This is a genomic window from Nocardia sp. NPDC055029 (assembly GCF_053608525.1).
In genome coordinates, this window is the sequence record NZ_JBSGVQ010000047.1 from 1 (window position 1) to 54368 (window position 54368).

At 64.5% G+C, this 54368-nt stretch carries 53 protein-coding genes and 1 pseudogene; 29 read left to right on the forward strand and 25 right to left on the reverse strand.

All coding sequences use genetic code 11. From position 1 onward, the window contains the following. Together ACWF9G_RS29830 and ACWF9G_RS29835 are read right to left on the reverse strand one after the other, a co-directional pair. A partial coding sequence (locus ACWF9G_RS29830; protein ID WP_452519389.1) for an acyl-CoA dehydrogenase family protein occupies positions 1–1578 on the reverse strand: 1578 nt, incomplete at its 3' end. Positions 1579–1790: 212 nt separating this feature from the next. After that, positions 1791–3014 carry a TetR/AcrR family transcriptional regulator gene (locus tag ACWF9G_RS29835; RefSeq protein WP_452519391.1) on the reverse strand — a complete coding sequence of 408 codons (1224 nt, stop codon included), beginning with the start codon at positions 3012–3014 and terminating at the stop codon, positions 1791–1793. Positions 3015–3245: 231 nt separating this feature from the next. Here ACWF9G_RS29835 and ACWF9G_RS29840 point away from each other — a divergent pair, with 231 nt between their 5' ends. Beyond that, positions 3246–3728 carry a hypothetical protein gene (locus tag ACWF9G_RS29840; protein WP_379310782.1) on the forward strand — a complete coding sequence of 161 codons (483 nt, stop codon included), beginning with the start codon at positions 3246–3248 and terminating at the stop codon, positions 3726–3728. A gap of 156 nt (positions 3729–3884) precedes the next feature. Here the strand turns inward: ACWF9G_RS29840 and ACWF9G_RS29845 are convergent, their stop codons facing one another. Further along, positions 3885–4340: a GntR family transcriptional regulator gene (locus ACWF9G_RS29845; protein ID WP_452519393.1), complete on the reverse strand. Its 456-nt coding sequence runs from the start codon at positions 4338–4340 to the stop codon at positions 3885–3887. A gap of 78 nt (positions 4341–4418) precedes the next feature. On the opposite strand from ACWF9G_RS29845, the gene ACWF9G_RS29850 reads away from it, so the two are divergent. Genes ACWF9G_RS29850 through ACWF9G_RS29860 form a run of 3 tightly spaced genes read left to right on the forward strand, consistent with a single transcriptional unit; the run spans position 4419 to position 6072 of the window. Beyond that, a complete protein-coding gene (locus tag ACWF9G_RS29850; protein WP_452519394.1) occupies positions 4419–4952 on the forward strand; it encodes a YbhB/YbcL family Raf kinase inhibitor-like protein in 534 nt (177 codons plus the stop codon). Positions 4953–4999: 47 nt separating this feature from the next. Next, a complete protein-coding gene (locus ACWF9G_RS29855; protein ID WP_379310785.1) occupies positions 5000–5209 on the forward strand; it encodes a hypothetical protein in 210 nt (69 codons plus the stop codon). 17 nt (positions 5210–5226) lie between these two features. Further along, positions 5227–6072 carry an SDR family NAD(P)-dependent oxidoreductase gene (locus ACWF9G_RS29860; RefSeq protein WP_379310786.1) on the forward strand — a complete coding sequence of 282 codons (846 nt, stop codon included), beginning with the start codon at positions 5227–5229 and terminating at the stop codon, positions 6070–6072. A 152-nt stretch (positions 6073–6224) separates the two neighbouring features. Here ACWF9G_RS29860 and ACWF9G_RS29865 read toward each other — a convergent pair whose 3' ends face one another. Further along, positions 6225–6575 carry a hypothetical protein gene (locus ACWF9G_RS29865; protein ID WP_452519395.1) on the reverse strand — a complete coding sequence of 117 codons (351 nt, stop codon included), beginning with the start codon at positions 6573–6575 and terminating at the stop codon, positions 6225–6227. A 169-nt stretch (positions 6576–6744) separates the two neighbouring features. On the opposite strand from ACWF9G_RS29865, the gene ACWF9G_RS29870 reads away from it, so the two are divergent. Next, positions 6745–7194 (forward strand): hypothetical protein, encoded by a 450-nt coding sequence (locus ACWF9G_RS29870; protein WP_452519397.1) that lies wholly within the window; start codon positions 6745–6747, stop codon positions 7192–7194. Between the two features lie 75 nt (positions 7195–7269). On the opposite strand, the gene ACWF9G_RS29875 is transcribed toward ACWF9G_RS29870, so the two are convergent. Further along, on the reverse strand, positions 7270–7995 hold the full coding sequence (locus tag ACWF9G_RS29875) for an SDR family NAD(P)-dependent oxidoreductase (RefSeq protein ID WP_452519399.1): 726 nt from the start codon (positions 7993–7995) through the stop codon (positions 7270–7272). 102 nt (positions 7996–8097) lie between these two features. Here ACWF9G_RS29875 and ACWF9G_RS29880 point away from each other — a divergent pair, with 102 nt between their 5' ends. After that, positions 8098–8940, forward strand: coding sequence for a LysR family transcriptional regulator (locus ACWF9G_RS29880; RefSeq protein ID WP_452519401.1), 843 nt, complete (start codon positions 8098–8100; stop codon positions 8938–8940). 408 nt (positions 8941–9348) lie between these two features. On the opposite strand, the gene ACWF9G_RS29885 is transcribed toward ACWF9G_RS29880, so the two are convergent. Continuing rightward, positions 9349–10140 carry a hypothetical protein gene (locus ACWF9G_RS29885; RefSeq protein ID WP_452519403.1) on the reverse strand — a complete coding sequence of 264 codons (792 nt, stop codon included), beginning with the start codon at positions 10138–10140 and terminating at the stop codon, positions 9349–9351. Between the two features lie 218 nt (positions 10141–10358). Here ACWF9G_RS29885 and ACWF9G_RS29890 point away from each other — a divergent pair, with 218 nt between their 5' ends. Beyond that, a complete protein-coding gene (locus ACWF9G_RS29890) occupies positions 10359–11246 on the forward strand; it encodes a hypothetical protein (RefSeq protein ID WP_379310798.1) in 888 nt (295 codons plus the stop codon). A 78-nt stretch (positions 11247–11324) separates the two neighbouring features. On the opposite strand, the gene ACWF9G_RS29895 is transcribed toward ACWF9G_RS29890, so the two are convergent. Together ACWF9G_RS29895 and ACWF9G_RS29900 are read right to left on the reverse strand one after the other, a co-directional pair. Next, positions 11325–11978 carry a CoA transferase subunit B gene (locus tag ACWF9G_RS29895; RefSeq protein ID WP_379310193.1) on the reverse strand — a complete coding sequence of 218 codons (654 nt, stop codon included), beginning with the start codon at positions 11976–11978 and terminating at the stop codon, positions 11325–11327. Further along, positions 11975–12721, reverse strand: a complete 747-nt coding sequence (locus tag ACWF9G_RS29900; RefSeq protein WP_452519405.1) for a CoA transferase subunit A — start codon at positions 12719–12721, stop codon at positions 11975–11977. Before ACWF9G_RS29900 ends, ACWF9G_RS29895 begins: the two co-directional genes overlap by 4 nt. Positions 12722–12973: 252 nt before the next feature. Here ACWF9G_RS29900 and ACWF9G_RS29905 point away from each other — a divergent pair, with 252 nt between their 5' ends. From ACWF9G_RS29905 to ACWF9G_RS29920, 4 genes are all read left to right on the forward strand, one after another. Further along, entirely contained in the window at positions 12974–13753 is a 780-nt protein-coding gene (locus tag ACWF9G_RS29905) for an IclR family transcriptional regulator (RefSeq protein WP_379310195.1), read from the forward strand. 18 nt (positions 13754–13771) lie between these two features. Beyond that, positions 13772–14980 (forward strand): acetyl-CoA C-acetyltransferase, encoded by a 1209-nt coding sequence (locus tag ACWF9G_RS29910; RefSeq protein ID WP_452519408.1) that lies wholly within the window; start codon positions 13772–13774, stop codon positions 14978–14980. A 275-nt stretch (positions 14981–15255) separates the two neighbouring features. Then, positions 15256–15942, forward strand: coding sequence for a helix-turn-helix transcriptional regulator (locus tag ACWF9G_RS29915; RefSeq protein ID WP_452519410.1), 687 nt, complete (start codon positions 15256–15258; stop codon positions 15940–15942). Positions 15943–15978: 36 nt separating this feature from the next. Further along, the gene (locus ACWF9G_RS29920; RefSeq protein ID WP_452519412.1) at positions 15979–16866 is read left to right on the forward strand and encodes an alpha/beta hydrolase; all 888 of its coding nucleotides are present in this window, start codon (positions 15979–15981) and stop codon (positions 16864–16866) included. A 117-nt stretch (positions 16867–16983) separates the two neighbouring features. Here the strand turns inward: ACWF9G_RS29920 and ACWF9G_RS29925 are convergent, their stop codons facing one another. After that, a complete protein-coding gene (locus tag ACWF9G_RS29925) occupies positions 16984–17472 on the reverse strand; it encodes a DUF6326 family protein (protein WP_452519414.1) in 489 nt (162 codons plus the stop codon). A 159-nt stretch (positions 17473–17631) separates the two neighbouring features. Here ACWF9G_RS29925 and ACWF9G_RS29930 point away from each other — a divergent pair, with 159 nt between their 5' ends. The 3 genes from ACWF9G_RS29930 (at position 17632) to ACWF9G_RS29940 (ending at position 20384) form a co-directional block, all read left to right on the forward strand. Next, positions 17632–18771, forward strand: coding sequence for a sensor histidine kinase (locus ACWF9G_RS29930; RefSeq protein ID WP_452519415.1), 1140 nt, complete (start codon positions 17632–17634; stop codon positions 18769–18771). After that, positions 18768–19421 (forward strand): response regulator, encoded by a 654-nt coding sequence (locus ACWF9G_RS29935; protein ID WP_452519417.1) that lies wholly within the window; start codon positions 18768–18770, stop codon positions 19419–19421. Before ACWF9G_RS29930 ends, ACWF9G_RS29935 begins: the two co-directional genes overlap by 4 nt. A 558-nt stretch (positions 19422–19979) precedes the next feature. Beyond that, positions 19980–20384 (forward strand): hypothetical protein, encoded by a 405-nt coding sequence (locus tag ACWF9G_RS29940; protein ID WP_452519418.1) that lies wholly within the window; start codon positions 19980–19982, stop codon positions 20382–20384. 301 nt (positions 20385–20685) lie between these two features. Here ACWF9G_RS29940 and ACWF9G_RS29945 read toward each other — a convergent pair whose 3' ends face one another. Then, positions 20686–21033 carry a histone-like nucleoid-structuring protein Lsr2 gene (locus tag ACWF9G_RS29945; RefSeq protein WP_452519419.1) on the reverse strand — a complete coding sequence of 116 codons (348 nt, stop codon included), beginning with the start codon at positions 21031–21033 and terminating at the stop codon, positions 20686–20688. A gap of 414 nt (positions 21034–21447) precedes the next feature. Here ACWF9G_RS29945 and ACWF9G_RS29950 point away from each other — a divergent pair. Together ACWF9G_RS29950 and ACWF9G_RS29955 are read left to right on the forward strand one after the other, a co-directional pair. Then, positions 21448–21594 (forward strand): annotated as a pseudogene (locus ACWF9G_RS29950) (proton-translocating transhydrogenase family protein); the annotation flags it as partial. Positions 21595–21941: 347 nt separating this feature from the next. Next, a complete protein-coding gene (locus ACWF9G_RS29955; RefSeq protein ID WP_452519465.1) occupies positions 21942–22940 on the forward strand; it encodes an NAD(P)H-dependent flavin oxidoreductase in 999 nt (332 codons plus the stop codon). 218 nt (positions 22941–23158) lie between these two features. On the opposite strand, the gene ACWF9G_RS29960 is transcribed toward ACWF9G_RS29955, so the two are convergent. Further along, on the reverse strand, positions 23159–23593 hold the full coding sequence (locus ACWF9G_RS29960) for a helix-turn-helix domain-containing protein (RefSeq protein WP_452519421.1): 435 nt from the start codon (positions 23591–23593) through the stop codon (positions 23159–23161). A gap of 1007 nt (positions 23594–24600) precedes the next feature. Here ACWF9G_RS29960 and ACWF9G_RS29965 point away from each other — a divergent pair. Beyond that, entirely contained in the window at positions 24601–24735 is a 135-nt protein-coding gene (locus ACWF9G_RS29965) for a hypothetical protein (RefSeq protein WP_452519423.1), read from the forward strand. A 467-nt stretch (positions 24736–25202) separates the two neighbouring features. Here the strand turns inward: ACWF9G_RS29965 and ACWF9G_RS29970 are convergent, their stop codons facing one another. After that, positions 25203–26210, reverse strand: a complete 1008-nt coding sequence (locus ACWF9G_RS29970) for an Lrp/AsnC family transcriptional regulator (RefSeq protein ID WP_452519425.1) — start codon at positions 26208–26210, stop codon at positions 25203–25205. Between the two features lie 76 nt (positions 26211–26286). On the opposite strand from ACWF9G_RS29970, the gene ACWF9G_RS29975 reads away from it, so the two are divergent. The 4 genes from ACWF9G_RS29975 to ACWF9G_RS29990 all read left to right on the forward strand — a co-directional run bounded on the left by ACWF9G_RS29975 (position 26287) and on the right by ACWF9G_RS29990 (position 29745). Next, positions 26287–26667 carry a VOC family protein gene (locus ACWF9G_RS29975; protein ID WP_452519427.1) on the forward strand — a complete coding sequence of 127 codons (381 nt, stop codon included), beginning with the start codon at positions 26287–26289 and terminating at the stop codon, positions 26665–26667. A 214-nt stretch (positions 26668–26881) separates the two neighbouring features. Then, on the forward strand, positions 26882–27085 hold the full coding sequence (locus tag ACWF9G_RS29980; RefSeq protein ID WP_452519429.1) for an nSTAND1 domain-containing NTPase: 204 nt from the start codon (positions 26882–26884) through the stop codon (positions 27083–27085). A 196-nt stretch (positions 27086–27281) separates the two neighbouring features. Next, entirely contained in the window at positions 27282–27899 is a 618-nt protein-coding gene (locus ACWF9G_RS29985) for a nuclear transport factor 2 family protein (RefSeq protein ID WP_452519430.1), read from the forward strand. 1099 nt (positions 27900–28998) lie between these two features. Next, positions 28999–29745, forward strand: a complete 747-nt coding sequence (locus ACWF9G_RS29990; RefSeq protein WP_452519431.1) for a GntR family transcriptional regulator — start codon at positions 28999–29001, stop codon at positions 29743–29745. Between the two features lie 1000 nt (positions 29746–30745). Here the strand turns inward: ACWF9G_RS29990 and ACWF9G_RS29995 are convergent. The 5 genes from ACWF9G_RS29995 to ACWF9G_RS30015 all read right to left on the reverse strand — a co-directional run bounded on the left by ACWF9G_RS29995 (position 30746) and on the right by ACWF9G_RS30015 (position 36519). Continuing rightward, positions 30746–31777 (reverse strand): lipase family alpha/beta hydrolase, encoded by a 1032-nt coding sequence (locus tag ACWF9G_RS29995; RefSeq protein ID WP_452519433.1) that lies wholly within the window; start codon positions 31775–31777, stop codon positions 30746–30748. A 206-nt stretch (positions 31778–31983) separates the two neighbouring features. Next, a complete protein-coding gene (locus ACWF9G_RS30000) occupies positions 31984–32913 on the reverse strand; it encodes an alpha/beta hydrolase (RefSeq protein WP_452519434.1) in 930 nt (309 codons plus the stop codon). Positions 32914–32981: 68 nt separating this feature from the next. Beyond that, on the reverse strand, positions 32982–34073 hold the full coding sequence (locus tag ACWF9G_RS30005) for a Zn-dependent alcohol dehydrogenase (protein WP_452519435.1): 1092 nt from the start codon (positions 34071–34073) through the stop codon (positions 32982–32984). After that, on the reverse strand, positions 34070–34828 hold the full coding sequence (locus ACWF9G_RS30010) for an enoyl-CoA hydratase/isomerase family protein (RefSeq protein WP_452519437.1): 759 nt from the start codon (positions 34826–34828) through the stop codon (positions 34070–34072). Before ACWF9G_RS30010 ends, ACWF9G_RS30005 begins: the two co-directional genes overlap by 4 nt. Beyond that, positions 34825–36519 carry a flavin-containing monooxygenase gene (locus ACWF9G_RS30015; RefSeq protein ID WP_452519438.1) on the reverse strand — a complete coding sequence of 565 codons (1695 nt, stop codon included), beginning with the start codon at positions 36517–36519 and terminating at the stop codon, positions 34825–34827. The genes ACWF9G_RS30010 and ACWF9G_RS30015 overlap by 4 nt, the downstream gene beginning before the upstream one ends. A gap of 738 nt (positions 36520–37257) precedes the next feature. Here ACWF9G_RS30015 and ACWF9G_RS30020 point away from each other — a divergent pair. Further along, entirely contained in the window at positions 37258–37875 is a 618-nt protein-coding gene (locus tag ACWF9G_RS30020; RefSeq protein ID WP_452519440.1) for a TetR/AcrR family transcriptional regulator, read from the forward strand. A 52-nt stretch (positions 37876–37927) separates the two neighbouring features. Here ACWF9G_RS30020 and ACWF9G_RS30025 read toward each other — a convergent pair whose 3' ends face one another. Next, on the reverse strand, positions 37928–38761 hold the full coding sequence (locus ACWF9G_RS30025; protein ID WP_452519441.1) for a mycofactocin-coupled SDR family oxidoreductase: 834 nt from the start codon (positions 38759–38761) through the stop codon (positions 37928–37930). 89 nt (positions 38762–38850) lie between these two features. Then, positions 38851–39342, reverse strand: coding sequence for a flavin reductase family protein (locus ACWF9G_RS30030; protein ID WP_452519442.1), 492 nt, complete (start codon positions 39340–39342; stop codon positions 38851–38853). Positions 39343–39596: 254 nt separating this feature from the next. Here ACWF9G_RS30030 and fabG point away from each other — a divergent pair, with 254 nt between their 5' ends. From fabG to ACWF9G_RS30045, 3 genes are read left to right on the forward strand one after another with little or no spacing between them, the layout of a single operon-like run. Further along, complete coding sequence (gene fabG, locus ACWF9G_RS30035) at positions 39597–40358, forward strand: 3-oxoacyl-ACP reductase FabG (RefSeq protein ID WP_452519444.1); 762 nt, start codon at positions 39597–39599, stop codon at positions 40356–40358. Between the two features lie 17 nt (positions 40359–40375). After that, a complete protein-coding gene (locus ACWF9G_RS30040) occupies positions 40376–40828 on the forward strand; it encodes a MaoC family dehydratase (protein WP_452519445.1) in 453 nt (150 codons plus the stop codon). Between the two features lie 20 nt (positions 40829–40848). Beyond that, positions 40849–41718 carry an enoyl-CoA hydratase-related protein gene (locus tag ACWF9G_RS30045; RefSeq protein WP_452519447.1) on the forward strand — a complete coding sequence of 290 codons (870 nt, stop codon included), beginning with the start codon at positions 40849–40851 and terminating at the stop codon, positions 41716–41718. Between the two features lie 182 nt (positions 41719–41900). Here the strand turns inward: ACWF9G_RS30045 and ACWF9G_RS30050 are convergent, their stop codons facing one another. From ACWF9G_RS30050 to ACWF9G_RS30060, 3 genes are all read right to left on the reverse strand, one after another. After that, positions 41901–42881: an LLM class F420-dependent oxidoreductase gene (locus tag ACWF9G_RS30050; RefSeq protein WP_452519448.1), complete on the reverse strand. Its 981-nt coding sequence runs from the start codon at positions 42879–42881 to the stop codon at positions 41901–41903. 61 nt (positions 42882–42942) lie between these two features. Beyond that, entirely contained in the window at positions 42943–44328 is a 1386-nt protein-coding gene (locus ACWF9G_RS30055) for a phosphotransferase family protein (RefSeq protein ID WP_452519450.1), read from the reverse strand. Between the two features lie 343 nt (positions 44329–44671). Next, positions 44672–45301: a TetR family transcriptional regulator gene (locus ACWF9G_RS30060; RefSeq protein ID WP_452519452.1), complete on the reverse strand. Its 630-nt coding sequence runs from the start codon at positions 45299–45301 to the stop codon at positions 44672–44674. A 152-nt stretch (positions 45302–45453) separates the two neighbouring features. Here ACWF9G_RS30060 and ACWF9G_RS30065 point away from each other — a divergent pair, with 152 nt between their 5' ends. After that, complete coding sequence (locus ACWF9G_RS30065; RefSeq protein ID WP_452519454.1) at positions 45454–46728, forward strand: acyl-CoA dehydrogenase family protein; 1275 nt, start codon at positions 45454–45456, stop codon at positions 46726–46728. 188 nt (positions 46729–46916) lie between these two features. Beyond that, positions 46917–48866 (forward strand): acetate--CoA ligase, encoded by a 1950-nt coding sequence (gene acs / locus ACWF9G_RS30070; RefSeq protein WP_452519456.1) that lies wholly within the window; start codon positions 46917–46919, stop codon positions 48864–48866. A 73-nt stretch (positions 48867–48939) separates the two neighbouring features. On the opposite strand, the gene ACWF9G_RS30075 is transcribed toward acs, so the two are convergent. From ACWF9G_RS30075 to ACWF9G_RS30085, 3 genes are all read right to left on the reverse strand, one after another. Further along, the gene (locus ACWF9G_RS30075) at positions 48940–49785 is read right to left on the reverse strand and encodes an SDR family NAD(P)-dependent oxidoreductase (protein ID WP_452519458.1); all 846 of its coding nucleotides are present in this window, start codon (positions 49783–49785) and stop codon (positions 48940–48942) included. A gap of 477 nt (positions 49786–50262) precedes the next feature. Beyond that, positions 50263–50670, reverse strand: a complete 408-nt coding sequence (locus ACWF9G_RS30080; protein ID WP_452519460.1) for a nuclear transport factor 2 family protein — start codon at positions 50668–50670, stop codon at positions 50263–50265. 110 nt (positions 50671–50780) lie between these two features. Continuing rightward, a complete protein-coding gene (locus ACWF9G_RS30085; protein WP_452519462.1) occupies positions 50781–51377 on the reverse strand; it encodes a TetR/AcrR family transcriptional regulator in 597 nt (198 codons plus the stop codon). A 413-nt stretch (positions 51378–51790) separates the two neighbouring features. On the opposite strand from ACWF9G_RS30085, the gene ACWF9G_RS30090 reads away from it, so the two are divergent. Both ACWF9G_RS30090 and ACWF9G_RS30095 read left to right on the forward strand, forming a co-directional pair. Further along, the gene (locus ACWF9G_RS30090; protein WP_452519467.1) at positions 51791–52606 is read left to right on the forward strand and encodes an alpha/beta fold hydrolase; all 816 of its coding nucleotides are present in this window, start codon (positions 51791–51793) and stop codon (positions 52604–52606) included. A gap of 150 nt (positions 52607–52756) precedes the next feature. After that, positions 52757–54295, forward strand: coding sequence for a long-chain-fatty-acid--CoA ligase (locus tag ACWF9G_RS30095; RefSeq protein WP_452519463.1), 1539 nt, complete (start codon positions 52757–52759; stop codon positions 54293–54295). Positions 54296–54368 lie beyond the last annotated feature (73 nt).

The window sequence follows — 54368 nt, forward strand, 5'->3', positions numbered from 1 at the left end:
GTACAGCTCGGTCGGCTGCTCCTGGGCGCCCATCAGGTGGCCGGTCAGGGTGGCGGCCATGGTCTGGACGTCCTCGAGCGCGGTGGCGAGCAGCTGGCGCTCGCCCTTGAGGCGCTCGGTGGCGGAGTCGGCGTCGATGAACTTCTGGATCTGGCCCGCCACGTGAGCCAGGGCGACACCGCGGTCACGCGCGATCTTGCGGAAGAAGAAGTCCTGCGCCTGGATGGCGGTGGTGCCCTCGTAGAGGGAGTCGATCTTGGCGTCGCGGATGTACTGCTCGATCGGGTAGTCCTGCAGGAAGCCGGAGCCACCGAAGGTCTGCAGGGAGTCGGTCAGGTACTGGTAGGCGCGCTCGGAGCCGACACCCTTGACGATCGGGAGCAGCAGGTCGTTCACGCGAGCGGCCAGCTCGGCGTCGGCGCCCGAAACATGCTGCGCGACTTCGGGATCCTGGTGCGCGGCGGTGAACAGGTACACCGAACGCAGGCCCTCGGCGTAAGCCTTCTGCATCAGCAGCGAGCGGCGCACGTCGGGGTGGTGCAGGATCGTGACGCGGGGCGCGGTCTTGTCGGCCATGCGGGTCAGGTCGGCACCCTGGACGCGGGTCTTGGCGTACTCGAGGGCGTTCAGGTAACCGGTCGACAGGGTCGCGATGGCCTTGGTGCCGACCATCATGCGCGCGTTCTCGATGACCTCGAACATCTGCGCGATGCCGTTGTGCGCGTCGCCGACCAGCCAGCCCTTGGCGGGAACGCCGTGGCCGCCGAAGGTGAGTTCACAAGTGGCCGAGGCTTTCAGACCCATCTTGTGCTCGACGTTTGTCACGAACACGCCGTTGCGATCACCGAGGTCGCCGGTGGCGGAGTCGAAGTGGAACTTCGGGACGACGAACAGCGACAGGCCCTTGGTGCCGGGACCGGCGCCTTCCGGACGGGCGAGGACCAGGTGCGTGATATTGCCGAACAGGTCGTCGGAGTCGGCGGAGGTGATGAAACGCTTCACACCCTCGATGTGCCAGGAGCCGTCCTCCTGCGCGATCGCCTTGGTCCGGCCCGCGCCGACGTCGGAACCGGCGTCGGGTTCGGTCAGCACCATCGTCGCGCCCCAGCCGCGTTCCACGATGAGGCGGGCCCATTCGCGCTGCAGGTCGTTGCCGACGCGGTCGAGGATGTCGGCCATCACCGGACCCATGCTGTACATGTGCGCGGCGGGCTGGGCGCCGAGCACGAACTCGGTGACCGCCCACTCCAGGATCGCGGGCGCAGGCACACCGCCGATCGCCTCGGACTTGCCAAGGCGCCACCACTCCGCGTCGTACCACGCGCGGACGGCGCGCTTGAACGACTCCGGCAGCGACACCGTGTGCGTGGCCGGGTCGAATGTCGGGGGATTGCGGTCGGCCTCGGCGTACGGCGCCGCGACCGGACCCTCGGCGAGCCGCGCCGCCTCGCTGAGCACCGAGCGCGCGGTATCCGCGTCCATATCACCGAAAGTGCCTGCCGCGAGGACAGTTTCGAGTCCGTACACCTCGAACAGGTTGAACTCGAGGTCTCGTACGTTGCTCTTGTAATGACTCACGAACGTTGCCTTCTCGATGGGCCGGGGACGCGGCGCGTCCAGGGAGGAATGGGTGCGCGGTGCGGCTCCCGCGGCACACTGTGCGGCACGGCCGCGCGGCGGGCAACGCTAAGTGAACGGGGGCTAAAACGGGGTCGACGGGGACGGCGGGGGCCAGTGGCTGGTAACCGGCCGTCGGCGGCCACCAGTGAACGGCCCGTAAGTGGCGTGAATCACTTTCCGGGTCGTGCGGGCTCGAACGGGACGGCCTGAATCCGCTCGGCCACCGCGACCAGTGCCTCGACCAGGTCGGGTCGCCCGGCCAGCCGTGGGTTGCGGACCGCTTCGATGACCACCGTGGTCGCCGCGCGGATGAGCATGCGCGCCACGGGCGGGGCCAATTCGGGACGGAGCGCCTGCAGCATGCGGGCCCAGCGGCCGATGCCGTCCTGGCGGACCTGCCGGTACCGGCGTTCGGCGGCCGTCGGCAGGTATCGGGTCTGGCTGACCGTGATGGCGAGCAGATCAGGTTCGTCGACGCCGAACCGGGCGAAGTTGCGGGTGAGGGTCCGCAGCGCTTCCCCTGGATCCCGGCCGTGGGACAGCGCGCGGGAGACCAGCAGGTGGACCCACTCGTCGTGCCTGCGGACGATCTCGTCGAGTAGTTGAGCCTTGCTGTCGAAGTAGTGGTAGACGGCAGGGCCGGTGGTTCCGACGGCTGCGCCGATGTCGTCGATGCTCACCCCGGGGAAGCCGTAGTCGGTGAACAAGTGGGCGGCTGCGGCGAGTATGCGTTCGCGACGCACCGTGCGGTCGAGCCCGGGACGGTCGCGCGCCGCCCAGTGCGCGCGAACATGCGTGGCGCGCGCCCCGTTCGCCGGGAGTTCTACGGCCAGAACCGCGCGCGCGGTCGCGACGAGCACTCGCGCCGCGACCGGTGCGGGCAGCTCGAGCCGGTGGTAGGCCGGGCTCGCCGCGACCGAGAAGGCCGCCCAGCTCAGCAGCTCCACATCGGCGGGTCGAAGCTCCGGTCGTTGCGCCCGCAGGGTGCGGCGCAGAAACTCCGTCAGCCGGGCGGCCCGCAGGAGCACCGCGATCCGGTCGGTGGGGTGCAGATGACGGAATTCGAGTTGCCACAACCGCGGTAGGCCGCGGCGGTCCAGCGCCACCTGGACCAGTTCGGCGACTACCGCGTCGTCGGCGGGGGACCGTCGGTAGGCGGTCTCGAGCCGAACCAGCGCGTCGTCCAATCCGGCGAGCAGGCACTGGCCGAGGAGTTGCTGCTTGCTGTCGAAATGCCGGTAGAGGGCCCCGGGAGAAATGCCCACCGTGGCGGCGACCATCGCCATCGAGGTGTCGTGATATCCGTCGTGCGCGAACGCGTCGAACGCGGCGTCGAGGATGATCGCGCGACGGTTACGCGGTCGCGTGCGGCGGGTGGTCACCTCGGATCTCATCCCCCTCAGTGTGCCCCGCACCCGGCTCAGACGGCGACGAGGCCGGTCTCGACACAGCCATCGCGCGGTCACTGCGGATAGCACCGTTGCCGGGCGGCTCAGTGCGGGGAGCCGCCGTTGTGGATGATGACGTGACGTATGACTTTTCAACGCGCCCAGCAGTTTCCAAGGGAACGGCGGTCTGCAATCGCGCGTTCTGCCGGGAGAAGTCTTTATGACTAGCATGCCGTCATGTTGTTGTCATCGAGCGTCTGGACGCGCGTTTTCTCCGGGCTCGGCGCCTGTGTCGCTGCTTTGCTTGTGTTGCTCTACGCGTTCGTCTTGCTGGTCGAAGGTATGCCTGACGAGGAGGTCTCGGCTGGCAGTCACGCCCTACTCGTTACCAAGCTGATTGTTGTGGGTATGGCGGGTGTGGCGTTGATCGCTGGTGCTGCGAGCGGGTGGAGGTGGGTGATCCTTGGTGGTTGCTCGTTGTTCTTCGCCGATTTCGCACTCTGGCTCGTTTGGTACTCACGGGTTTTCGGACATGCGACTTACGAGCATCCCGAGCCTGGCCCGGTCCCGCAGCCACCGTTGTTTTGGTTGGTGCTGGTATCCGTCTGGGGCGTGTTTCCCGGTCTGCTCGCAGTGCTCGCGTATCGACGGCAACCCGAACGTGCGCTCGATCGTCCACAACTGCCGCCGACCGGACCCGCGAGCGTCTATCGCCGGTGATCTACGGGGCGGCCTTCGACTGTGCCGCCGATTGGTGCGACGAGCTCGCGCCGGGTCCATCGCCCACGCCTTCCGGCGATGGGCCGACGCGGGCCTGCGTTCACATCGAGACCTGGCACCCGACTACGAACATGACGACTCGAACCTGCACAGCGGCTATTGCCACGTCAGGACGCTGCTCGAGCGGGCCGCCTGCTCTCTCCGGTCCCGGGCCCAACGAGAACTGCGGAGAGAGCTCGGACCGCTCGACGATCGTGTCATCGCCCGGACGGTCAACGACCCGTTCGCCCCGCACGACCTCCCATGGTGGAAACGGCGGATCGATATCTGACACATGAGTGACTCCTGTGACAACGGACGTGGCACACCTGCTGCCGGGATTCCCCCTGGCCAATGCCAACTTTCACGCGTCCGCACACGGCCTCTGTGGACACAAAGCGCCTCGCGCACCACGGCCAGGCTCACGCCGTGTTGCCTGGCTAGATCCTGCGGCTCGAGCGCGTCGCTGGGCGCGTACTCGCCGCGCATGATCGCGTTCCGCAGTTGTGCGTAGACCCTGCTCGGACAGCATCTGCTTCGTCGGCTGGGTTGTCCGAGGGGCCGCTCAATCATAGATGATTCTACAAATCATCGATTATCTCTGTTATCGTCGATCTTGCACGTTCGGTACGACTCGAAAGGCGCGACACGATGAGCGCAAACGATCCCTTCGCCCGTCTCCCCCAGGCGGCCTCGTTCACGGTCACCAGCACCACGGTGAGCGACGGCGCCGCCTGGCCATCCGCACAGTGGTCCTCTGGTACCTCCGGGGGCAAAGACGTTTCCCCGCAGTTGAGTTGGAGCGGCGCACCCGCGGGCACCAAGAGCTACGCCGTGACCGTGTACGACCCCGATGCCCCCACCGGTTCCGGCTTCTGGCACTGGGCCGTCGCCAACATCCCGGCCACGACCACGACCCTTCCCGAGGGCGCCGGGGACGACGCGGGTAGTGGTTTGCCGGTCGGCTCCTTCCAATTGCCGAACGACGCGCGGCTACCTCGATACATCGGTGCGGCACCGCCTGCGGGTCACGGTGAGCACCGCTATTTCGTCACCGTGCACGCTCTGGATGTGGATGACATCGGCATCGCCGCCGACTCCACTCCGGCCCTGCTCGGTTTCACCATCGCCGGCCATATCCTGGGCCGGGCGACGCTCGTCGCCACGGCGGAGACAACGCGGTGAATTCGGTTCGAATCGCCGGTTCCGCCGCCAACACGGGTTCGTCGTCGATGACCGAGTCGATCCCCTGTGATGTCGTGATCGTTCGTCACTCGCAGCGCGACGGCGACGCCATCGTCCGCTGGGTCGAGGTTGTCGTGAACGGCGTGCCGATGCCGGCCACCGGTGAGCCGCGCGTCGTGCACACGCCTCTCGGCACGCACGTCGCGCTCGACCTGACCGCAACTTCGGTCAGTATCCGGACCGAGGACGGGACATGAGACTGCAAGGAAAGACTATGAGCGACAACGCTATCGACCGGGTGGTCGATCGAACTGTGCTGATCACGGGTGCGACGGACGGACTCGGTCGCGACCTCGCGGTGCGGCTCGGCGCAGCGGGTGCCCGGCTGATCCTGCACGGCCGCAACCCGGATCGGGCCGCAGCGATCGCCGCCGAGATAACAGCCGCGGGCGGACACGCTCCGCTGATCATCCTGGCTGACCTGTCGCGACTTACGGAGGTGGACCGGCTGGCCGACGAGATCATCGCCCGTACTTCGCGATTGGATGTGCTCGTGAACAATGCCGGCACCGGAGGCCGGTCGGACGGGAGGCGCGAACTCAGCGCCGACGGCAACGAATTACTGTGGGCGGTCAACCATCTGGCCCCATATCGGCTGACGCGGCGGTTGCTTCCGCTGCTACGGACCTCGGCTCCGGCGCGGGTGGTGAACGTAGCCTCTGCCGGGCAGCGGGAGATCGACCTCGACGATCCGACCCCCGAGCACGACTACGACGTGTACACCGCCTACTGCCGAGCCAAGCTGGCGATGATCATGGCGACCATCGAGTACGCCGAGGAACTCGACGGGACCGGTGTCACCGTGAACGCCCTGCACCCGGCCACCCTCATGGCGACAACCATGGTGCTGGAATCCGGCGTCACGCCGATCAGTACCGTCGCCGAAGGTTCGGACGCGACCCTCCGGCTGATCTGCGACCCGGGCCTGTCGCAGATGACAGGGCGGTATTTCAACGGCACCAGGCAGAGCCGTCCGCATGCGCAGGCCGACGATCCGAAGGCGCGTCGTCGGCTGCTCGAAATCAGTGACACCGCAGTCATTTCGGCGGTGGGCCGATAGGTGACGTGGGCCGATAGGTGCGCATCACGTGACCTATCGGCCCTGGGTGACGCTGTAGGATCAGCCCTTCAGCCTGGGCTGATCGCAGAAGGCGGAAGCAGTCGGGCGACAGTGGTGGCCTCATCGCGGAGCCGCGACGGATGACCGGCTGCTCAGTCGCTTCTCGTCGCCGCGCCGCCCACGACGAGGACAACGCCGCCCACCGCGGCGATCCCGCCGAGCCGCAGCAGCCACGTCGATGCGGTTCGCGCGGAGTCCGCTCGGGACTCGTAGCCGTTGGTCGACCGGGACGAGTAACAGACGTCGCCCTTGCTCATGAGCTGGCCGTCGCACCGCGGGTTCTCGGCGTCCTCGCCGGCGAGGACGCTGGCGCCGATGAATATCAGGCCGATCAAGAATGCGGCGATGCCCAGCCCGATGGCCTTGGATGCAGCGCTCGTTTGTTTGGTATCAGACATGTCCACCCCCGTGATGGCCGACGATCCCGCGCGGATCGCCGACACGACGATCGAATCATAAGCTGGCCCAATACCTTCGGCAACTCAGGCGAATTTCGGCCGCCACCTCAGCCTTGCCTGAGTGGCGTCCAAGCCCGCGTAATGTCGAAGGCTGGCAACAGATCCGAGCCGTCGGAGAATTCGGCTCGGGTCCTATATCTGTGGGGTTTGCACGATGAGCTTTTACTTTCTCCGCGCCGACGTTCCCGCCAATTTCGGCGAGGTCGTCTATGACGACAGCTATGACCCGCCGCGGGTGGTGACGGCTCATTTCGAGTTCGCCTACCCGGTCGAGCGCGAGTTGATGAAGTCCAACAGCGGCGCGTATGCGGTGACCAGGCCGCTGGCCGATGCTCTGGCACAGAGCGGGTTGAACGGCTACGAGTTCGGGCCGATCACCACCTCGATCAGTTCGCTGGTCGAAGATCCCGGAAGCATCGTCATCCCGCCACTGTTCGGTCTGGTGATCACCGGCCGTGCGTTCGCCGACGACTTCGGTATCAAGGGGTACGGTCGGCTGATCGCCTCCGAGCGGGCCGCTGCATTCCTGTTCGAGCGCGACGAGATCCTCCGGCAATATTCGTCGAGGTTGGATGAGAACGGCGATGTAGTCGTGGAGCTTTGACATCGGCAGCTCAGTTCAGGCGGCGCGCGTGTTCGGCGCCGTCGAGAACGGGAATGGTTCGCATCGGTGTGCCCGTCACCAGGGCACTGTTCCGGCGTCGTCGAAGAATCTGCCGGTCGGTCCGTCATCGGGCAGGGTCGCGAGGTGAATCGCGATCGCCGCCCCCTGTTGTGGTGTACGGACGCCTCGGAAGCCATTGAGGTCGGTGGCGGTGAAACCGGGGCAGCCGGAGTTGATCAGGATGTTGGTGCCGCTCAGTTCGCTGGCGTAATGGATGGTGACGGCGTTCAGGAAGGTCTTCGATGCCGAGTACGCAGCTGGAACCGGGCCCATGTCGATGCCGGGCGTGGTCTGCAGGGCGAGCGAGCCCACGCTGCTGGACATGTTGACGATTCGCGGTGACGCCGAGGCGCGCAGCATGGGCAGCATCGCGTTGGTGACCCGGATGACGCCGATCACGTTGGTTTCCACGACAGCTCGCACAGTCGCGGGATCGACCGTCGTGGGTGTCTGTGGCATACGGCCGGTGATCGCGGCATTGTTGACCAGGACGTCGAGCCCTCCGGCATGGTCGGCGATCAGCTCGGCCGCGGCCGCGACACTCGCGTCGTCGTCCGCGTCGAGCGGTACGCCGAACGCGTCGGTCCCGGCCGCACACAACTTCTCCACCGCGGTCTCGCGGCGTTGTCGATCCCTCGCGCCCACACCGATTCGCCAGCCGAGGGCGCCAAGGCCCGCCGCGATCTCGTAGCCGATTCCTTTGTTCGCGCCGGTCACCAGCGCGATCGTCGGTTCACTCATGCCGTTGATCATGTTGCGGACTCGGGTGGTGCGTCCAAGACCGATTGGGTGGGCGGCGATACCGCACGGGTATTGGTTGTGGTGAGCGCCGGATACGATCGCATGGTGGAGACTCGGGAGTTGCGATACTTCGTCGCGGTCGCCGAGGAGTTGCACTTCGGGCGGGCGGCACAACGGCTTGCGATGGCGCAACCACCGCTGTCGCGGGCGATCCAGCAGCTCGAACGGCGACTCGGAGTCGTTCTGCTGCACCGCAATGCTCGCGCAATCACGTTGACCAAGGCCGGGTCGGTGCTGCTGCGGGAGGCCCGGCTCGCTCTCGACGCGGTCGAAGCCGCCGAGCGCCGCACTCGCCGCGCCGCTGCCGACCTGCCCGGCGTCGTGCTGGCCACCAAGGCGGGAGCCTCCAGCGAACTGTTGTCGAAGCTGCTGGACGCCTACGCCGCCGATCCCCGCGCTGTCGCAGTCGAAGTGGTGCTATGCGGACCCGGCGAGCCGGAAAGACTGCTACGCAACGGGAGTGCCGACGTTGCTCTGCTCCACCGGCCCTACGACACGACGACCGGATTCGACACCGAGGACCTGCACACCGAACAGCAGATCGTGGTCCTGCCCGCAGGGCATCCCCTCGCCAACCGACCCCACCTGTCGATGGCCGAGGTCAACGCCATGACCGACCTGCCCCTGCCGCGCTGGCCCCGGCGGGATGGAAGTTATCCAGACGGCCCCGGCCCACAGGTTCGCGACCACACCCAGTTGACCCAGCTGATCACGCTCGGACGGGCCTGCGCGGTCGTGCCCGAGTCGCTCCGCGCCCAGCTACGCGACGATCACGCCACCGTGCCGGTGCCGGACGCACCGGCCGTCACGACCGTCATCGCCTGGCCACCACACAGCAGATCCAAAGCCATCGCCGACCTCGTCCGCACGGCGATACGCCTTTAGCCGTTAACGTCCGCAAACGCCGATTGTCGAACCGGTCGATGCCGGGGCAAGGTGTCGGGGTCTGTCGTGCGCTCGGACTCGATGACTTCGTTCAAGCCCTCGTCCTCGTGTTCGGCGCTGCGACCCACAGCATCGAAAAGTCCTCGCATGAAGCCGGGCGTCTGTGGTGGCAACGATGGCGACTTGGTCGACGATCGGGTGTCGCGAGCGGAGAAGCTTTGTACGGCGGCCTACGGTGGCCCTGCCTGATCGCCGAGGTCCGCGCGGTCATCGGACCCGATCGGCGCCTCGACGCAGCCTAGGCCGTTGCCCGAATGATCGCCGCCGATCGCGCCGGGCGCTTGCGCCTGGCCGGTATGTACTTCGAGATCGCCACCGCCGGAGCTGGTCGGTGCTCGGCTCGCGGTATCAGGATGTCGCCGCGACGGGGGCCGCGGCGATCATCCAGTTGCTGAACTCGCCCGCGAGGTGCCACTCGTGCTGGTGAACGAGTCTGGCGGGCAGATTGCCCGGGAACTGCACGGTCAGCAGGGCTTCGAGCGTGCCGTCGCGGTCGCGGAATTGGTGGCGGACGCCACCGATGACGAGACCGTCGTCGAGCACAGCGAGACCGGCGATCTGGATGGGGTAGTCCGGGTCGACAGGGATGGTGAGTGCTTCGGTTCTGGTGTAGTCGACGAGGAATCGGGACGCGGTCGGTGATCCGCCGGTCGTTTCGACGACTTCCTGGCGTCCGTCGGGCAGGCCGCGCAGCAGATAGTGGTCGGGGCTGGCGTCGACCATCTCGGCTTCGGCGTTGGTGGCGGTGAGGTCGTTGAACCAGGCGGCGAATCGTTCGGCGCTGTAGTGGGGGACTTCGAGCCGGGTGACGGAGTGCTTGGTGCTGCCCCGGCTCGTGGCGACACCGATCCGCGCCATCCTCTCGGAGATGGCCAGGTCACGCTTGAGCATGGCGTAGATCGCCGCGTGGCCCAGCTCGATCTTCAGTGTGGTCAGGGCGGCGCGCTGTACGTCGAGAGGTGCGCCGGACACATCGCCCACTGTGCGGGCGGGCATGAGTTCGGCCATGGCGCGGGTTCCCAGGCGTGCAGCGAACTTCTTCAGTACCGATCCGGCGCGCCTGGTTTCCCATGCACGCACCTGGTCGCGCGCGATGTTCTCCCCGCCGATCCGTGTCCGGATTTCGATGGACTCGACCATGGTGACCCAACCTCTCCTTAAAGCTATTGAAACTTGCGTTTAATATCCCCAACCTCGACTGTAAATGCAAGTCTTCTTGGCGTTAATCATGCCCGAGTCATTGACATGGTGACGCGTTTGACAGATGCTGTGCTAACGCAAGCTGGACTTGCGTTAGATCTGAGCTCGTCGCGCAAGAGCCGAGTCGCGAATGAGCAAGTACTCGAAAGGAATGGTCAATGTTGACCAGAAGAAGCTTCATGGTGCGCGCGGCCGGGGCAACGGCCGCTGCCACCGCGGCGGCGGCCTCGGTCGGCGCCGGGATCACTTTCGCCGCGCCTGATGCTCCGGCGGCAGGCGCCGGGCTGCGCACCTTCATCGACGGGCAGGTGGTCGATCAGGCCGAGGTCGTCGAGTGGGAGCGCCGCCGGTTGTCGGTGGCCGCGGCGCGGCTGCGTAGAGATTACGTCGGTCTGCTTGCCGGCGAGCTGGATTCGCTGCTGGCTCGCTTCGAGGTCGGCGTCGACGACATTCCCGCTGCGCGGGCAGCACTGGCGCGGGCCCGCCTGGCGATCGGGCAGAACGGATTGCGTGAGCTGCTCGCCGGTGAGCTCGTCGCGTCCGAAGCCGCCGCCCGGACCGGGGTGGCCGCCTCGGGTGGACACTGGCAGTACTCGATCACCGAAATCGCCAGTGATCGAGGCACCGCGCAAGGCTTCCTCGACTGGTTCGGCCGCGCGCGGGTGGCCGACGATCGCGCGGTGTGGACCGATGCCTGTCCGGACCACTACATCATCGCGACGCTGCCCGACGGCCGTCAGGAGGTCGTCGAAGTGACCGGTGGCGCGATGCTGGCCAGCCAATTCTTCGTCGACTACACCGACACAGCGCGAGTGATGGTCCCCTCGGACCCGGCGTTCCCGCTCACCGCGTCCGGGGTTGCCTCGCTGTCCGATGGGTTCGTCATCGGTGGCGTGCGCCACCAGTTCCGTGACGAGCCCGGCGGTGGGTTCCGCAGCCAGCTCAAGGTCGCCTTCCCCGCGGCGTTGCCTGGCCTGTATATCGCTGAACATCAATGGCACCTCGCCTGTGAATTCGGCAACTGGATCTCGGCGTATCTGCGCTGAAGGCCCTGCGCGGTCACCGGCGTGGGCCGGTGACCGCGCACGCGGCACGCCGGGAGGCGTGTCGAGTGGAATCGGAAATCACCGGTTCGATCTGAGGCTCCGTGCCACGGTGACATCGGCGCCGGTGGCTGCGCGAACATCGGATTCGCCGACGCCCGGCGCGGTTTCGACGAGGACGAGGCCCTCGGGGCCGATATCGAGTACGGCCATCTCGGTGATGATGCGGTGCACGCAGCGCAGTCCGGTCAGTGGCAGGGTGCACTGCTCGACGATCTTGGGTTCGCCGCCGCGGGAACGGTGTTCCATCATCACGATGACCCGTTTCGCGCCGTGGACCAGGTCCATCGCGCCACCCATGCCCTTGACCATCTTGCCCGGGATCATCCAGTTCGCCAGGTCACCGCGGGCGCTCACCTGCATCGCGCCGAGGACCGCGACATCGACGCAGCCGCCGCGGATCATCCCGAAGGACTGGGCGGAGTCGAAGTAGGAGGCGCCGGGTGCGACGGTGATCGTCTCCTTGCCTGCGTTGATCAGCTCGGGATCGACCTCGTCCTCGGTCGGATAGGGCCCGACGCCGAGGACACCGTTCTCCGAATGCAGCACGACCGTGACGTCGTCGGGCAGGAAGTTCGGCACCAACGTCGGCATACCGATGCCGAGGTTGACGTACTGGCCGTCGCTCAGCTCGGCGGCCACCCTGGCTGCCAGCTCGTGGCGTGTCCACGTCATGCCCGCACCGTCCTGTTCTCGATTCCGACCTCGACCTTGCCCACGTGCACCACGCGCTGCACGTGGATGCCGGGGGTGTGCACTTCGTCCGGATCCAGGTCGCCCGGTTCCACCAGTTGCTCGACCTGGGCGATGGTGATCCGGCCTGCCGCGGCCGCCGGTGGATTGAAGTTGCGTGCGCTGCGCCGGTAGACGAGGTTGCCGTGGCGGTCGCCCTTCCATGCGTGGACCAGCGCGAAGTCGGTGACGATCGCGTGTTCGAGCACGTAGGGCACGCCGCCGAAGACCCGCGTCTCCTTCGCCGGACTGGCCAGCGCGATGCCACCGTCGCCGTCGTAGCGCAGTGGCAGACCGCCGTCGGCGACCTGGGTTCCGACGCCCGCTGGGGTGTAGAACGCCGGAATGCCTGTCCCGCCCGCCCGCATTCGCTCGGCGAGGGTGCCCTGCGGTGTCAGCTCCACCTCGAGTTCACCCGCGAGGAACTGGCGCGCGAATTCGGCGTTCGAACCGACATAGGAGCTGGTGGTGCGCCGAATCCGGCGTGCCTCCAGCAGTACTCCCAGTCCGGCACCCGCGGTACCGCAGTTGTTGCTGACCACCTCGAGATCGGTGGCACCGTGCGCGAGCACGGCATCGATCAGCACCTGAGGTACGCCGACCAACCCGAACCCGCCGACCGCGAACGACGCGCCGTCGTGAATATCGGCGACGGCCTCCGCGGCCGTCGCAAAGACTTTGTCCATCACATCGGCGATGCTAGACGACATGTTCGCAATACGCACCCGTGTGCGCAATGCGAACACTTGCACTTCGGAGTGGCATGGGCGTAGCGTGTTCGCAATGCGTACTAGTGTTCATATAGTGAACACTCTGGTTGATGCGGGCGGCGGCTCGAGCCGGGCTGCCGCGACGTAGCCTCGGGCCCGGCTCGATGAACCGACGTCCGCCGCGGGTGGACGCCATCGGGCCTACAGGGAGAAGGAGTTACGGCAGCCATGACAGAACCGTCACCGGATTACGTGCAGTCCCTCGGGCGCGGCCTGGCCGTCATCCGGTCGTTCGACGCCGAGCATCCCCGCCGCACCCTGAGCGAGGTGGCCCACGCGACCGACCTGACCCGTGCCACCGCGCGGCGCTTCCTGCTCACCCTGGTCGAGCTCGGCTACATGCGCACCGACGGAAACCAGTTCTGGCTCACGCCAAGGGTTCTCGAGCTCGGCTACAGCTTCCTGTCCAGCCTGAGCCTGCCCGACCTGGCGGGCCCGCACCTCGAGGCGCTGGCCGAGAAGGTCCGCGAGTCGACCTCGGTGTCGATCCTGGACGGCGCCGACATCGTCTACGTCGCCCGTGTTCCGGTGAGCCGGATCATGACCGTCTCGATCAATATCGGCACCCGGTTCCCCGCGTTCGCCACCTCGATGGGCCGGGTTCTGCTCGCCGGCCTCGACGCCGGCGCACTCGACGACTACCTGGCGAAAGCCGACCTGACACCCCTCACCGACGCGACGGTCACCACGAAACGGCAACTGCGGGCCGAGCTGGCTCAGGTCCGCGCCGACGGATACTGCGTCGTCGACCAGGAACTCGAACAGGGACTGCGGTCGATGGCGGCACCCATCCGCGACCGGCACGGCACGGTCGTCGCCGCGGTGAACATCTCGACCCAGGCGGCCCGCTACACGCTGCGTGAGGTCCGCGACTCCCTGATTCCCGCCGTACTCGAGACCAGCGCCGCGATCGAGCACGACCTCAGCCAGATCCGATCCAACACCTGACATCTACGAGGAAGATCCATGCCCGAAGCTGTTATCTGCGAACCACTGCGAACCCCGGTCGGACGATTCGGCGGCGTGTTCGAAGACATCGCCCCGCAAGAATTGGCCGCGACCGTGATCACCGAACTGATCGCGCGCACCGGACTTGTCGCCGAGGCTGTCGACGACGTCATCCTCGGTCAGTCCGCACCCAACGGCGAGGCGCCGGCGATCGGCCGCGTCGCCGCGCTGGACGCGGGCCTTGGCATCGGCGTGCCCGGCATCCAGGTGGACCGGCGCTGTGGATCGGGTTTGCAGGCCGTGCTGCAAGCCTGCTTGCAGGTGCAAACCGGGGGCAGCGATCTCGTGCTGGCCGGCGGCGTGGAATCCATGAGCCGCACCGAGTTCTACACCGACGACATCCGCTGGGGTGTCCGCGGCAACGGCCCGGTCCTGCACGATCGGCTCGCCCGCGCGCGGGTCACCGCTGGTGGCAAGAACTTCCGGGTCGACGGCGGCATGATCGAAACCGCGGAGAACCTGCGCGCCCAGTACTGCATCAGCCGTACCGACCAGGATGCGCTCGCCGTGCAGTCGCACCGGCGCGCCGTCGCCGCGCAACGCGAGGGACGTTTCGCGGACGAGATGGTGACCGTCACTGTGCCGCAACGCAAACGGGAACCCTTGCTGGTGTGCGCGGACGAGCACCCACGTGCCGATACCGACCTCGCTTCGCTGGCCCGGCTGCGTCCGATCCGGTCGGGGGTCGATCCCGAATCCACCGTGACCGCCGGCAACTCCAGCGGCCAGAACGACGGCGCCGCGCTCTGCATCGTGACGACACCGCAGCGTGCACAGGTACTCGGGCTCCGTCCGCTGGCGCGGCTGGCGTCGTGGGCGGTCGCCGGTGTCCCGCCGGCCACCATGGGCATCGGGCCGGTCCCCGCGACCGAGAAGGCGCTCGCCCGGCTCGATCTCACGCTCGACGACCTCGACGTGATCGAACTCAACGAGGCCTTCGCCGCGCAGGCCCTTGCCGTGCTGCGGACCTGGAAGATCGAACCCGACGACCCGCGCGTCAACCCCAACGGGTCGGGGATCTCCCTCGGCCATCCGGTCGGTGCCACCGGCGCCAGAATCCTGGCCACCCTGCTGCACGAACTGTCCCGCAGGGAAGGCCGGTACGGCCTCGAGACGATGTGCATCGGTGGCGGACAAGGGCTGGCCGCCGTTTTCGAACGCCTCTGATCCGCCTGTCGGGCCGGGCGCGGCTACCTGCCGCGGCCGGGCCGAGTGGATGGCCGCACCGTGGCAGCGCCGAGTATCCGATCACGGACGCCCTGAACTCCTTGCGAGCGAGGGTGTTCGGCGTTCTGCGGGGTAGTGGGTCGCTTTCAGGGGCCGCCGTTTCGCGGCGGTGTCGTAGCGCTCCCGTGCCGCGTATATTACAGTCGATGCACGCGTCGGACGAGCGACAACCAGTGATCTCACGGTGGTCTGGCATAGGGCGCTTGCGTCCCGGTGTGCTCGAGATCGAGGGTCCGCTGGGAAGTCTGCCGGGACATTCCCACCACTCCGTGCAGGTGGCCGTCGCCCACCAGGGGACGTTCGTCATCGAGGATCTCCAGGGCCGTCAGCGACGTACGAACGCGGCGATCGTTCCCGCCGATCAGACGCACGCGTTCAGCGCCGCCGGCGCCTGGGGCGTCGTGGCGCACGTCGAGCCCGAGTCTTCTCTGGGTGCCGAGCTGATCGAGCTGGTCGACGATCCGTCCCACGTTCGCGCCTGGCATCACGCGGGACAGACCCTGACCAAGGGTCACAGCGCCTACGTGGAAGGGCGCCTGCGCTCTCCCGGAAACACCTCGCACGCGCTTCATCCGGGAGTCGCCGCCGCGCGCACCCGCCTTCAGACCGAGCTGGACTCACGACCTATCCGGCTTCGCGACCTCGCCGCGACCGTTCATCTGTCGGAGAGCCGGCTGTCCCATCTCTTCGCCCAGGACCTCGGAATCACCTTCCGGGCTTACGTCAGATGGCTCCGGCTGCTCCGGGCGACCGCAGCGGTCGCGCAGGGCCGGACGCTCACCGATGCTGCTCACCTGGCGGGGTTCACCGACAGCTCCCATCTCACGAGGACCTGTCGCCGAACCTTCGGCGGCCCTCCCACCGCGTTCAACACGATCCGTTGGGAGATCCTGCCGACCTAGCAGGTTGGTCCAATCCCGGACACAGGGGAAGCGGCGATGCTCGAGCAGACCGGAAAGGAACTGCTCGTGAACACATCACCCCTCTTCGACTCCTTCACACCGGACGGCGGCGGCCCCCGACTCATCTCACTGCACTGGGTCCCGAGCGGGCCTGCACTGGCCAGTGTCGTCATCATGCACGGTCTCGGCGAGCACGCCGCCCGCTACGACAGCACGGCTCGGTTGTTCACCGCGGCTGGTTTCTCCGTGCTTGCCATGGACTACGAAGGATTCGGGCGATCCGAAGGACGCCGCGGCGACGTCCGATACCAGTCGACGGCGCGGGCCGTGGACCATCTCATCGCACACGAGCGTGCGCGAACGGGCGGCGCACCGGTCGTGCTGTACGGCCACAGCCTGGGCGGGCTCTACGCGTTCCTCTACGCAGCGGACCGGCCGGAGGCGGACGTGGCCGCGGTGGTGGTGACCGGACCCGCTTTCGACTCGGAGCTGCGGAACCAGCGTCTCAAGGTGGCCATGGTCAGGAGCATCGGCCGCGCCTTCGCCACCCTGACATTGCCGAATGGGCTGCGGTTCGAGCGTGTCAATCGCGACCCCGACGTCGTCGCCGAACGGTACGCCGATCCCTTGGTCCATGGGCGAGCGACCGCACGCTTCGCGATCGACGTCTTGGCACAGATGGATCGCGTGGCATCGGCCGCCACCCGAGTCGCCGTGCCACTACTCGTGGTTCACGGAGACGCCGATCTGATCAATCCGGTCTCCGCCAGCCGCCGGGTGGTCGACCTCGTGCCATCGGCGACACTGAGGACCTGTCCTGGCGTTTACCACGGGTTGGAGGATGAACCCGAGGGGCCGGTCATCCTGGCCGACGTCATCGCATGGATCGACCGGACGCTTCGCGGCGAGAGGAGTCCGGGGTAACCACTCCGGATAGTTCTGCTGATCTCGCGACTTCATGCTCCTGATGTGCATGAAGTCGCGAAAGCCAGTGCAACACCGAGGCAGCGGTTTCCGAACAGGACGGGGACTACTCTTGGTTCACGCTTGCTGCTGCGCGCGAACGGTTTCGGGGTCCGGGTTGGTCGCCATCGTCGCCGAAGGTGCGATGCGGGGCCAAGTCCAGGCGTACCGCAAGATGAGGGCGAGAAGGATCACTTCCAATATGATGCCGAGGCCGTAGAAGTACAGCCACGACGCGCCCACCACGTTGAATACCGTGACGGGGACGTAGAGCGAAGCCACGATGAGGTTCGCGATGCGGCTCACCTTGGCGGGCAGCGTCATCGACAGCACGACCATGAAGATCGGGACGGCCATGAGGGTCAGCGCCGCGGTCGAAAAGGTCTGGGAGAGAGCGAACTCGAAGACCATGCCGTCGAGGATGTCCTCGACGACGCCGGGCGTGAAGAAGTTGAGAATGTCCACGTAGGCGTACAGGAACATGAAGCTCGTCCACGCTGCGGCGAGCTTGGCTCGCACCGGCATCGGCTGGTCTTCCAGCGTGGTGGTGGGTTGACGTGTACTCATCAAGGGCTCCGTTGTAGGGCGGATCGGTACGTCCACGATCGCTGGGCCTGGCGCCGGGCACACCGGCCCGGAGGCTGGAGTTCGCCTGGCCGATGGCATGATCCCTCTCTCGTTCTTTCGGCGGGTACGCCGAGGCGCGCCGATCCCTATGCTGAAGCCGTGGTCACTGTCCGGCGCTCCCTCTGGCATGAGCCGCGGCCTGGTGACGCCCCACCCATCGGTCGTCTCGACTGGCTGCTGGTTGGCGTGTTCGCGGCCGCCACCTTGGTCGAAAGCATCGTTCGGCCGGGCTTGGCCTGGCGACCCCTGGTAGCGGTGCTCGCCCTGGCGCTGATGCCTGCCCTGCTCTGGCGGCGAAGCCGCCCCCTGATGGCCGCCCTGGTCGGGTGGGGCGTCGCCGGGCTGCTCTCGGTCCTGCAGCTGACTACGCATGCCGGGGACCTCGGCCTCTACTCCATGATGGCCGACTTGATCCTGCTCTACGCCCTGGTGCGGTGGGGCTCGGGACGCGAGATCGTCGTGGGGACGGTGTTCGTGGCAGTCGTCGTCGCGCTGGGGATGTACGCCTCCTCCGCGGGCTCGGCCGACGTTTTCGGCGGAAGCGTCCTCTTGCTGTTGTTCGTCGCCCTGGCGGCGGTGTTCCGCTACCGCGCGGACCTCTGGCATCGCCAACGGCGCGAGATCCGCAATCAGGAACGGGTGGCGCTGGCGCGCGAGCTGCACGACACCGTGGCCCACCACGTCTCGGCCATCGCGGTGCAGGCGCAGGCCGGTGGCGTGGTCGCCGCCATCCAGCCGGAGAAGGCTGCCGAGGTCCTGGCCGCGATAGAGTCCGAAGCGTCGCGAACCCTGGCAGAGATGAGATCCATGGTGCGGGTGCTGCGTGCGGAGGAAGCCGTCGCCTACTCACCGCAACGGGGTGTCGCGGACCTGCCTGCTCTGGCGCGCGCCGACGCGACGCCCACCGTCGAGGTCTCGCTGGACGGTTCGTCGACCCGGCTGGCACGACCCGTGGACGCCGCGCTCTACCGGCTCGCGCAGGAGTCCCTGACCAACGCCGTACGGCACGCCCGGAGCGCGACCCGCGTCGGGATCGACGTACGCCGGGACGGCGACACCGTCAGGCTGCGGGTCAGCGACGATGGACAGACCGAGCCGGGCCCGGTCCCGAAACCTGGATTCGGCCTGCTGGGCATGGCCGAACGCGCCCATCTCCTCGGCGGATCGCTCTCCGCGGGGCCGGGGCCCGAGGGTGGTTGGGTGGTCGAGGCAGTGCTGCCCGTGGATGCGCCGGCATGAGCATTCGTGTGGTTGTAGCCGACGACCAGGACTTGGTCCGGACCGGGCTGGTGATGATCCTCGGCGCGCAACCCGACCTCGAGGTCGTGGGGGAGGCGGCCGACGGGCTCGCAGCGCTCGACCTGGCGACCCGGCTGCGTCCCGATGTCCTCCTGGTCGACATCCGGATGCCCGGGCTCGACGGCATCGAAGTGACGCGACGCCTTGCGGGGCCAGGCGTCACGGACCCGATGGCGGTTGTCGTGATCACCACCTTCGACCTCGATGAGTACGTCCTCGGCGCCCTACGCGCCGGCGCCCGCGGCTTCCTGCTCAAAGACGCCGGGCCGGGGCTCCTCGTGCAGGCCATCCACGCGGCGGCCGACGGGGACGCGCTGATCGCCCCCAACGTCACCCGCCGGCTGCTGGCGACCTTCGCCGACCAGGCGCCGGTGGTACCGGTCCAGCCCATCGACCCGCTCACCGAGCGCGAGGAGGAGGTGCTCGCGCTGGTGGCACGCGGCCGGACCAACGCCGAGATCGCCATCGAGCTCTTCGTCGGCCTGAGCACGGTCAAGACCCACGTCGCATCGTTGATGAGCAAGCTCGGCGCCCGCAACCGCGTCGAGATCGCGATGTGGGCATACGACACCAGACGCGGAGCCGATTAGCGGGTGCAGATTGCAGCGTGAGCTGTCTACTCTCGGCGGCTGACTCATCGGCGCAGGATGTCGGGTAGGGGGCCTTTTCAGGGTGAACTTCCGGGTCTTTCCGGGATCCGGAGACCGAATCAGATTGCTACGGTCCGTGCATGAACCAAGATTCCCGCTCTCCAACAACGAATTCTGGTATGCGTGCCCGGTTGTCGACGTCGCGATCGAAGCGAGGGTGGGTAGGCAGGGATTCTGTTGCCAGAGGTGGTGGGCAGCCATGACGACAGTGGTCACCAGCAGCACCCGGTCTTCGAACCATAATCCCCAGGGTCGGCCTCGCAAAGGCCGGTCGGCGCCATCTCACCGCAACTGGGTGATCAGGCGAGCGAACTTGCGCGGCTGCAGGCCGGAGAACAGCTCCACTATCACCGGGGCAGTCGCCGAGATCACCACTGGTGACACGATACCGTTGCCGCTCAATAACGTACGGGACAGTTCTTAGCTTGGGTAGTCGCGATCGACGTGAGTGTGCCTGCCCCTGAACCAGTTTCGGATCTGTATGCCAGAATCACCCGAATGATGGTGAATCGAATCGCGGCGGGTGTGTCGGTTGTGGTGGCAGGGGTTGTGTTCGCGCCGGGGACTGCGGTTGCGGAGTCCTACCAGCCGCCGCAGTTGGCGTTCGTGGCGCAAGGCGACGATTCCATCGTGGCCACGATCATCAACCCGAACGACAGGGGAGTGTGTTTTGCGGTGATCGGGATCGATGGTTCGGTGCATGAATTCACCGAACACGATCCCGCCGGCTCAGCGGGTCCAGGCAGTACCGTGCGTCCTGTCCGCTCGGGTCTGGCTCCAGGTCGTTACCAGCTCAGCGGCTTCTGCGGTAGCTCCCACACTTCACCCGATCAGGTCAAGGGTTCCGACTACACCGTGGAAGTGCCGGCGTCGAAGCCTTCGACTGGGTCCTTCGGTTCCTGACGTTCGGTCGTCCTGATCGTGCGCTCGAACATAACGGTTAGGATTTCGGAGTCGCTAGGAGCCCTTGATCACCCGCGAGTCTGTGATATCTACCGCGGGCAACGCGCGAACTCCTTTCTTCCTCATGGAAGTCAGGTTGAGTATTTCGGCGCGGCGTAGCCGATGTTCTGTCGATCGGTGACAGGTGTCGGGTCTGGTTCGAGTAGCTGTCGTCGAGGACTTGGCACAACGGTGGGTGCCACCACCGCTGGATCCGTGCCCCGCTGCTCGTGCCCGGGTTGTCCGGGCACGAGCAGGTCGGTCAGGCGACCGCCTTGTTGTAGGCGTCGACGATCTCGGCGGCGATGCGGCCGCGCGCGGAAACTTTGTGGCCGTTTTCTGCGGCCCAGGTGCGGATCGCGGTGAGATCGTTGGGGTTTCGCGCAGGCTTGGCCGGGGATGGAATGGGTCGGCTGGTGGATTTGGCCGTGCGGCCGGTTTTGCGGGCGTGCGGGACCCACTGCTCCATGGTGTCACGCAGCGTGGCTGCGTTGTTGTCGGAGAGGTCGATTTCGTAGAGGGCACCATCGACACCGAAGGTGACCGTTTCGGTAGCGGGTGTGGTGCCGTCGATGTCGTCGACGATGTTGACTACCACTTTGCGTGCCATGCGGCTTGTCCTGTCTGCTCGATGAATTGGCCAACGCTGCCGCCCGGTTTCTGGGAAGCCTGCGCGTGTTCGACTATGCCACGACCAAATTTCGTGCGTAAAGCACGCTTTCGATGATCCTCGCATCACAGGCGAGCCGGTTGTCAACCCCAAGATGCTGTCGGACTGCTCGAGCGAATGGGTCTATCTTCGCAAATCCGGTCGACTTCGGTGGGGGAGCGGCCTGGACGTGTCGGTCCAGCAGTGTCCATGTTCGGAAAGCTGGAGTGCAGCGTAGGGCGCCGGTAACGGCACCCCCTCGGCGACGAACTCGTAGTCCATGATTGCCAGATTCACCCGCCGAGGCAGGGTGACCTCACCTCCTGCGGAGCGCAGGCACCGAAACAGCCGATGTCGCCGGGCCGTCGGGTCGGGATCGCGGTCGCGGCACTGCTCCAGATCGGGTACGGCGACTGGTTGATCACACTGTTGTCGTCCGCGGCAATTCTGCTCGCGAGCATCAATGTCTTCGGTGGCTCCGCGGTGACTCGCCGGATGCTCGCCATGTTCTCCCGCAGTTGACGTGCACATGACAACCGGAGTGGTTCCATGATTTCCGTTGAGACCGGCGCCACCTCGGCGTACCTGGTCGCGGCGCTGTTATTTGTTGTCGGCGACCTAGCCCGCGGTGGCTCGTGGGCCTGCGGAAGCGACAAGCGAATCCAACGACTCCGGACAGGAGTGGCGTCGTCCACCAACCCGAGGGCACGACTGGGCGGTCGCGGCGCCGCCGATCGGATCGGCACGGTGATTGACGCCACGATCGATATGCAACTGGTTGCATATGGGTCGGTGTGCGTCCTATCGTGCAGGAACTGACGTTCGCCCGGCGGCTCGACCGCTGGTCCGTCCTGCCTTCGGAGGATTCAATGGCACTGCCCCTGCAGCTTTCCGGCCGCCTGTCCCTGCCTGTGGTCGCCTCGCCGATGTTCATCGCGTCGGGCCCCGAGCTCGTCATCGCCCAGTGTCAGGCCGGGATCGTCGGATCGTTTCCGGCGCTGAACGCGCGGCCAGCGTCGCAGCTCGGCGACTGGCTCGAACGCATCGTCGAGGAGAACGCGGCATTCGCGGCGGCGAACCCGGAGGCGGTGGTGGCGCCGTTCGCGGTCAATCAGATCGTGCATCGCTCCAACGATCGGCTCGAGCAGGACATGGCGGTCATCGTCGAGCACGAGGTGCCGATCGTGATCAGTTCGCTAGGCGCGCGGACCGAGATCAACGACGCGGTGCACTCCTACGGCGGACTCGTGCTCCACGACGTGATCAACAACGAGTACGCGCGCAAGGCGATCGAGAAGGGCGCCGACGGGCTCATCGCGGTGGCCGCGGGCGCCGGCGGGCATGCCGGGACCCAGTCGCCCTTCGCGCTGATCCAGGAGATCCGCACCTGGTTCGACGGTCCGCTGCTGCTGTCTGGTTCCATCGCACACGGCCGGTCGATCCTGGCGGCTCAGGCCGCCGGTGCCGACCTGGCCTACATCGGCTCGGCGTTCCTGTCGACCACCGAGGCCAACGTCGTGCCCGGCTACCGGCAGATGGTCGTCGACTCCACCGCGGCCGACATCGTCTACAGCAATCTGTTCACCGGCGTGCACGGGAACTACTTGCGCGGCAGCATCGTCGCCGCTGGTCTCGACCCCGACAACCTGCCCGAGTCGGACCCCTCGCAGATGAATTTCGGTTCGTCCGGCACCGATGCCAAGGCCTGGCGCGATGTCTGGGGTGCGGGTCAGGGCATCGGTGCCGTCACCGAAGCCGGGTCGACCGCCGACCTTGTGGCGACCCTGCGCCGCCAGTACGAGCAGGCCTGCGGCGATCTCGCGTCCACGGTCGGACACCTGACTGGGGCCGTGGTTTCGGCGCGCTAGCGGCACCTCCGTCGCGAGTTTCCGGCGGCTCCACAACGAGCCCGCCGGAAACTGCCCGGGTCCTGCGCTAGATCGCTCGCTCGCCGGGCCGCGGCCAGTCGACGCAGCTCGGTGGTACCGGCGCGATGTTTCCAATGGGGTGTGGGATTTCGCGAGTACGAGAAGCTACGTGCCTACGACGGCGACATGGCTGTGCGGGCGCTTCACCTGTTCCAGTGTCACCAAACCGATGCTGTACCAGGGTCGTTTTTCCAGAGGACTTCTGGACTGCTTCGACGCGGTGCCGGCAAAGCGTCAGACCAGGTGGGTGTATACACAGACACCCAGACTGCGCAGGTGCTCGAGAGCTTCTTCGTCACCTGAGGTGAGCCAAAATTGCTATCCCAGACACCGTCCGGAGTTCGAGGCACCCAGTGCTCATTTCCGTAGCTGCCCAACACCCTGCGGATTGGGGGTGGATCCTCAGCCAGCGGTGCGACGGATGCGGGCGGGCGGACCTCGGGAGTTTGGTCTTCCCACGCGCCGACGTCGGCGAGGCGGTATCGACGGTGTCGGCCGAGACGGGCATAGAGCGGCCCTGTGCCGTTGCAAGACCAGGCAGCCAGGGTCTTGGCTGGGATCTGCAAGCGCTGGGCGAGATCGGCGGTGGTCAACCATTTCTCGTCATCGGCCGCGGTTGGTGTCGCGGGCTACGTGCCGTGGACCGCGTCCCGAGCAGACGCTGAAGCTCCCAGGTGCGCACGGTATCGACGGTGTCGGCCGAGATGGCTGTAGCGGGGGCCGGTGCCTGCGGAGGCCCAGGAGGCGAAGGTTTGAGGGGGATGTGCCAGCGCGAGGCGAGATCTGGGCTGGTGAGCCAGGTTTCGCCGTCGGGCATAGGGGAAGCAGAGTTCGCCGTGTCAGGCGATGGAGGAGCGGAAGGCATGCGTCGCTCACTGATGTGTTGCGATCAGTAGCTCTTCCTGCGGTCGAGTATATCGGAGGCCCGCTGACGGCCTCGGGAGCTTGGGGGCCCGCCGGGACCGGGCGATACCTGGCGGGTGTGAGTCAGGACGACGCCGGGCGGCGTTGGCTTGCCCTCGAACCGTCCTACCGGGATACGCCGAGTGCCCCAACCGGGGCAATTGTGTGATGTCGGACACAAATGCTGAGTTGGGCGGCTCATGGTCGCTCTTTGGGCAGAAATCGGTGCTCCCGGAGCCGTTGACGAACCCCGCCGACGTCATTTTTGTGCTGTAACTGTGTGTATGGGCCGAACCACGTCAAGTCCCGGAACACAAGAAAACCCCCTCCGACCGAGGTCAGAGGGGGTTTTCACTGTCGGGCTGACAGGATTTGAACCTGCGACCACCTGGCGACGGTTCCAGTTCCTCGGAAGCTGCCCAACGGTTCCCAATAATGCTGGTAGTCAACATTTTTCATGTGGTCGATGCGCTGGCGGGTTCTCATTGTTTCCCGTCGATTCCGGTCAAAAGTGTGTGTTTGTTGTGTGTTGGTTTCAGGTGTGCATCCGGTGGCGGTGTGGGCTGATCTTGTTCGGAGTGGAGCAGGAAGGAACAGAGATAGCCTGAAGGCCGAGCGACTGAAGGACCTGGGGGATAGGGCACCCCGGCCGTCGTCCACTTGCTCTGCAGGACAACAACGAAGGAGGCACCACCCTGTGCGAACAACTCAAATCGTCGTGTTCGCCGTCGCCGCGGCTGCCTTGGCCGTGGTTGGTGCGCCAGCGATCTACTGGATCATCTGGGCCGCGATCGTCGTACTCGCGACTGCCCTGTGGATCGTTAGGCGCTGATGGCTGCCGTCTACCCGAGCCGTACCCAGTCGCTGAACAGATCGGCGTCGCTCCACCGACTCTGGGTGGGCGGCGGTCACAGCTACGCTCGATGAAATCTACAGCTCAGTCCGTCAATACAAGGGGAACGACCATAACCGACCTGTACCCGAAGACCCTCGGCCCCGCGCGGCTGCCGCTGTTCAGCACCCCACCTCACTGTGACGCAACCCCGTCAACTGTCGACCAGGTCCCCGGTAACCAGCTGCCTGCCTTCCTCGCTGCCCCGGCTTCACACGAGCAAGACCGGCCGTGTTGACCAGTCATAGGGTTCTGTCGCCCCGAGGCCCCTGGAGAACCGCCACCATCGCTTTAGGCCACTAGGCGAACCGGGTAGTGAGTTCGGTCGCGATGATGAATGGTCGGCCAACGCTCACTTCGTCGCCTCCGAAAGACAGAGGGGATGTGTAGGAACATGACCGCAGCGCTCAGGAAGGTGGCAATAAGGGCGGACCAGCTCGCTTGATCCATCGGGAGACAATCTCCGTGTGAACTCGGTGCACACCAGGAAGTGTGCCGATGCGGTCGGAGAGGTAGTCGTGGAGTTCGTTCGTGGTGGTGACCTCGACGAGGGCGACGATGTTGCTTGTTCCCGTGGTCGTGGCGGCGAAGGCAACTTGTGTGTGTGAGCCGAGCGCGGCGGTGACGGTCCGGAGTGCGGCTGGTTGCACATCCAGCCAGCAGATCACGTCGACGTACCGTCCGTAGAGCTTGGGATCGACCTCGACCTCGAACATCAGCACACCCCGGGCAGTCAACTCCACGATCCTGCGGCGCACCGTGGATTCCGGGATGCTTGAGGCACTGGCGAGCCGGGCAACACTCGTGCGGCCGTCGGCTGCCAGCAGCCGCAGCAGTCTCTCGTCATCAGGCGACAGCGACGCCGATGTGCCCTGGCCCATAGCAGACGGTTTCAGAGCTTCCTGCTCGGTGGCTGTCAGTGCCTGCAGCCGACCAGGCCACCCACCAACACCTGCGACAGGCATGAGCAGTCTTTGGGCGGTCACTGTCCCGCCGGCTGTCCCGCGCCGGAACTGCTCGAGCGCGGCGCTCCCTTCTCCGGTCGCGGTGGGCACGCGGAGGATGCAACTGAGCCCGCCACTACCTGCCAGGGATGCGATCCATGCTGTGTCCGACCGGGCGGCAAGAATGCGCGCGACGGCATCTACAGACGCGGGCGTAGCCGTGATGCGCAGGAACCAGTCCTCCTGAGCTCGCTGGTCATGGCCGGTGATGCCGAACACGCGCAGCGCCAGCTGGGACCGCAGCCGGTGATAGCGGCGGGAGACAGTCCGTTCGGACAACCCCAGAACCGTCGCGATTCGCGCGAACGACGCACGGCCGTCGAGCTGTAGGGCGTGCAGCATCCGCCGATCGTCCTCGTCAAGCTTGACGTGATCCACCACAATCAGCAGCCTAGCGTTGGAATCCACCACAATTCGACACCGTGAGCGACTATCCACCGCCCCTCTTCCAGAGTTGAGGCACCAAACATCCCACAGCATCAGAAGAATGCCCGTGCTCACCGTCCTGCCCATCCGCTATGTCGCCGACGTGGCCGCATCCCGCCGCTTCTATGAAGGCCTCGGCCTCACCTACCGTGCAGACGTCAGTGTCGCTGTGTGGGCTCACCTGGACGCTCCGGCAGGCGCGGTCGGTGTCCACGACGCCGCCGTCTCCAAGGGACGCCCCCCTGGCACTGTCGAGCTCGGATTCTCCACCGATGAGCGGCTCGAGGAGGTATCCGCCCGGCTCGCTGCCGACGGATACGAGCACACCCTCGTAGACGAGGACTTCGGCCGCAGCATCCGCGTCACCGACCCCGACGGTGTCGTCCTCCAGATCCAAGAGATCGATCCGGAAACCATGCGTCGCTCCCAATCACGGCTGTGAGACAGGGTCGAGAATCGAATTAGCCCAACGCGACTCGGCACCCGAACGATCGGCACGTACGGTTCGATTCGGTAACGAGCAGAAGTCGAAATAGGTTGATATACAGCGTATTTCCGATCCTATACGCCGGAACCGGCAACCACAGTGAATGAAGGGTGGTCATGAAGGACATCGCCGACCGCGATGTCCCCGCGCACGGCGACGATCTACGAGGTTGTCGCCGTGCGCGGAAGAGGCCTACGCGAAGCTCTCTGACAAGCAGCGAGACGAAGCTCGCCGCGTCTTCGTCCGGCTGGCGGCTCCCGGTGACCCTGGTCGTGTGTACGCCGAGCGCGTGCCGCGCAGCGATCTGTTCGCCGATGTGGACGAGTGCCAGCTAGCGGACAACTCCACTGTGGTGGAGGCGTTCGCCGAGTAGCGGCTGATACGTCGAGTATGACGGGTCATCGAGATCGCCCACGAGGCCTACAAGGCAAGTGGACGATGACCGAGTCGTGCGCCCGCCCGGGAAGGTCATACTGGCATGGTCACTTCTAGACCTGTCAGTGGCTCTTCCACTTTCACGAAACCTGAAATCGCAGAGGCCAGCTCGTCGGAGTCAGGGGCGTGGACCGATGAGTGGCTCAAATGATTCCGACGGGTTTGATGCGCTCCCGAGTCGAGACCACGCTGTCGCGTCGGCTTCCGCGGTTGGGCGCCGACCCGACGACGCGGTCGCGTTCGTCGAATCCGTGGAGCACGCGACGAACGAGTACGTCACCGAGGCGATCTACGAAATCTTCGCAACGGACGCGCGACAGGTGATAATCACCGACGGCGCACTCGAGGAATCCATCGGTATCGATGCGATCCACGAGGCGTGGGCGAGGACCTGTGCCGGATTCGAAGCAACCCGATTCAGCGTCTCCAAGCGCCTCGTCGCCGCAACCGGTGAGACGATAGTCAACGAATGGTACGGCGGACCACGCGGACATAGAACCGGGCGCGGCATCGAGGTCTGGCGATTCGACCATCAGAGCAAGGTTGTCGAACAGCGCCTCTTCAACTATCTCAAGGTCAGATCCGTCCTGCACCCCCTTCAGGTCCTGCAACTGCTACTCAGTTCGCGCCGCGTGACGGTGGCAGTTGGATGGGCGAGGCTCACTAGATCGTTCAGGATCGATGCTTTGTCGCTGCCTTCCAAGCTGCGATACGACCACGAACGGAGGTCGAGAAGCTGCACGCAAAGCTGAAACTGGCCGAACTGCCGAGTCCCAGGAATGTATGGATGCCTCAGGACGTGGTTTTCGCTGGGGCGCTCTGCCCTGCATCCGGCAGGAACCTTGGATTTCGAACGGCGGAGTCAGCCCGGCGGCGGTCGGCATGACCGAACATCAGTCACCTGATCGCGCAGGAGTCCGGCCATTCGGGGGACCGTGCTTGCCATCGACCGTGAGGTGTGTCAGCGAACTCCGCAATCTCGGGACGAAACCAAGCGAGGTTCGGATCTTGTCAGGACGTCGGGCCCAGCGGCGCAGGACCTCCGGGTGAACCTGGATGTGCGCAGCCGCGACTTTTGTGGTGGCCCACCGGTGTAGCGGCGGCGTCGAGGATGCAGGCTCAGTGGACATTGCGGCTACTTCGCCGGCAACCATCAGCGCCGCAGTCCATTCGGGATGTACCCGTCACTCGGCGCGCAACCTGAGTCGACAGTGGTTCATCTTCGGGCTGGCAATTGCGTTGTGGTGGTTGTTGATCGGCTACCCAGTATCTCGGCGGGGATAGGGGTATTGGTCCAGCCGACACAATTGTGGCCGAGCTGCTGTTGCTGGTACGGGCTTGCCTTGGCCTGCGTCGACAACAGAAGGTATCTCGGCGCCCCAGCGACCGCGGTTGGATCGATCGGATGTGAGGGCGTCGGGCACCTACTCCCGCCCGATCAGTAGCTGTTCCAATCTCCAGGGAACACGATTTGGCTAGATTTGTTGGGCTCGGCAAGCTCGAACAGAATCAAGGCGCGCGGGGGTCGCTGGTCCGAAGCCAGCTAGGACCACCAGAAAGCAGCAGGTCATAGCCGCAACTAGCGTGGTCCAGTGCAACAGTGTCAGTTCTGAGCATCACTGGCCTCGGAGCAGGCAGACACCTGGCGCGGGCAGTTCCTGGCCGTGTCGCTGCTGGATTCGGAGTCGTCGGTAGTTCACCTGTGCGGCATGATCGGCGACCGGACCGCCGTGCGGGGGACATGTTCGAGGGTCATCGAACCCGGATCGTCGGTTGAAAGAAGCGGCACCGTATCTAGCCACCAGCGGTCCGGTAGGTTGTACTCAGTCGATTTAATACTGGGAGTGGTTGATGGCGGTTTCCTGGAACCTCGATTCACGGACTCTGGTCGTCCGTATCGCCGACAGTCTGCGCGAGCAGATCATCACGGGGGATCTCGAACCGGGTGCCCACATCCGCCAGGATGAATACGCCGAGGCGTTCGGTGTCAGCCGGACGCCTCTGAGAGAAGCGTTCCGGCTCCTCGAAGCAGAAGGTTGGGTGGCGATCCGGCCTCGGTCTGGGGTTCAAGTTGTTCGCTTCTCGCCCGCCGAAGTTCAGGACATCCTCGTCTTACGCATGTTGCTGGAACCTCTCGCGGTTCGGGTCGCGGCGCTGAATCACTCGGAGGAAGAGGCAGTCGAACTGAGGGAAATGCACAGTCGGTGGCTAGAGAGTCGTCCGGAGGCGCACGCTCGGACCGACGAGTTCGATGCGGCGAACCAAGAGTTCCATTTCGCTCTGTACGGTCTCGCGACAGTGGATCCTGACCCACTTCTTGTCAGCTTGCGCGGTTACTGGGAGCGGTTTTCACGCTATCGGCGGGTGTACCATGGCAGGTCTACCGACTCGATCACCCGATCGAGTGACGAACACGAAGCTTTGCTGAAAGCGTGGCTCGCGCGGGATGCGGATGGGGCCGAAACCATTCTGGCACAGCATATTTTGCACGCAGGCTGTTCTTTGGTGCGCTCGCTCGGTGGTGATGAGCCGCCGAGATTCTCGCAACTGCTGGTCCAACTCGCCCAGAGGTACGACTGCGATCTAGAGGGCCAATAGCTCTGCGCCTGCAAGGTTCTCGCCGTAGGTGCTCACTACGAGGTCGTCACTGAAGCGTCGGTGACGCGGAGGTTTGCCCGAAACACGGTTCAGTACAGAGGCATCGACTGAACCCGTAGTATTCGACAGTTCCGAGGGCTGGGTGCGCGGGTGGCGGACGTGCTCTGCACGTCGGACTGCGAGATCGGCGAGACCGCTACGATCGTGTGTGGCTACGCCGGTTTACGACGGGCGACTTCCGGTTCCTTACCCCTCAGATCGTGTTCCCGGACGGCGGTGAGCCACGCGCGAGGATCTGATGTACGGCATCCTTGGCAAATCACCGTATCAGGAAGTATTTCAGCAACTTTCGGGCTCAATCGCTCACGCCAGCGGCTCGCGAAATCGGACCAACGATCGGCGACGGAGATCGGTCGAATGATGTCATTCGACCAGACATGGGCGACGGTCAGCACGACTATCTGAACGCAGACTGTGAGTACGACGACCGTCATCATGGCGAGTTAGATCCGCTCGCTCATCGCGGCGTTGGCCATCTGACTCTTGCACATCTCATGCAGGTCATGGCGCCCGTCGGTGGGGAAGCGCAATGACGGAACTGTGGCGGTGGCCTTCGATGTGAACATCGCCCGGGTATGAGGACGTTCGAAATCCTCGCCTGGAAGGCTGGACAGTCGTCCACCGGCTGAGCGCCCCCTGCACCTAGCGTGGAACAAATCCACAACGACCGTTCGGGTCAACTTGCCCTCCTGGGTTGGCGACGCTCACCGTCGGCGTCCTGAACGGGAACACATACTGACTGTATGTCAGTAGCATTCTGGTTGTCAAAGTGAACTTTGCCAACCAGAAACCGGTTTCCGCTGCCGTCAGCACGGCCCGGGCTATTTTGACGTTGCCAGCCGGGGGGCTCACCTAAGGTTTCGAGGTTTCGGTCGTCATTCGACGTCTGTCCGGGTTAGTGTGGGCTAGCTCTATCGATGTGCTCGCGGGTACACGACGATCAGTGCTCGAAGACGTATGGCCGCAGTTCCGGCTCGGCGTTGACACGGGGGTGCTGCGCGAGTCGTGCAGTGACGGACGCGATTACGGATGCCACCTCGCGTGGAAGTGTTGACACATCGACCCCTGGCATGAACAGCCGCGAGCAGACATCGTGCCGGATTCGTGCAGGGTCGGCCGGGCCTGGATGGGTGAACGCGTCCATGGCAATGGCAAAGGTCGTCGCGTCAAATACCCCTACACCGAAATGCTCGGAGAGTCGGAGTGAGCAGAGGTCCTGCACGCCGATGTTGCTGATAGCTCCGCCACCGGTACGTAGGCTTGAGCTGCCGTTGACATTGAGGTTGGGCTGAACGATCGGATCGGTGCGAGTGTAGACGTTGGTATAGGAGATACCGGCAAAGGTTTCCTGCCCCGAGTTCATCGCTCTGGTGTATCGCGAATCGGTACCCTGCTGCCAGGCGGCCGGTGGGCATCCCAGCGTCGCGTTGCACGTCAGGTCGACGATCAGGCTGCCGTGATTCGTCGCCGCGATACCGACGTAGTCGTCGACCAGGGGACGAAGGTCCGGCCAGAAGCGCATCGCGAAGCGCGGCTGGGTTCCCCCTTGACTGTGGCCGACAATGTTCACCGCCCGGCCGCTGATCTGATGCACGTACCTGATTGCATTGGCGACGTACTCCGCCGCGATCTGGGCATCGCCCAGAGCATGATCGGGATCAGCTACGGAACAATACGGCCAGCCGAGCTGGTCCAAAGAACGGAACCAGCCGAGGCGGTAATTCTCTTCAGGCGTCAAGCCCGTGCCAGGTACGAACAGGACGACATTCCGTTCGGCGCTATGAGCCGCCGGCGTACATGTAATACTTGCCGCGAGCTGGTCGTCGGGCACCGACAGCGCGGGCCCCGGGACGTCGACCGCAGCGAACGGGCGGGGATCCCCAGCTGCTGGAGCCGCGCTCACTGTCAGCACGATCGCTGTCGCTGCTGCTAGTCCAGTCGTCATGATTCTTCGAGCGATGTACTTGTGCATATTCTGTTCGCTTCGGTTCAGTTCCCGTGCAGCTTCCGTGGGAGGGCCATGGGGCGTGTATCGAGCAAGGGACGGAGATGCGCCGCGGGCGGCCGCCGCGGATTGGCCTCAGCAGGCTGACTGCCGAATCCTGCGGTGCCGAGGATCGCGACAAAGCGAGCATCCAGTACGTTCTGACCGGAACACCCGCATCGCTCCGTTCGGGGTCACAACGCTGCTGGCCGAGGCGGCAATCCCAATCGGGCTCGAGCCCAGCGACCAGCACGGTCCACCGCCGCGTCCGCTTCCGGCGCGCGGCCGGCGAGAAGTGGAAAGACGTGCGGCATCCCTGGATAGATGCCGACGTCGATCGAAACGCCCACGGCACGAGCACGATCGGCGAAGCGGAGGGTGTCATCGAGCAGGATTTCGTGATCACCTGTCAACACCAATGTGGGAGGCATCCTGGCGAGGTCGGCGTTCATCGGGTTCACTGCTGGGTCGTCGGGGCCGGGGCCGTCGGCCAAATACGAGTCCCGCATAGCGGAGAGACCGGATCGACTGACCGCGACGTCGAGCTTCCGCCTTGAGGTGACTGAAGGGCTGCTCAAAGTGAGGTCGTACCAAGGGGAGAATGCGACCATCCCAGCGGGAGCGGTGAAGCCATTGCCCGTCGAACGCAGAACGTGCATCGTGGCGAGATTTGCCCCGGCGGAGTCGCCGACTACGACAACTCGATCCATCGATACGTCTCGTTGGGCGAGCCAGCGCTCCACAGCGGCGAAGTCCGACAGCTGTGCAGGATATGGAAATTCGGGCGCAAGTCGATAGTCGAACAGGAGTGCCGGAACTCCCGCTCTGGCTGCCAGGTGTCCGGCCAGCTTGCGGTACAACGAGGTCGACCCGACCTGGAAGCCACCGCCGTGTGCGAAGAGCAGTGCAGTGCCGGTCTCGGAATCGTTCGGAACACACCAGAGAGCGGGAATGCCGTTCGCGTTCGCCTCTGCGTAGCAGACCCCCTCGGGCTCTGCCGTTACTGCGTGTAGCTCCTCGTAGAGCGTCCGGGTATACCGAATGTCCGGAGTTGGTTGAGCGCGCAGGCGGGCTGCGAGATCGCGATACGCATCGAGCAGAAGGGCGGATTCTGGACTGGTCATGATTGCTCCCGCAAGGCCCCTTGTGACGGGAGGTATGAATCCCGTCACAAGGGGAAATCGGTTCGGGCTCAGTCGAATACCACGACCGAGCGGGCCGCGGCCCCGGTTTTCATCGCCTCGAACCCCTCGTTCACCTCGGACAGCTGGATCCTGCGATCGATGAGGCCATCGAGATTGAGGCGTCCTGCCAGATAAAGATCAGCGTAGCGAGGGACGTCTACACGGAACCGGGCAGCGCCCATGAGCACCGCGCGGATCGTTTTGCCGGAGTTGATCAGATCCGTGGCATCGAACGTGTACTGAACGCCGGGCTTGGCCATGCCGACGAGGTACGTTGTGCCGGCTTTGCTGGTCATCGCGACTGCTTGGTTCGCGGTGATGGCCGAACCGACAACCTCGAAGACATGATCGGCTCCGCGTGGACACAGTTCACGCACTGCTGCGACGGGATCTCCGTCGCCAGCCTGCACGAAATGATCTGCACCGAAGCTAGCCGCCAAATGGGCCTTGGAGCCCTGGAGATCGACTGCGATGATCTGGCCGGCACCGGACAGCCGCGCGCCTTGAATGATATTCAGTCCCACTCCGCCGCAACCGATAACGACGACGGTTTCGCCCATCTGGATGCTTGCGGCGTGGGTTGCTGCGCCGACTCCAGTCACCACACTGCATCCGAGCAGCGCGGCTCGGTCGAACGGGATTTCCTTCGGCACGGCAACCGCGGCACGTTCGGACGTGAGTATCTGCTCGGCCAGTCCACCAAGATGAGCACTCTGGGTGACCGTAGTTCCGTCGAGCTGGATTCGCGGCGCTGAGCCCCGCGTGCGCCCGAGACTCCGCTGGTCCAGACAGATCCAGGGTTTGCCTGCCGCGCACATCCCACATCGCCCACAGTCGGCGGCCAGGCAGGTCACCACGTGATCACCCACGGCGAGTGATGTCACTCCAGGACCAACCGCGGCCACGACTCCTGCGACTTCGTGACCGAGCAGCAACGGCAGGCGGAATCCGAAATCGTGGTTGGCGAAGGTGAGATCCGAGTGGCACAGTCCACTGGCGCGGACATCGACCAGGATCTCTCCAGGACCAGGGTCAGCCAGTTGGATCTCGGTGACAACGAGCGGCTTGCCGACTTCGGTCAAGACTGCCGCTTTGGTCATGGCTTCTTCTTCGTCACGCTCTCGCGGTAGCGCGCGAACTGCTCCAGCGTTTCAGGGTAGGTGAAGGCTTTTGTGAATTCACCCATGCTGAGGTCATTGGACTCGCTGACACCGGTGTTCAGCCAGGTCTCGAACAGTCGCTTCTGAGCGGCGACTGCGACCGCGGTGTGGCGAGTGGTCAACCCAAGCAGCCGCTCGACTTCGCCTTCGAGCTCGTCGCGTTCGACGACGGCGTTGAACACGCCATACGGGGCCAGCGCAGCGAGCGGGTAGGCGTCACCGGTGAGGATGATCTCCTTGGACAGACCCAGGCCCACATAGTGGCGCAGAAGCGACGAGTCGAGCACAGCAGGGAACCCGACCTTGATCTCGGGCAGGCCGAACTTCGAGCCGGGGGTGGCAACTCGAATGTCACAGGCCAGCGCGGTTTCGAAGCCGATGCCGAGGCAGTAGCCGTCGATAACGCTGATCGTGACGACCTCGGTCTTGCGGATGGCTGCCAGCAGGTCGCGAGCGGTGGTGATGAAATCCAGGGCGCCGGCTTCATCGAAGGTCTCGAAGGCTGCGACGTGCATTCCGGTGGAGAACGCGCGCCCACCGGCTCCGCGGAATACGACGGCCTTCACGCCGTTGAGGTTCTCGAGTTCCTTACAGATGACGCCGACTTCCTCGGGATGCACGGCGTTGAGGTTCTCCGGGCGATTGAACGTGATGTTCAAAAGCTCGCCCGTCCGTTCCACAATGAGTCCGCTCATGATGCAGGCCTTTCCGGGAGTTCCGCCAGGTCGCGGTCTCCCTTGTTGGTTTCGGTTTCCACAGAATCCAGCACGAACCCGCGATAGCCGTCGGCGACGACGTCATCACAGACCTGTGCATAGGTGCCGACCCCACGGGTGTAGGGCATGAAGACCCGGGGTTTGCCCGGGACGTTGGCTCCGAGGTACCAGGAGTTGCCCTCGGGGTAGAGCGTTGCCGACGCCAGTCGATTGACTTCGTCGACCCACGACTGCTCAGCGGCCTCGGCGGCGTCGATCATGTTCAGATCGTCGTCGCGCAGGTAGGCGAGGCAATCGGCGATCCAGTCGACCTGTAGTTCGATCGAGATCACCATATTGGACAGTGCCGAAGGGCTGCCGGGTCCGCCGATGATGAACATGTTCGGAAACCCATGGGTCATGAGTCCCAGGTAGTTGTGCGGCCCGACCGACCACTTCTCGGCGAGCTGCTGACCAGCACGACCACGGATGTCGATCGCGTTGAGCGCGCCCGTCATCGCGTCGAATCCGGTGGCGAAAACCATGACGTCGATCGCGTACTCGGCTCCGCTCGCCGTTCGTACCCCTGCAGGGGTGATTCGCTCGATCGGGTCGTTCAACACGTCAGCGAGTTGAACGTGCGGGAGATTGAACACTGCTGGGTAGTTGGTCCCGACGCAGGCGCGCTTGGCGCCGAACGGGAAGCCGCGGGGTGTCAGCGTCTGCGCCAACTGCGGGTCGTCGACAGCATCAGCGATCTTGCGGCGCGCGAACTCTGCAACCGTTTCGTTAGCTTCGTGGTTGGTCATCAGGTCGCGGTAGCTGAGCATGAGCGGCATGACTGCGCCCTCGCGCCAATGTGCTTCGTAGGTTGTTTCTCGCTCTTCGGCATCGACTTCGAGTGCCCGTTGCGTCGGTTTGGGCAGGACCATGCCGAAGCTCGACTCACGAGCCGCCTTGCGTCGCCACGGCGCGCGTTCTTTGGCATGACGGCGTTCTTCATCCGTCAATGGGCGATTGTTCGCGGGCAGGCAGAATGCCGGCGTTCGCTGGAAAACAGTCAAATGGGCTGCCTGTGCCGCGAGAATTGGCGTTACCTGGACCCCAGAGGAACCGGTGCCGATCACTCCGACTCGCTTGCCGCGCAGGTCGGCCCCATCACGTGGCCACCGCGCAGTGTGCAGTGCTTCCCCCGCGAAGTCTTCGATGCCCGGGATATCAGGCAGTCGAGGGTCGGAGAGTGCGCCGGTTGCCATCACCAGGTACCGGGTTCGAAGCTTCAGCCCGCTGGTGGTCTCGACCAGCCAGGTGGCGCTGTCCTCATCGAAGGTAGCTGCGGCGACCTTGGTTCCGAACTCGATATCGCGGCGCAGATCGAACCGGTCGGCGACATGTTCCAGATACCGGAGAATCTCCGGTTGGGCGGCGTACTTCTCGCTCCACTCCCACTCTTGCTGGAGTTCAGCGGAGAAGGAATAGGAGTAGTCGACGCTCGGGACGTCGCACCGCGCACCGGGATAGCGGTTCCAGTACCAGGTCCCGCCGACGCCGTCGCCTGCTTCCACGACGCGCACGCGGAATCCCTGCGCGCGCAATCGGTGCAGCTGATAGAGCCCAGCGAATCCCGCTCCCACAACTACTACGTCGAACTGGCTAGGTTCCGGATTCAGTCGCGTACGGCTGTCGGACATCAGATGGTTCCTCCTATGCGGGTTGTGCGCATGCGGGATCGTGAGTAGTCGGTCACGATGCCGGGCGTACGAAGCCCGTCTGCGTCGGCCGTGGCGCGCGCCCCGGCTCCACAGGAATGACAGCGATCAGCTGCTCCGCCCTGCGGTCGATCCACACTCGATCGCAAGTTAGTTAGTTAGTTAGTGACCGCTGACTTGACTAGGTATATCAGGCGCAGTTGTGAGGCGTCAACCTCCTGGGCCGATCGGGCACGTGCGCCCAGTGCTCGGATGTTCTGGGTGAATCTGCTAGTAGGAAGCGGTTTACTGGGGTGACCGCGGTTGATGTTATGAGCGCCGGGCCTCGCTTGCTCTGGATGCGCGGGTGGAGGCCAGTAGTGCTTGGCTCAGTGCGAATCTGCTTGCTCGTGTGGTACAGCTCTGGTGACTGCAGCGGCAGACGATGCGAAGACCGTCGGTCGTCCAGGTGTGCCGCGCCGCCTTCTGTGCCGCGGATGCGCTCCGATTCGACTGCGAACGGACCGATTGGCAGCATGTCGATGCTGGTGCCAAGGTTGCTGGGTGTCGCAGGTGGTAGAGCACGGCATGACGATGATGGCCTGTTCGTTCCCGTACGGATCAGCGATTCAAATGATGGTGCGGTGACCGATTGTTCACTAATGGCATTAGACTGACCCGAACGGCTGTACGCCGTACGCGAGTGATTGGAGAGACGTGACGGGACCTGGACGGTCACGGGTGCGCGACCCGGAGCGACGTGAGCGGATCCTTGCCGCGGCGGTGCAGTTGTTCATCGACCGGGGATACCACGCCGTCAACATCGGCGACATCGGAGGTGCGGCCGGGATTGTCGGCACCGGGATCTATCGCCACTACAAGAACAAGGCGGCGATCCTTGTCGAGGTGTGCGAGCGGGTCGTCGACAGACTGGTCGATGATGCTGAGGCAACCATGCGAGACGTCGATGATCCGCTCGAGGTCCTGGTGGCGTTGGTACGTCGGCAGGCGGAATTCACGATCGACGACCGCAAGCTCTACCTCGCATACGTCCTCGAGGCGAGGAACCTGCCGGAGTCGGATGAGCGCAGATTGCGGTGGAAGCAGCGGCACTATGTCGAACTGTGGATCGACATGCTGCGCGCCGTGCGGCCCGACATTGACCGCGCCGAAGCAAATTTTCTTGTGGGAGCTGGTATCTCGGCGATTCATTCGTTGCTGCGGTGGGGTACGAGCGGGATGCCGCAGGAGCGATTGGCGCCCATGCTGGAGCAGGCCTGCTATCGGGCGATGGACATCGCCGACCAGCTGGCGGCCCGGAGTGTGAACGGGGTAGACGGGTCAGCCCAAGCGAGCTGATCGACGAAAACTGTGGGGTCCCCGGCCATAGGCCGTGGACCCCACAGTTTTTTCAGGCGATCAAGTCTGCGCCGGCGTCGACCGGCAGAAGGGCGCCGGTGATGTACCGGGCTTCATCGGAAACCAGGAACAGGATCGCGTTCGAGATATCGACGGACTCGACCCACGGCACCGGCAGGACATGCATCGCCTGCGAGACTGCGGCGATGTCTTCCCGGGTCGGATTCTCGAGGTCCGGGCGGAAGGATCGGTAAACGGCATCGTTGTGGACCATGATGGTGTCTACCTGGGTTGGGTGGACACCATTGACACGGATGTTGTAGCGCCCAAGGTCGAGGGCGAGTGCCTTGACCAGCCCCACCAGGCCGTGCTTTGTGGTGACGTAGTGCGGCATGCCTCGGAACGCATGGAACCCGGCCATCGAGCTCGTGATGACGATGGAGCCTCCTTCGCCGGTGTTCCGCAAGTGCGGAATTGCGGCGTTGCAGGTGTTCCAGACGCCTGTGAGGTTCACATCGACCATGTCCGTCCAGTGATTGCTCGACATACCGCGCAATCCGGTGAACCCGGTGATCCCGGCATTGGGAAGCACGATGTCCAAACGTCCGAGTTGAGCGACACCGTCCGCGAGCGCGGCGTTGAGTGCACCTGGATCCCGCACATCTGCCTTGTGCGCGACGATCCGCCGACCCAGCTTCTCGACGAGACGCACGGTTTCGTCGAGGTCGGTCTCGGTCGCCAACGGGTAGGTCACGGTGTCGATCTGCTCGCAGATGTCGATTGCGATGATGTCGGCGCCCTCTTCGGCGAGGTGGACCGCATGTGCCCGGCCCTGTCCACGGGCGGCTCCGGTTACGAAGACCACCTTGCCATCCAGTTTCCCCACTGAAACCTCCGGTTCGTGCTGCACTATGTTAGTGAGTAACTAATAACTAAATTGAGGCTAACAGGTGCCCCTCGGGGCTGTCCACGGCATCAGGGCACCTCGAGCGTGTGGAACGATCGCCTGAAGTAGATGGACGGAATCTCGTCGCCGACATGGGTCTTGTCCACATGTCCGAGCAGGATGAGGTGGTCGCCGCCGTCCGGTTTGGCGTGAGCGGAACAGTGCAGGATCGCGCTTGCTCCAGGGAGGACCGGCAGGCCGTCGACGGATTCGAAGCCGGCGTCTGAGAACTTGTCCGCACCCTTGGTGGCGAACCGGTAGGCGAGGTCATTCTGGCCGGGATGGATGAAATGGATGACCCACTTCTCGGCTCGCTCGAAGACCTGGTAGCACTGCGCCGTTTTCGCCAGGCAGGTCAAGGCGAGTGGGGGAGTGAGCGAGACCGAGCAGAACGAGCTGGCTGTGAAGCCCCACCAGCGGCCGTCCTCGTCGGTGGTGGTGACGATCGTCGCTCCGCTGGGGAACGAGGACATGGCCTCCTTGAAGCGTTCCGCTTCGGATTGTCCGGCAACTGACAGCACGCGCACTCCTTAGATATATCAGTTCTTGACTGATATATTCCTCGTTCGGAGGTGGGGCGTCAAGCGGGGCGCGCGAGGTGGCGATGTTGTATTGAACACTTCGGGTGGCCGACTCCTAGATGCTCAATGCCATACTACTGACTAGATGCCAGTAGTATGTTCGAGGTCACGCCGCGCATCGACGTGCTTCGACAGCCCCGGCTTCCGGAGATCGCAGTGTGGATACGTCACCCATTTAGACAACAGGAGCAAGGATGAGTACAGACGCGGTTCGGACGGCAATCGTCACCGGGGCTGCCCGAGGTATCGGAGCGGCGGTGGCCAAGCGGCTGGCGGCGGACGGGTTCGCCGTCGCCGTTCTGGACCTGGATGAGTCGGCGTGCAAGCCGGTGGTCGCCGACATCGAGTCGGCGGGCGGCGTCGCACTGGCGGTCGGCGCTGATGTCTCCGACGAGGCCAGCGTAGAAGCGGCCGTGAGCCGGGTCGCCGAGGAGTTGGGCGCGCCTGTCGTGCTGGTGAACAACGCGGGCATCCTGCGAGACAACCTGTTGTTCAAGATGACCGCGGAAGACTGGGACGCGGTCATGAACGTCCACCTGCGTGGTGCTTTCCTTATGAGCCGGGCGGTGCAGAGCAGCATGACGGCCGCCAAGTGGGGGCGGATCGTCAACATGTCGAGCACATCAGCGCTCGGTAACCGTGGTCAGGCCAATTACTCGGCTGTGAAGGCGGGCCTGCAAGGATTCACCAAGACTCTGGCCCTCGAGCTGGGCAAGTTCGGAGTCACGGTCAACGCGATTGCCCCAGGATTCATCGAAACCGAGATGACCGCGGCGACAGCTGAGCGCATGGGGGTGCCGTTCGACCAGTTCCGGGAAGCGGTGGTGAAACAGATTCCGGTCGGACGGTCGGGCAAGCCCGAAGATATCGCGCATGCGGTGTCGTTCCTGGCCAGCGAGGGTGCAGGGTACGTGTCCGGCCAGGTCCTGTACGTGGCCGGCGGCCCGGCAGCCTGATCGAGCGGAGCGAGAGAATGAAGATCTACAGCGGGCTCGAAGCGTTCTCGAAGGATGTCGGACAGCATCTGGGCTTCAGCGAATGGCACACGGTGACGCAGAAGAAGATCGATCTCTTCGCGGACTCCACTGACGATCACCAGTGGATCCACGTCGACCCCGAAGCGGCGGCGAAGGGACCTTTCGGCGCGCCGATCGCCCACGGATTCCTCACCCTGTCGCTGTTGCCGGTGCTGACCGATCAGATCTGGCGGATCGACGGACTGAAGATGGGGATCAACTACGGCTGCAACAAGGTTCGCTTCCCCTCGGTGGTCAAGGTCGGCGACCGGGTGCGTGCCGGCGCCCAATTGATGGCCGTCGAACCGACCGCGGTGGGCGTCCAGGTAACTCTGGCTGTGGCGGTCGAGATCGAGGAAAGCGTCAAGCCGGCGTGTGTGGCCGAATGGCTGCTGCTCGTCGCGGCCTGACAAATGCGGTTTGCCTAGAAATGGAGTACGACATGCAATTCAGTCAGATCGACTACACAGTCTCCGACGCGATCGCGACTATCACGCTGCAGCGTCCGGATCGCTTGAACGCCTACACCCACACGATGGCGCGCGAACTGTCCGCGGCTTGTGACCTGGTGGAAAACGACGATGACGTTCGGGTCGTCGTCGTGACGGGCAGCGGCCGAGCGTTCTGTGCCGGCGCCGATCTCGAACCCGAGGATGACAAATTCACCAAGGAGCGCCGCCCCGACGAGTACTTCTCAGACGGCTCTCCCCGCGACCCCGGCGGACAGGCTTCACTGAAGTTCGCCGCTCTGCGCAAGCCGGTGATCGCGGCGATCAACGGACCTGCGGTCGGAATCGGTGCCACCCTGACGGTGCCCTTCGACATCCGGATCGCAGCGGAGAGTGCACGTTTCGGCTTCGTCTTCACCCGTCGCTGCCTGGTTCCCGAAGCTGGGTCCACCTTCTTCCTCCCCAGGGTGGTCGGTATGTCGCGAGCAATGGAGTGGGTAGCAACTGGACGCCTGTTCGACGCCGCGGAAGCGTTGTCCTCGGGTCTGGTAACACGTGTTTGTCCCGACAGCGATCTGATGGACACCGTGTACGCGTTGGCGGCGGATATCCGCGATAATGTTGCGCCTGTGGCCTTCGCGGCGGCCAAGCAGATGATGTGGGGCATGTGGGGCGCGGATGGCCCCTGGGCCGCGCACCGGATGGAGTCCCAAGTCCTCGAAGAGGTCATTCGCTCAGCGGATTTCGCTGAGGGAGTGGGAGCCTTTCTCGAACGGAGGAAGCCTTCTTTCACGATGAGTCCCAACAAGGATCTGCCTGCAGTGATTCCGAGTTGGCCGCAGGTCGACTGATTCGATGAGGCCCGGCCCCAACCATCGGTTGGGCCTCATCCACCGCGAGCCAACGACGCCGCTGCCCACCGGGACAGCCGGGTAGACCTCGGCGCATCACCCCGCCATCGTTCGGGCAGTGCTGGTTCCCATGATGGCGTGCGCCGAGATTCACCGATGTCTGAGCGAGGTTCCCGTCGCGGTTACATGTGAGGGGTGTAGCTTCGACCGATCGCCGTAATCGTGGCCGTGGTGTTCTGGACTCCTGGGACGGGCAGGAGCGCTAAAACGGGCATGGTGACCCCAGCTCGCACGTAGTCCTGAATACGTGCGCTGATGTCGGTGGGACTGCCGAAAAGGAAGAGATCCTCGACTAGAGCGTCCGGAATCGCGGCAAGCGCGCCTGCGCGGTCGCCGGCGCGCCAAGCAGCCCACATGGGCGCCAGTTGGTCACTACGTCCGAGCCAACGATGAAATTCCGCGTATACAGGGACATTGAGGTAGGCAGCGATCGCCCGCTTCGCGACGTTCCGGACAGTGTCGAGGTCGTCGCTCGGGATGACGAACAATCGCGCGACGATCGCTGCGTCCGGGTTCACCGAGCGCAGGTAAGGCACGATCGTGGTTACGTCGCTCGGTGATAGCCAGTTGACGATCGCTCCGTCCGAAATGCTGGCCGCGAGTCGAAGCATTTTGGGACGGAGCGCTGCAAGCAACAGTTTTGGCTGCCGTGCGGGGACTCGGTCCAACTGGAAGCCGCTGATCGCGAAGCTGTCGCACGTCATGTCGATCCGTTCGCCGGTCAGCGCCCGGCGAACGAAGACAGCTACATCGCGCACACGCTGGTAGGGCTCGCGGAACTCGATGCCGTTCCATCGCTCGATGATGACATCGGAGCTGGACCCGATACCGAGCGACACTTCCGCGTCGGCGACGTCGGCCAGCGCGGCGATCGACATCGCCATGAGGGCGGGGCTTCGAGTGTAGGCCGGGACGATGGCCGTGCCGAGCTGGAACGTCGGGTGACTGACGGCGGCGGCGACCAGGGGAGTGAAGGCATCCGCGCCGGATATCTCGGACGACCAGAGGTCCGTGTAACCGGCCGATTGGATGAGATCGAGGGTCGTGTTCTGCTGAGAGAGGGACAACCCGTCGAGTGGGATGGTCAGACCGAGTCCGGGCATATTTGTTTCCTTCTGGTTCCTGCAGTGAAGAATTCGGCCAGCCAGGTCGCTGGTTTCCTGATCAGCTCGTCGGCTGCGCGAGGTAGTCGGGGTTGGCGACAGCCAGTTTGTCGGCGATTTCGCGGCGTATCGCATCGAGGACTTTCTCCGAGCGGGTGTCCAGCGAGTCGTCGCGAATTGCTTCGGCGAGTGCTCTGCCGCTCCCGTAGCCGAGTTCCGCGAGTCTCGCGCGATGTGTCGGGGCCTGGGCGGAGGCCAGCAGGAATTCGCGGCGTGCGATGGCGATGGCGTTGGCTGCCACTCTGCCGAGGTAGTTCAGTCGGACGTCGTCGGTCCGTGTCAGCTCGTGGGACAGGAGGTCCTGGACGGCTCGGAGTAACACGTCACCGCTGGGGCGATCGTGTCCGAAGGCTGCAGTGTCGCTCGATTGGACTGTGAGGACATCAGGCACCGAAGTCGGTTCCGTCATGCCCAAGGCCAGCAGTATGTCGTGCTCTTGCTCGCACACCCGGCGGCCCAGCACCGCGAATTCGACTGATGTTTCTGCTCCGGAGAAGAACCGCTCGGCTTGTACCCGGCACAACACCGCCCAGCGGACCGTGCCGAACACCTCCCACCAGTGCAACTCTTCGGCGTCCGGGCACGTGCCCGCGATCTCGGCGTAGCCGGCGAGCAGTTGGTCCCGGCAACCGAACCCGCCGACGGGAGCTGGGGTGCCGAAACGCCATGCCTTGACGCACAGCCAGCCGAGATCCTCCATCGGATTGCCGAGGTGAGTGAGTTCCCAGTCCAGCACAGCGCGTACGCCATCCTGGTCGACGATGAGATTGCCGTTGCGGAAGTCGCCATGTACCAGGGCGGTGGAACGGGGTTTGGGCGAATGCTCGGCCAGCCAGCGAAGCCCTAGTTCGATGGCTGGGCGAGGTTCGTCGAACGCTCGATACGTGGAAATCAGTTCTTGGAGAGGGTCCCTCACCGCCAGGCCGGGGACCGCATCGAGCGGGATCGAGTGAATTCTCGCGAGGATCCGGCCGAGCTCGGCGGCGAGGCGTGGACGTACTCCGGCATAACGCCCGTCTCGAAGTAGCCGGCGGGGGATGGTCTCACCTTCTACGTGTTCCATGAGTAGATAGGCGCTGCCCATACCGGTGGTGCCGTCGCTGTGGTCGATCACCTGGGGTACCGGTACGTGTGCGGCTGCCGCGGCAGTCAATGCCGCGGCTTCGATAGCCATGATCTCGGGATTGGGCCGGTCCGATGGATCACAGCGAAGTACGAGTCGGCGGGGCTGTTCGCCGATTGGAACAGCTTCCAGAAGCCACGTGTGTCGGCTCGCGCCGCCCGAAAGCCGTCGCAGGTTCTGCACGGTGACCGGGCGTGCCCATATCTCGGAGAGTCGAGCCCGCAGGTGTGCTTCGATCCGTCGGGCGCTTTCCTTCTCATACATCGCTACGACCTACCCGACGACCGCACCTAGCCTTCGACGAGTGTCCCTGTTGGCGTGCCAGTCGGTGACGCTCGATCCCGGCGGGGGCCTCAGTCGGCTTGAAGCGCTTCATCAGGCCAACTGCGCCGACCGACCCGTCCACCCGCACGAAGAAGACTGCTGACGCAGTGTGATAGCGCGGGGCGCAAGCGGGGGACACCGGGTGAGTGCCGAGCGCGGCCAGCTGGTTAGGGAACTGTGCGAGAAACGCGCCTGGGAACAACGGGACTCCTAAGTAGGGACCGGGTCGCTGACGTGCCATCAGGGAGTTGGCAGACGCGGCGGTCATGCAGAGCGGCTGCGACTAATCGCTTCGAAACCCGGCGGCGGCGCGGGAAATGGCCTGGTATTGCTCGACGAGCTGGTCGACCCCAACAGGGCCCTCGGCCCGATACCAGCTGGCGACTGCGGTGCACGCGGTCACTATGAACTTCGCTGTCAACTTCGGATCCGAGGTGGTGAACACACCTTGTCGCGCGCCGTCTGCGAGCACGCGGTCGAACATTCTCTGCTGGGTGTCTCGTTTTGCTACCACTACCGCCAGAGCAGGCGGCTCCAGGCTGCGCAGCTCTGCATTGCCGATATAGCTTCCAGCTCTTGCTCCGGCATGTGCGCGAACATGCGCGGCCACGATGGCGTCCAGGCGAGCGACGGGATCGGTGGGTGCCTCGTACAGCGCTTGCTCGGTACCCGCGATGAGTGCGTCCATACCTTGGTTCATGATCGCGTCTAAGAGGCCCTGCTTGGAGCCGAAGTAGTTGTAGATCGATCCCGCGCTGATGCCTGCGGCCTGCGCGATGTCTCGCACTGATGTGCCGTGATAGCCGCGTGCGGCAATCACTTCGATTGCGGTGTGCAGGATTCGTGCAGCGGTGGGGTCATCGGTCGCAAGCTCCATCTGGTGCGGTGCGCCGGACTGAGAAACAGTCGCCATTGCGTTCAACCGTCCTTCCGCCTGAACATGTGGTCACTGTATCAGCCTCGCGGGTTCCTGCCGATGACACCCTTCTACCAGATAATATCCTTGCCATTGAGGCGATCTACGTGTTGTCTCTGAACGATTGTTCACCGTGTTGGGAGCGCCATATGACCGACTACTCTTGTCTGACCGATCCATCCATCGAGATCCAGACCCGGGCCCTGCTTGTCCGGATCGACGAGTTCATCGAGTCCGAGATCAGGCCGCTGGAGAACCAGGACGACAACCAGAGGTTCTTCGACCATCGTCGGGAGTGGGCGCGCACCGACTTCGACAACGGTGGCTTGCCTCGCAGCGAGTGGCTTGACCTGCTACGGGAGATGAAGCGCCGCGCCGACAAAGCTGGTTTCCTTCGACATGACCTGCCTGTCGAACTGGGTGGAGGTGACTCGACGAATCTAGAGATGGCCGTAATCCGCGAGCACTTGGCGCGCCGGGGACTGGGCCTGCACAACGATCTGCAGGACGAGTCGTCGGTTGTCGGCAATTTCCCCGGTGTCCGTCTGGTCTGGAAGTTCGGCACCGACCAGCAGAAGCGCGAGCTGTGTGAACCGCAGATCACGGGGGAGCGGCTCCTGGCCTTCGGGTTGACCGAGCCCGAGCATGGCAGCGATGCCACGTGGATGCAGACGCGGGCATACCGGCGCGACGGAGATTGGGTGATCACTGGCGCGAAGCGTTGGAACTCGGGGATGCACGCCGCGACTCACGACCTGGTGTTCGCTCGCACGTCGGGCAGAGACGGAAGCGCGCGGGGGATTACGGCATTCATCGTGCCGGTAGACACCCCAGGGTTCAGCATCGATCTGTTCCGGTGGACGTTCAACATGCCCACCGACCACGCGGATGTCACACTGACCGATGTCGTTGTCCCGAACTCGGCGATTCTCGGTGTGGAGGGCGAGGGGCTGCTCGTGGCGCAGCAGTTCGTGCACGAGAACCGCATCCGTCAGGCGGCTTGCAGCCTGGGCGCCGGCGAGCACTGCATCGACCTGTCGGTTGAGTTCGTTCAGGAAAGGGTGACTTTCGGCGAGCCGTTATCGCACCGCCAGGCGATCCAGTGGCCGTTGGTGGAGCTGGCAACCGAAGCAGCGATGCTGCAGTCGCTGATTCGCAAGACCGCCGGTGAACTCGACACCCGTGACCACCTCGAGATCAGTGACCGAGTTGCTATGTGCAACTACCGCGCCAACAGATTCTGTTGCGAGGCCGCGGACCGAGCGATGCAGGTCCATGGGGGAATGGGATACAGTCGCCACAAGCCGTTCGAACACATCTACCGCCATCACCGTCGCTACCGAATCACTGAAGGCTCCGAGGAGATTCAGATGCGCAAGGTTGCGGGGTATCTGATGGGGTTCACCGCGGCTCCACAGCGATAGGTGACGACGCGCGACCATTCCGTGCCGGCACTGTGAGCTCGATGTGAAGTCGAAGTATCCACCTCCATCGTGTGCACTCATCTGCAATGGGGTGTCGATGCGGTGCGGCCCGATGGTGCGGCGGTGTGCACCACTCGAGTTCGTTCGCGCTGATGATGACCCGAGATTCGACCGAAGGAAACTGGCACATGGCCGACATATCCGAGCACTTGAATGCGTACCCGCCGAGCGCTGAGTTCGCGGCCGACGCCAACTGTGACGCTTCTCTGTACGATCGCGCCGCCAAAGATCGGGAGGCGTTCTGGGCCGAACAGGCCGGGCGCCTGCACTGGGTAGAGCCGTGGACGCGCGTCCTGGACTGGGACAACGCGCCTTTCGCCCGCTGGTTTGTCGACGGCAAGCTGAACATCGCCTACAACTGCGTGGATCGGCATGTGCTCGACGGGTACGGCGACCAGGTCGCCATCCACTGGGAGGGAGAACCAGGTGACTCGCGCGACATCACCTATGCCGACCTGCTAGCCGATGTTTCGCGGGCCGCCAACTATCTGACCGAACTCGGTTTGGTCGCCGGTGACCGGGTAGCCCTCTACATGCCGATGGTGCCCGAGGCGATCGTAGCCATCCTGGCGTGCGCTCGCCTGGGTCTGACGCACTCCGTGGTGTTCGCAGGCTTCTCGCCGAGCGCGCTGCGGCAGCGTGTGGATGATGCCGAAGCAAAACTCGTCGTCACCACCGACGGGCAATGGCGCCGCGGTGCCGCCGCGCCGCTGAAGACCGCTGTAGACGAAGCGCTTGCGGCCGATGGCGGCGCGAGGAGCGTTGAGCATGTGCTGGTCGTGCGCCGCACCAACATCGAGGTGCCGTGGACCGAAGGCCGCGACCTGTGGTGGGACGAAACGGTTTCCAACGCCTCGCCCGAACACGAGGCGCAGGCGTTCGATGCCGAGCATCCACTGTTCATCCTCTACACCTCCGGCACCACCGGGAAGCCGAAGGGGATCCTGCACACCTCCGGCGGCTACCTGACGCAGACCTCGTACACGCATCATTACGTGTTCGATCACAAGCCTGGGCGAGATGTGTACTGGTGCACCGCCGACATAGGCTGGGTGACCGGACACTCGTACATCGTGTACGGGCCTCTCTCGAATCGGGTCACGCAGGTCGTCTACGAGGGCACCCCGAACTTCCCGAACGAGCATCGCCACTGGCAGATCATCGAAAAGTACGGTGTCACGATCTATTACACCGCACCTACGCTTGTGCGCACCTTCATGAAGTGGGGCAGGGAGATTCCCGAATCTCACAACCTGTCGTCGTTACGACTGCTGGGCTCTGTCGGCGAGCCGATCAACCCCGAAGCGTGGCGCTGGTACCGGGAAGTGGTGGGCGCCGACACGACTCCCATCGTGGACACCTGGTGGCAGACCGAAACCGGCGCCATCATGATCTCTCCGCTGCCTGGTGTCGCCGCCGCCAAACCCGGCGCGGCCATGTCCCCGCTTCCTGGTATCTCCTCGAAAGTCGTCGACGAGGAGGGCAACCCGGTCCAGCTCGGTGAGACCGAGGCCAATGGCTACCTGGTCCTGGATCAGCCGTGGCCGTCGATGCTTCGTGGCATCTGGGGCGATGACGACCGCTACCGTGATACCTACTGGTCCAAGTACGCCGAGAAGGGCTGGTACTTCGCCGGCGACGGTGCGAAACTCGATACCGACGGTGACCTGTGGGTGCTCGGCCGTGTCGACGACGTCATGAACGTCTCGGGTCACCGCATCTCTACCGCCGAGGTCGAATCCGCGCTTGTGGGCCACTCCGGTGTCGCCGAAGCTGCCGTCGTGGGCGCCAACGATGCGACTACCGGTCAGGGTATCGTGGCGTTCGTGATCCTGACCGCCGAGGCCAAGGACACCGGCGAAGACCTCGTGGCCGAGCTCAGGGCTGAAGTCTCTCGCGAGATCTCTCCCATCGCCCGACCGCGCGAGATCCACGTGGTTCCTGAACTCCCCAAGACTCGCTCGGGCAAGATCATGCGCCGTCTACTGCGCGATGTCGCCGAGGGCCGCGAACTGGGCGACACCTCTACGCTGGTCGACCCCGACGTCTTCGAAGCTATCCGCGACCGTAGGCATTAGCCGTCAGCTGGTTTGTCCGTGCGATTGTCTCGGTCGCACGGACAAACCGCTGCGGATCGAACCTTGGTCGGTCTCATCCATCGGTTTGAACATCATTGACAAACCTGTTGGCCATCCAACGCCTGATGGGTAGCGGCGCATGGAGCAGAATCGCGGCCATGACCCGGTGATGGAGCCCATGGACAACGGTGGGTTTTCCGGACATGACCGCGTTGTACGCCTGGGAAGCCACTGTGGCGGGACGCATCAGCGCGGCGCGGAAGACCGGATTACCGTGGACGAAGCTGGAAATGTTGCTGGTGTCGTAAATTTCGGTGTCGGTGAACCCCGGAACGCTTGCGGTGCACCGTATTCCGGCGTGGCGGAACTCGGCGTCGATGCTCTCGCTGAAACGCAGAACCATGGTCTTCGCGCACCCGTAGATGGCGTCCTGCGGAGTCGAGTTCCCCATGGCGCCGATCGATGACACGTTGATGATACGTCCCCAGCCGCGTTCGACCATCGGTGGCAGCAGGCGATGGGTGAGTTCTAGTGTGGCGATACCCAATACGCGCAGGCGTTGTTCGTGGGTTGCCCAATCGAACGAGTCATAGCGGCCGAACTGGCTGTAGCCGGCATTGTTGACGAGGAAGTCCACCGTGATTCCACGGGACTTCAGCACGTCGACGAGGTCGGCGGGCGCGCTGGGATCGGAAAGGTCGCAGCGGACCGGGTAGCCTGTGCGGCCCCATCGCTGTTCGATTTCGGCTGCAAGTTCGATCAGACGGGGCTCGCGACGTGCGACCAGGACGACATCGAAACCCTTGGATGCCAGCAATTCCGACATCGCGCGGCCGATTCCGCTCGACGCACCCGTCACCAGGGCTGTCTTTCCTGCACCGTCCAAGCGATGACCGTCGGCAGCGATTACCTTGCTCACGTAAAGCCTCCCAAGGCTTGCGTATTGAATCAGATTGTTGTCCGGATACCGGGCAATGCCGGCCCGATCCCGATGCGTCCGAGGACGTGGCGTCTACGAGTTTGCCTGTCAGCGCGGGGGAGGCGATGCTTCCGGGCGTAGCGGTCGTGGGGCCTGGATTCGCGGATCGCCGTCTACTTGATGCGGTGTAGGCGATGGCACCCTGGCGAGTTGCATAGGCCTGCCAGGGTGCCGAGCGCCAACGCGATGAGCAACAGGAGAAGGGCTGATACGTTGGCTCGAATCGCTGGCCAGGGTCGGCTCCGCGCGATCCGCACCGACGTGACGCGCATCACTTTGTTTTCCAGCACACTACTGACTAATTGACAGTTACGCAACCTGGGTCGGAGTGGGCTACGGGGTGATCACTGTGTGCCCCCGGTGCAGGACTCGACACCTTTGCCGCGGCGCGCACGACTGGAATGGGGCGAGCTGGGATTACGTCGCGGGCGGGACGTCGACCGTGAGCTCGGTGACCGCCTCGGGAGCTTTGTGGTAAACGTCGATCCCTGAGATCTTACCGCCGGTGAAGCGATACAGCTCGACGATCGACGTGTCGAGACTGCGTCCGGTCTGCTTCGACCGTACCGAGACGTCCATCTCGGCAATTGCGACATCTCCCGCGTCGTGGAGCTGGATCGATTTGGGCGTGAGTTCGAATGCGCCGGCGCAGGAGGCCGCCATCTGCAGAAACCCCTGGCCGCCGATATATGTCCCGCCGTACGGGAGCCCTGGGGGTTCGTTCAGTTCGCAGGCGGGATCCACCAACTCGAGCGCAGATGTGATGTCGCCCGCCGCGATCGTCTCGAGAAAGCGAGTCAGGGTGGCAATGTTGTTGTCGCTCAAGGTTTCTCCCATCGGAGTTGGGTTGTTGCCCATGGGCGGGCAAAGTCTCCGTCGCAAGTTACTGGCACGCTGTCAGTACGTCAAGGGTTGCTGGCGGCCGCCCGGCTGCCTTATCGACTGGTCGCCCTGGGGTCGAGGACGTGGGGTGCGACCTGCTCGGCAATGGTCAACAGAGCCTGAGTCAACAGAAGCAGCACCTCGCCACGGTCGAGACGTTCCCGTCGCAGCCACTCGTCGACCGCGGTCTCGGCCATCGATTGGAAACTCCGGACCAACGCCCGTGCCGGTCGCGTTGCCCCACCTGGCAGCTCGAGCAACTCCGCCATCCGGGCCGCCCACGCCTCACGGCCCTCTTCCAGGGTGGCCTCGATCTCGCGATCATTGTTGATCGGGCCGGCCTCGAAGATCGTGATGAACGTCCCGCGGTTCTCCCACACGCTGTTGAGCCACCGATTCAACGTGTGCTGAATCTCCTCGGTCAATCGGGCGCGTTGCTTGCGCGCGGGTGGTAGGGGAGGCAGCCTGGCGAAGTTCTGGATGACCTCGACGTAGAGGTCGCGCTTGGTGCCGAAGTGGTAGTGCAGGGTGGCGCGTTGGATTCCCGCGGCCTCGGCGATGTCCGCAGTGGAGACCTCCGAGTACGGATACTTGGCGAAGAGCCGTTGCGCCACCTCGACGATCTGACGGCGGCGCTCATCTGCGTGCATCCGGACACGTCGCCGCCCGGACTTGTCGACCATAGGGCGATCCGCTGTGGTCCCGGGGGGTGCGTCATCCGAAACGGCTTCTGGCATCTCATCGACACTACCGGAAGATCCTCGTTACTGTCCTATTGACAGTAATCGGGTGGATGCGGTTGACTCCGCCGCGGCCATTGTGGCCCGGTATCCGGAGTGGACCCGACTCTACCAGCCGTTAGTGGGATGTCTGGCGATGCAGCCAGAGCTGGTCTCGGTGTCAAACTCTTGCCTAACCGTCACCATGTCAGTAGTCTTCGTCCAAATAGTGTCGCCGGTCACGCCTGTGGTCCCCCCAACGCAGGCGTCCGAAGGGAGTTCGCTGTATGAGCCGTAGTCCTGAACATTCGACGAGTGTTTCTCCGTCGAAACTGTCCGACATGATGCGCCCGCTGAGTGGCGTGGAGGAAACCGTTGTGCGGCCCGACGGCACTCGCTTGCGTGTGGTCGAAGCCGGTGTCGGCCCCGACGTTCTCCTGGTCCACGGCTTCGGGGTGTCTGCTGACTCCTGGTCGACGGTGCAGCCGGCACTGGTTGCCAGTGGTCGGCGAGTGGTCGCCTACGATCAGCGGGCCCACGGCTCGTCCGCGTGCGGACTCGAGGGTGTCGGCTCCGAGCAGCTCCGGGCGGATCTTTTCGCTGTTGCCGACAGGTACGACATCACCGATGGCGTACTCGTATGCCATTCCATGGGAAATTTCGTCGCGCTCGGGCTGTTGGCCGACAATGCCTTCCGCAGTCGGTTTCGGCGGGCTGTGCTGGTCAGCCCCGAGACCGGGAACATGACCAAGGGCGCGCCGCTGGCTGCGATACAGGGTCCGATGATGCAGCTCGGGATCACTCAGTTCCTCGTTCGCATCCCGTCGGTGGGTCGCAAATTGGCTGCCGCCGCCGTCGGCTGGGCTGCGTCGGCCGATGTCGTCGAGGCGACGCGGCTGACTCTGGCGGAGGTGCCACGAGCAGTCGGGCCGTGCGTGACGATGATGGCGAAGGAATCCGTCGAGGATGACCTTCCCAACGTGGATCTGCCGCTGCATGTGCTGACCGGTACCGACGACAAGGCGACTCCGGCCTGGCACGCCGAGCTGATCGTGGCTCGTGCCAAGAACACCCGTATCGACTACATCGCTGATACGGGACACATGTTGAACTGGGAGGCGCCCGAGGTGATCGTGCGTTCGGTTCTCAGCGAACAGTAAGGCCGGCGGAGCCACCGATCCTGATTGCGGGAACCGGACAACATGCCGTGGCGATCCGACCCTCGCAAGAACTTTCCAGACCAGATACAAGTCGCCGCGTGCGCAGAGAATGTTAGGTGAAATCCGATGTCCCCCAGTCCTCATCAGGGAATGACGCCCAGCGACCAGCTGGCAAGGCATGCTCGCAAGATTCCTGGCGAGGTGGCCATTCGCTTCGGAGACGAATCGGTCACTTATGCCGAGTTCGATGACCGAGTCAACCGACTGGCCAATTACCTGCTTGCCGAAGGTGTCGACGCGGGTGACCGCGTCGCTGTCCTGACGCTGAACAACCCGCAAACGGTGATCACCTACGTCGCCTGCGCACGGCTGGGCGCCATCTCCGTGCCCGTCAACTTCCGGCTCACTCCAGCCGAAGTCGGCTACATCTTGGCTGACAGCGGCGCCGTCGTGACCGTGGTCGACGCCTTGCTTGCGCCGGTGGTCGCGAAGGCTAAGGACGACGTGCCCTCGCTGCGGCGCTGTCTGGTCATCGGCGGAAGCCCGGACGTGATTCCCGGGGGCGAGAGTTTCGACCAGGTGGTCAGTGAGGCGTCGTCGGCTGCGGTCGAGCGTGAAGTGGATGAGCATGCGCCCGCCTTTATCATGTACACCTCTGGGACCACCGGACGGCCGAAGGGTGCAGTCCTCACCCACGCCAATACCTTCCACAATGTCACCAGCCAGATCATCCATCTGGGTCTGCCCGCTGACTGTCAGGTGTGGATGATCGGTGTCCCGCTGTTCCACATTGCTGGTGTCGGGATGTTCCTGACGGGCCTCTACCGCGGTGGCCGAATGGTGATCGCGTCGATGGGAGGCTTCGACCCTGCCGCGACTGTTGATCTGTGGGAGCGCGAGCAGGTCAACGTGACGTTCTTGGTGCCCTCACAGTGGCAGGTGGTCTGCCAGCTGCCGGATATCGGCAAGCGGGACCTGTCGGCGCTGCGGGTGACGAGTTGGGGTGCGGCTCCTGCAACCCCTGCATTGCTGCGCAAGATCATGGAGTCCTTCCCTGACGCGATGCTCTACACCGCATTCGGCCAGACGGAGACCAGCCCCGTCACCACTCTGCTGCTCGGCAACGATGCACTGGGAAAGGTCGGTTCGGTCGGAAAGCCGCTGCTCAACGTCGAAGTGCGCATCGTGGACGCAAACATGAACGACGTCGCGGTCGGTGAGGTGGGCGAGATCGTCTACCGCGGACCGAATGTGATGAAGGAGTACTGGAACAATCCGGAAGCGACGGCCGCGGCCTTCGCGGGGGGCTGGTTCCACTCTGGTGACTTGGTGCGGCAGGACGAAGACGGCTTCATCTATGTCGTAGACCGGCTCAAGGACATGATCATTTCCGGCGGGGAGAACGTCTACTGCGCCGAGGTCGAGAACGCCGTTGCTGACCACCCGAAGGTGGCCGACGTCGCCGTGATCGGAGCTCCGGACGACAAGTGGGGGGAGGTCCCATTCGCAGTAGTCGTGCCACTCGATACGACTGCCCCGCCGACGACAGAGGAAATCGAGCAGTGGTGCCGGGAGCGGCTGGCGGTCTACAAGTGCCCCAAGCGGCTGCTGATCGTTGAGGACCTGCCTCGCAATGCGAGTGGCAAGATCCTCAAGCATGTGCTGCGTGCTGACTTTGCCGCCAAGTAGCGGCCGGGTCGCGCGTCGGTCAGCCTGACCGGGGCGCGCTACAAATTCCCGCCGGGCTGGGGCTGAGGGGCCC

Excerpts from the sequence above, each read along its gene's own strand:
- ACWF9G_RS29900 (WP_452519405.1), bottom strand. The coding sequence starts at position 12,721 with ATGGACAAAGTCTTTGCGACGGCCGCGGAGGCCGTCGCCGATATTCAC.
- ACWF9G_RS29905 (WP_379310195.1), top strand. The coding sequence starts at position 12,974 with ATGACAGAACCGTCACCGGATTACGTGCAGTCCCTCGGGCGCGGCCTG.
- ACWF9G_RS29870 (WP_452519397.1), top strand. The coding sequence starts at position 6,745 with ATGAGCTTTTACTTTCTCCGCGCCGACGTTCCCGCCAATTTCGGCGAG.
- ACWF9G_RS30095 (WP_452519463.1), top strand. The coding sequence starts at position 52,757 with ATGACGCCCAGCGACCAGCTGGCAAGGCATGCTCGCAAGATTCCTGGC.
- ACWF9G_RS30040 (WP_452519445.1), top strand. The coding sequence starts at position 40,376 with ATGAAGATCTACAGCGGGCTCGAAGCGTTCTCGAAGGATGTCGGACAG.
- ACWF9G_RS29845 (WP_452519393.1), bottom strand. The coding sequence starts at position 4,340 with ATGATTGAGCGGCCCCTCGGACAACCCAGCCGACGAAGCAGATGCTGT.
- ACWF9G_RS29990 (WP_452519431.1), top strand. The coding sequence starts at position 28,999 with ATGGCGGTTTCCTGGAACCTCGATTCACGGACTCTGGTCGTCCGTATC.
- ACWF9G_RS29985 (WP_452519430.1), top strand. The coding sequence starts at position 27,282 with ATGAGTGGCTCAAATGATTCCGACGGGTTTGATGCGCTCCCGAGTCGA.
- ACWF9G_RS30005 (WP_452519435.1), bottom strand. The coding sequence starts at position 34,073 with ATGACCAAAGCGGCAGTCTTGACCGAAGTCGGCAAGCCGCTCGTTGTC.
- ACWF9G_RS29890 (WP_379310798.1), top strand. The coding sequence starts at position 10,359 with ATGTTGACCAGAAGAAGCTTCATGGTGCGCGCGGCCGGGGCAACGGCC.
- ACWF9G_RS30045 (WP_452519447.1), top strand. The coding sequence starts at position 40,849 with ATGGAGTACGACATGCAATTCAGTCAGATCGACTACACAGTCTCCGAC.
- ACWF9G_RS29880 (WP_452519401.1), top strand. The coding sequence starts at position 8,098 with ATGGTGGAGACTCGGGAGTTGCGATACTTCGTCGCGGTCGCCGAGGAG.
- ACWF9G_RS29835 (WP_452519391.1), bottom strand. The coding sequence starts at position 3,014 with ATGAGATCCGAGGTGACCACCCGCCGCACGCGACCGCGTAACCGTCGC.
- ACWF9G_RS29910 (WP_452519408.1), top strand. The coding sequence starts at position 13,772 with ATGCCCGAAGCTGTTATCTGCGAACCACTGCGAACCCCGGTCGGACGA.
- ACWF9G_RS29925 (WP_452519414.1), bottom strand. The coding sequence starts at position 17,472 with ATGAGTACACGTCAACCCACCACCACGCTGGAAGACCAGCCGATGCCG.
- ACWF9G_RS29860 (WP_379310786.1), top strand. The coding sequence starts at position 5,227 with ATGAGCGACAACGCTATCGACCGGGTGGTCGATCGAACTGTGCTGATC.
- fabG (WP_452519444.1), top strand. The coding sequence starts at position 39,597 with ATGAGTACAGACGCGGTTCGGACGGCAATCGTCACCGGGGCTGCCCGA.
- ACWF9G_RS29855 (WP_379310785.1), top strand. The coding sequence starts at position 5,000 with ATGACCGAGTCGATCCCCTGTGATGTCGTGATCGTTCGTCACTCGCAG.
- ACWF9G_RS30065 (WP_452519454.1), top strand. The coding sequence starts at position 45,454 with ATGACCGACTACTCTTGTCTGACCGATCCATCCATCGAGATCCAGACC.
- ACWF9G_RS29940 (WP_452519418.1), top strand. The coding sequence starts at position 19,980 with ATGATGGTGAATCGAATCGCGGCGGGTGTGTCGGTTGTGGTGGCAGGG.
- ACWF9G_RS30000 (WP_452519434.1), bottom strand. The coding sequence starts at position 32,913 with ATGACCAGTCCAGAATCCGCCCTTCTGCTCGATGCGTATCGCGATCTC.
- ACWF9G_RS29935 (WP_452519417.1), top strand. The coding sequence starts at position 18,768 with ATGAGCATTCGTGTGGTTGTAGCCGACGACCAGGACTTGGTCCGGACC.
- ACWF9G_RS30050 (WP_452519448.1), bottom strand. The coding sequence starts at position 42,881 with ATGCCCGGACTCGGTCTGACCATCCCACTCGACGGGTTGTCCCTCTCT.
- ACWF9G_RS30010 (WP_452519437.1), bottom strand. The coding sequence starts at position 34,828 with ATGAGCGGACTCATTGTGGAACGGACGGGCGAGCTTTTGAACATCACG.
- ACWF9G_RS29840 (WP_379310782.1), top strand. The coding sequence starts at position 3,246 with ATGTTGTTGTCATCGAGCGTCTGGACGCGCGTTTTCTCCGGGCTCGGC.
- ACWF9G_RS30055 (WP_452519450.1), bottom strand. The coding sequence starts at position 44,328 with ATGTATGAGAAGGAAAGCGCCCGACGGATCGAAGCACACCTGCGGGCT.
- ACWF9G_RS29920 (WP_452519412.1), top strand. The coding sequence starts at position 15,979 with ATGCTCGAGCAGACCGGAAAGGAACTGCTCGTGAACACATCACCCCTC.
- ACWF9G_RS29885 (WP_452519403.1), bottom strand. The coding sequence starts at position 10,140 with ATGGTCGAGTCCATCGAAATCCGGACACGGATCGGCGGGGAGAACATC.
- ACWF9G_RS29995 (WP_452519433.1), bottom strand. The coding sequence starts at position 31,777 with ATGCACAAGTACATCGCTCGAAGAATCATGACGACTGGACTAGCAGCA.
- ACWF9G_RS29955 (WP_452519465.1), top strand. The coding sequence starts at position 21,942 with ATGGCACTGCCCCTGCAGCTTTCCGGCCGCCTGTCCCTGCCTGTGGTC.
- ACWF9G_RS30015 (WP_452519438.1), bottom strand. The coding sequence starts at position 36,519 with ATGTCCGACAGCCGTACGCGACTGAATCCGGAACCTAGCCAGTTCGAC.
- ACWF9G_RS29945 (WP_452519419.1), bottom strand. The coding sequence starts at position 21,033 with ATGGCACGCAAAGTGGTAGTCAACATCGTCGACGACATCGACGGCACC.
- ACWF9G_RS30060 (WP_452519452.1), bottom strand. The coding sequence starts at position 45,301 with ATGGCGACTGTTTCTCAGTCCGGCGCACCGCACCAGATGGAGCTTGCG.
- ACWF9G_RS29850 (WP_452519394.1), top strand. The coding sequence starts at position 4,419 with ATGAGCGCAAACGATCCCTTCGCCCGTCTCCCCCAGGCGGCCTCGTTC.
- acs (WP_452519456.1), top strand. The coding sequence starts at position 46,917 with ATGGCCGACATATCCGAGCACTTGAATGCGTACCCGCCGAGCGCTGAG.
- ACWF9G_RS29975 (WP_452519427.1), top strand. The coding sequence starts at position 26,287 with ATGCCCGTGCTCACCGTCCTGCCCATCCGCTATGTCGCCGACGTGGCC.
- ACWF9G_RS30090 (WP_452519467.1), top strand. The coding sequence starts at position 51,791 with ATGCGCCCGCTGAGTGGCGTGGAGGAAACCGTTGTGCGGCCCGACGGC.
- ACWF9G_RS29875 (WP_452519399.1), bottom strand. The coding sequence starts at position 7,995 with ATGAGTGAACCGACGATCGCGCTGGTGACCGGCGCGAACAAAGGAATC.
- ACWF9G_RS29895 (WP_379310193.1), bottom strand. The coding sequence starts at position 11,978 with ATGACGTGGACACGCCACGAGCTGGCAGCCAGGGTGGCCGCCGAGCTG.
- ACWF9G_RS30085 (WP_452519462.1), bottom strand. The coding sequence starts at position 51,377 with ATGCACGCAGATGAGCGCCGCCGTCAGATCGTCGAGGTGGCGCAACGG.